General features: G+C 64.3%; 49 protein-coding genes (1 of these 49 running past the window's edge). 17 read left to right on the forward strand and 32 right to left on the reverse strand.

What is annotated here, in order from left to right; translation table 11 throughout:
- From AC2T4A_RS19625 to AC2T4A_RS19660, 8 genes are all read right to left on the reverse strand, one after another.
- Positions 1–12: the start of a DUF72 domain-containing protein gene (locus AC2T4A_RS19625; protein WP_486741570.1), read on the reverse strand. 906 nt of this gene lie to the left of the window's left edge; only the first 12 of its 918 coding nucleotides appear in the window; it begins with the start codon at positions 10–12; its stop codon lies off the left edge, out of view.
- 143 nt (positions 13–155) lie between these two features.
- Positions 156–2285, reverse strand: a complete 2130-nt coding sequence (gene glgX, locus AC2T4A_RS19630) for a glycogen debranching protein GlgX (protein WP_486741571.1) — start codon at positions 2283–2285, stop codon at positions 156–158.
- Between the two features lie 16 nt (positions 2286–2301).
- Positions 2302–2775, reverse strand: a complete 474-nt coding sequence (locus tag AC2T4A_RS19635) for a DUF2934 domain-containing protein (protein ID WP_486741572.1) — start codon at positions 2773–2775, stop codon at positions 2302–2304.
- The gene (gene treY / locus AC2T4A_RS19640) at positions 2772–5498 is read right to left on the reverse strand and encodes a malto-oligosyltrehalose synthase (RefSeq protein WP_486741573.1); all 2727 of its coding nucleotides are present in this window, start codon (positions 5496–5498) and stop codon (positions 2772–2774) included. Before treY ends, AC2T4A_RS19635 begins: the two co-directional genes overlap by 4 nt.
- Positions 5491–7545, reverse strand: coding sequence for a 4-alpha-glucanotransferase (gene malQ, locus AC2T4A_RS19645; RefSeq protein WP_486741574.1), 2055 nt, complete (start codon positions 7543–7545; stop codon positions 5491–5493). The genes treY and malQ overlap by 8 nt, the downstream gene beginning before the upstream one ends.
- Positions 7545–9302 carry a malto-oligosyltrehalose trehalohydrolase gene (treZ, locus tag AC2T4A_RS19650; RefSeq protein WP_486741575.1) on the reverse strand — a complete coding sequence of 586 codons (1758 nt, stop codon included), beginning with the start codon at positions 9300–9302 and terminating at the stop codon, positions 7545–7547. Before treZ ends, malQ begins: the two co-directional genes overlap by 1 nt.
- Entirely contained in the window at positions 9299–10828 is a 1530-nt protein-coding gene (gene glgA / locus AC2T4A_RS19655; protein ID WP_486741576.1) for a glycogen synthase GlgA, read from the reverse strand. The genes treZ and glgA overlap by 4 nt, the downstream gene beginning before the upstream one ends.
- Positions 10829–11251: 423 nt before the next feature.
- Complete coding sequence (locus tag AC2T4A_RS19660) at positions 11252–11455, reverse strand: DUF2934 domain-containing protein (RefSeq protein ID WP_486741577.1); 204 nt, start codon at positions 11453–11455, stop codon at positions 11252–11254.
- Between the two features lie 87 nt (positions 11456–11542).
- Here AC2T4A_RS19660 and AC2T4A_RS19665 point away from each other — a divergent pair, with 87 nt between their 5' ends.
- Positions 11543–12652 (forward strand): DUF3182 family protein, encoded by a 1110-nt coding sequence (locus AC2T4A_RS19665; protein ID WP_486741578.1) that lies wholly within the window; start codon positions 11543–11545, stop codon positions 12650–12652.
- Positions 12639–13424: an alpha/beta hydrolase family protein gene (locus AC2T4A_RS19670; protein ID WP_416751323.1), complete on the forward strand. Its 786-nt coding sequence runs from the start codon at positions 12639–12641 to the stop codon at positions 13422–13424. The genes AC2T4A_RS19665 and AC2T4A_RS19670 overlap by 14 nt, the downstream gene beginning before the upstream one ends.
- Positions 13425–13466: 42 nt before the next feature.
- Here the strand turns inward: AC2T4A_RS19670 and AC2T4A_RS19675 are convergent, their stop codons facing one another.
- From AC2T4A_RS19675 to AC2T4A_RS19700, 6 genes are all read right to left on the reverse strand, one after another.
- Positions 13467–14498, reverse strand: coding sequence for a DUF2955 domain-containing protein (locus AC2T4A_RS19675; RefSeq protein WP_486741579.1), 1032 nt, complete (start codon positions 14496–14498; stop codon positions 13467–13469).
- Complete coding sequence (locus AC2T4A_RS19680; RefSeq protein ID WP_486741580.1) at positions 14488–15612, reverse strand: HlyD family secretion protein; 1125 nt, start codon at positions 15610–15612, stop codon at positions 14488–14490. Before AC2T4A_RS19680 ends, AC2T4A_RS19675 begins: the two co-directional genes overlap by 11 nt.
- Positions 15609–17129, reverse strand: a complete 1521-nt coding sequence (locus AC2T4A_RS19685) for an efflux transporter outer membrane subunit (RefSeq protein WP_486741581.1) — start codon at positions 17127–17129, stop codon at positions 15609–15611. Before AC2T4A_RS19685 ends, AC2T4A_RS19680 begins: the two co-directional genes overlap by 4 nt.
- A gap of 13 nt (positions 17130–17142) precedes the next feature.
- Positions 17143–18246, reverse strand: coding sequence for an AI-2E family transporter (locus tag AC2T4A_RS19690; protein ID WP_486741582.1), 1104 nt, complete (start codon positions 18244–18246; stop codon positions 17143–17145).
- An 11-nt stretch (positions 18247–18257) separates the two neighbouring features.
- Entirely contained in the window at positions 18258–20120 is a 1863-nt protein-coding gene (locus AC2T4A_RS19695; RefSeq protein ID WP_486741583.1) for a monovalent cation:proton antiporter-2 (CPA2) family protein, read from the reverse strand.
- 318 nt (positions 20121–20438) lie between these two features.
- Positions 20439–21167, reverse strand: a complete 729-nt coding sequence (locus tag AC2T4A_RS19700; RefSeq protein WP_486741584.1) for a hypothetical protein — start codon at positions 21165–21167, stop codon at positions 20439–20441.
- A gap of 1183 nt (positions 21168–22350) precedes the next feature.
- Here AC2T4A_RS19700 and AC2T4A_RS19705 point away from each other — a divergent pair.
- Positions 22351–23501 (forward strand): IS3 family transposase gene (locus AC2T4A_RS19705; RefSeq protein WP_156160533.1). Its coding sequence is split into 2 segments (ribosomal slippage): positions 22351–22594 and positions 22594–23501, totalling 1152 coding nucleotides; the frame shifts between segments, so codons are not numbered across the junction.
- Between the two features lie 54 nt (positions 23502–23555).
- Positions 23556–23621, forward strand: a complete 66-nt coding sequence (locus tag AC2T4A_RS19710; RefSeq protein WP_486743701.1) for a hypothetical protein — start codon at positions 23556–23558, stop codon at positions 23619–23621.
- A gap of 690 nt (positions 23622–24311) precedes the next feature.
- On the opposite strand, the gene AC2T4A_RS19715 is transcribed toward AC2T4A_RS19710, so the two are convergent.
- The 5 genes from AC2T4A_RS19715 to AC2T4A_RS19735 all read right to left on the reverse strand — a co-directional run bounded on the left by AC2T4A_RS19715 (position 24312) and on the right by AC2T4A_RS19735 (position 29120).
- Positions 24312–24905 (reverse strand): hypothetical protein, encoded by a 594-nt coding sequence (locus tag AC2T4A_RS19715; protein WP_045217849.1) that lies wholly within the window; start codon positions 24903–24905, stop codon positions 24312–24314.
- A 364-nt stretch (positions 24906–25269) separates the two neighbouring features.
- On the reverse strand, positions 25270–26100 hold the full coding sequence (locus AC2T4A_RS19720) for an alpha/beta fold hydrolase (protein WP_045217888.1): 831 nt from the start codon (positions 26098–26100) through the stop codon (positions 25270–25272).
- A gap of 338 nt (positions 26101–26438) precedes the next feature.
- Positions 26439–27128, reverse strand: a complete 690-nt coding sequence (locus tag AC2T4A_RS19725; RefSeq protein WP_045217889.1) for a type 1 glutamine amidotransferase domain-containing protein — start codon at positions 27126–27128, stop codon at positions 26439–26441.
- Between the two features lie 6 nt (positions 27129–27134).
- On the reverse strand, positions 27135–28079 hold the full coding sequence (locus AC2T4A_RS19730; protein WP_045217890.1) for an NAD-dependent epimerase/dehydratase family protein: 945 nt from the start codon (positions 28077–28079) through the stop codon (positions 27135–27137).
- Positions 28080–28115: 36 nt separating this feature from the next.
- Positions 28116–29120 carry an acetoacetate decarboxylase (ADC) gene (locus AC2T4A_RS19735; protein ID WP_486741585.1) on the reverse strand — a complete coding sequence of 335 codons (1005 nt, stop codon included), beginning with the start codon at positions 29118–29120 and terminating at the stop codon, positions 28116–28118.
- A gap of 420 nt (positions 29121–29540) precedes the next feature.
- Between AC2T4A_RS19735 and AC2T4A_RS19740 the strand changes: the two genes are divergently transcribed.
- Together AC2T4A_RS19740 and chrA are read left to right on the forward strand one after the other, a co-directional pair.
- Positions 29541–30479 (forward strand): chromate resistance protein ChrB domain-containing protein, encoded by a 939-nt coding sequence (locus AC2T4A_RS19740; RefSeq protein WP_082085934.1) that lies wholly within the window; start codon positions 29541–29543, stop codon positions 30477–30479.
- Entirely contained in the window at positions 30472–31845 is a 1374-nt protein-coding gene (gene chrA, locus AC2T4A_RS19745) for a chromate efflux transporter (RefSeq protein WP_045217876.1), read from the forward strand. Before AC2T4A_RS19740 ends, chrA begins: the two co-directional genes overlap by 8 nt.
- A 132-nt stretch (positions 31846–31977) precedes the next feature.
- Here chrA and AC2T4A_RS19750 read toward each other — a convergent pair whose 3' ends face one another.
- Positions 31978–32532, reverse strand: a complete 555-nt coding sequence (locus AC2T4A_RS19750; protein ID WP_082085935.1) for a cytochrome b — start codon at positions 32530–32532, stop codon at positions 31978–31980.
- Entirely contained in the window at positions 32529–33593 is a 1065-nt protein-coding gene (locus tag AC2T4A_RS19755; protein WP_045217877.1) for a catalase family peroxidase, read from the reverse strand. Before AC2T4A_RS19755 ends, AC2T4A_RS19750 begins: the two co-directional genes overlap by 4 nt.
- A gap of 280 nt (positions 33594–33873) precedes the next feature.
- On the opposite strand from AC2T4A_RS19755, the gene AC2T4A_RS19760 reads away from it, so the two are divergent.
- Genes AC2T4A_RS19760 through AC2T4A_RS19780 form a run of 5 tightly spaced genes read left to right on the forward strand, consistent with a single transcriptional unit; the run spans position 33874 to position 37012 of the window.
- Positions 33874–34416, forward strand: a complete 543-nt coding sequence (locus AC2T4A_RS19760; protein WP_082085936.1) for a chalcone isomerase family protein — start codon at positions 33874–33876, stop codon at positions 34414–34416.
- Complete coding sequence (locus tag AC2T4A_RS19765; RefSeq protein ID WP_045217878.1) at positions 34413–34967, forward strand: DUF3833 domain-containing protein; 555 nt, start codon at positions 34413–34415, stop codon at positions 34965–34967. The genes AC2T4A_RS19760 and AC2T4A_RS19765 overlap by 4 nt, the downstream gene beginning before the upstream one ends.
- A gap of 49 nt (positions 34968–35016) precedes the next feature.
- Entirely contained in the window at positions 35017–35322 is a 306-nt protein-coding gene (locus tag AC2T4A_RS19770) for a DUF6482 family protein (RefSeq protein ID WP_024766865.1), read from the forward strand.
- On the forward strand, positions 35319–36860 hold the full coding sequence (locus tag AC2T4A_RS19775) for a cryptochrome/photolyase family protein (protein ID WP_045217879.1): 1542 nt from the start codon (positions 35319–35321) through the stop codon (positions 36858–36860). Before AC2T4A_RS19770 ends, AC2T4A_RS19775 begins: the two co-directional genes overlap by 4 nt.
- Positions 36857–37012: a DUF2256 domain-containing protein gene (locus AC2T4A_RS19780; protein WP_081754091.1), complete on the forward strand. Its 156-nt coding sequence runs from the start codon at positions 36857–36859 to the stop codon at positions 37010–37012. The genes AC2T4A_RS19775 and AC2T4A_RS19780 overlap by 4 nt, the downstream gene beginning before the upstream one ends.
- Here the strand turns inward: AC2T4A_RS19780 and AC2T4A_RS19785 are convergent.
- From AC2T4A_RS19785 to AC2T4A_RS19815, 7 genes are all read right to left on the reverse strand, one after another.
- Positions 36977–37468: a DUF2878 domain-containing protein gene (locus tag AC2T4A_RS19785; RefSeq protein WP_045217880.1), complete on the reverse strand. Its 492-nt coding sequence runs from the start codon at positions 37466–37468 to the stop codon at positions 36977–36979. The two genes, AC2T4A_RS19780 and AC2T4A_RS19785, sit on opposite strands and share 36 nt — an antisense overlap.
- Entirely contained in the window at positions 37468–38736 is a 1269-nt protein-coding gene (locus AC2T4A_RS19790; protein WP_045217881.1) for an SAM-dependent methyltransferase, read from the reverse strand. The genes AC2T4A_RS19785 and AC2T4A_RS19790 overlap by 1 nt, the downstream gene beginning before the upstream one ends.
- The gene (locus tag AC2T4A_RS19795; RefSeq protein ID WP_045217882.1) at positions 38708–39523 is read right to left on the reverse strand and encodes a DUF1365 domain-containing protein; all 816 of its coding nucleotides are present in this window, start codon (positions 39521–39523) and stop codon (positions 38708–38710) included. The genes AC2T4A_RS19790 and AC2T4A_RS19795 overlap by 29 nt, the downstream gene beginning before the upstream one ends.
- The gene (locus AC2T4A_RS19800; protein ID WP_218435926.1) at positions 39520–40767 is read right to left on the reverse strand and encodes an NAD(P)/FAD-dependent oxidoreductase; all 1248 of its coding nucleotides are present in this window, start codon (positions 40765–40767) and stop codon (positions 39520–39522) included. Before AC2T4A_RS19800 ends, AC2T4A_RS19795 begins: the two co-directional genes overlap by 4 nt.
- A 3-nt stretch (positions 40768–40770) precedes the next feature.
- Entirely contained in the window at positions 40771–41526 is a 756-nt protein-coding gene (locus tag AC2T4A_RS19805; protein WP_045217884.1) for an SDR family NAD(P)-dependent oxidoreductase, read from the reverse strand.
- Positions 41523–41945: a nuclear transport factor 2 family protein gene (locus AC2T4A_RS19810; RefSeq protein WP_045217885.1), complete on the reverse strand. Its 423-nt coding sequence runs from the start codon at positions 41943–41945 to the stop codon at positions 41523–41525. The genes AC2T4A_RS19805 and AC2T4A_RS19810 overlap by 4 nt, the downstream gene beginning before the upstream one ends.
- Positions 41946–42057: 112 nt before the next feature.
- A complete protein-coding gene (locus AC2T4A_RS19815) occupies positions 42058–42510 on the reverse strand; it encodes a PAS domain-containing protein (protein ID WP_045217886.1) in 453 nt (150 codons plus the stop codon).
- A gap of 122 nt (positions 42511–42632) precedes the next feature.
- Here AC2T4A_RS19815 and AC2T4A_RS19820 point away from each other — a divergent pair, with 122 nt between their 5' ends.
- From AC2T4A_RS19820 to AC2T4A_RS19830, 3 genes are all read left to right on the forward strand, one after another.
- Positions 42633–43535: a MerR family transcriptional regulator gene (locus AC2T4A_RS19820; RefSeq protein WP_045217887.1), complete on the forward strand. Its 903-nt coding sequence runs from the start codon at positions 42633–42635 to the stop codon at positions 43533–43535.
- A 494-nt stretch (positions 43536–44029) separates the two neighbouring features.
- The gene (locus AC2T4A_RS19825; protein ID WP_486741586.1) at positions 44030–44650 is read left to right on the forward strand and encodes a tyrosine-type recombinase/integrase; all 621 of its coding nucleotides are present in this window, start codon (positions 44030–44032) and stop codon (positions 44648–44650) included.
- A gap of 481 nt (positions 44651–45131) precedes the next feature.
- The gene (locus AC2T4A_RS19830; RefSeq protein WP_045217843.1) at positions 45132–45341 is read left to right on the forward strand and encodes a cold-shock protein; all 210 of its coding nucleotides are present in this window, start codon (positions 45132–45134) and stop codon (positions 45339–45341) included.
- A 457-nt stretch (positions 45342–45798) separates the two neighbouring features.
- On the opposite strand, the gene AC2T4A_RS19835 is transcribed toward AC2T4A_RS19830, so the two are convergent.
- Positions 45799–46053, reverse strand: coding sequence for a PRC-barrel domain-containing protein (locus AC2T4A_RS19835; RefSeq protein WP_082085932.1), 255 nt, complete (start codon positions 46051–46053; stop codon positions 45799–45801).
- A 251-nt stretch (positions 46054–46304) separates the two neighbouring features.
- Here AC2T4A_RS19835 and AC2T4A_RS19840 point away from each other — a divergent pair, with 251 nt between their 5' ends.
- Positions 46305–47042: a Crp/Fnr family transcriptional regulator gene (locus AC2T4A_RS19840; RefSeq protein ID WP_045217844.1), complete on the forward strand. Its 738-nt coding sequence runs from the start codon at positions 46305–46307 to the stop codon at positions 47040–47042.
- 7 nt (positions 47043–47049) lie between these two features.
- Here the strand turns inward: AC2T4A_RS19840 and AC2T4A_RS19845 are convergent, their stop codons facing one another.
- A complete protein-coding gene (locus AC2T4A_RS19845; RefSeq protein ID WP_218435892.1) occupies positions 47050–55560 on the reverse strand; it encodes a glycoside hydrolase family 94 protein in 8511 nt (2836 codons plus the stop codon).
- A 383-nt stretch (positions 55561–55943) separates the two neighbouring features.
- Between AC2T4A_RS19845 and AC2T4A_RS19850 the strand changes: the two genes are divergently transcribed.
- Positions 55944–56249, forward strand: coding sequence for a hypothetical protein (locus AC2T4A_RS19850; RefSeq protein WP_052969624.1), 306 nt, complete (start codon positions 55944–55946; stop codon positions 56247–56249).
- A 96-nt stretch (positions 56250–56345) separates the two neighbouring features.
- The gene (locus tag AC2T4A_RS19855; protein ID WP_052969625.1) at positions 56346–56747 is read left to right on the forward strand and encodes a response regulator; all 402 of its coding nucleotides are present in this window, start codon (positions 56346–56348) and stop codon (positions 56745–56747) included.
- A 13-nt stretch (positions 56748–56760) separates the two neighbouring features.
- On the opposite strand, the gene AC2T4A_RS19860 is transcribed toward AC2T4A_RS19855, so the two are convergent.
- Together AC2T4A_RS19860 and AC2T4A_RS19865 are read right to left on the reverse strand one after the other, a co-directional pair.
- Positions 56761–57066 (reverse strand): hypothetical protein, encoded by a 306-nt coding sequence (locus AC2T4A_RS19860; protein WP_045217845.1) that lies wholly within the window; start codon positions 57064–57066, stop codon positions 56761–56763.
- 229 nt (positions 57067–57295) lie between these two features.
- Positions 57296–57538: a hypothetical protein gene (locus AC2T4A_RS19865; RefSeq protein WP_143514267.1), complete on the reverse strand. Its 243-nt coding sequence runs from the start codon at positions 57536–57538 to the stop codon at positions 57296–57298.
- Positions 57539–57671: the final 133 nt, after the last annotated feature.

Raw genomic sequence — 57671 nt, forward strand, 5'->3', positions numbered from 1 at the left:
CAGGGCCTTCATGGGCTCAGCTCGCCGGCTTTCGGAGGCTGGGGCGGGTGTCGGCTGGGTTCATCGAGTTCTCCTTGTGGGATCGCTTTATCGCCAGTGCCTGAAGGTTCCGACCCGGCCGGGCCGAGGGGCGTTCAGAGGGATTGCCCGAGCGGTCAGTCCTCGCTGCGGCGCAGGGTGAAGAGGGCCAGCGAGCGTGCGCCGAGCGGGTAGGCGGCACCGAATTCCCAGTTGCGCTCGTGGTCCTGCGGCGGTTCGGCGGTGTCCAGCAGGAACTGCCAGTCGCGGCCCTGGGCTGTTTCCGGGAGGATGAAGTCGATCCCCTCGTGACCGGCGTTAACCAGCAGGAGCAGGGTGGCGTCGCCGCCGCTGCGACGGATGCCGGTGGGCTGGGCGCGGCCGTCCAGGAGCATGCCGAGGCTGCGGCGCAGCGGATCGTGCCAGTGTTCCTCGGTCATTTCCTCGCCGTCGCCCGCGAGCCAGGTGACGTCGCGCACACCCAGCTCCTCGTTGTACTCGCCGACCAGGAAGCGCCCGCGCCGCAGCATCGGGTACGCCTGGCGCAGGCGGATCAGGCGGCGGGTAAAGGCCAGCAGCTCGCGGCCCTCGTCGTCGAGGCTCCAGTCGACCCAGCCCAGTTCGTTGTCCTGGCAGTAGACGTTGTTGTTGCCCTGCTGGGTGCGGCTGAATTCGTCGCCGGCCACCAGCATCGGCGTGCCTTGGGAGAGCAGTAGCGTGGCCATCAGGTTGCGCATCTGCTGCAGGCGCAGGCGACGGATGTCCTGATCGTCGGTGGGGCCTTCGACGCCGTGGTTCCAGGAACGGTTGTCGTCGCTGCCGTCGCGGTTGTCCTCGCCGTTGGCCTGGTTGTGCTTGTGGTTGTAGGTGACCACGTCGCGCAGGGTAAAGCCGTCGTGGGCGGTGATGAAGTTCACCGAGGCGTAGGGGCGGCGGCCGCGCTGGTCGTAGAGGTCGCCCGAGGCGGTGAGGCGCCGCGCCAGGTCCGGCAACTGGCCTTCGTCGCCGCGCCAGAAACTGCGCACGGTGTCGCGGAAGCGGTCGTTCCACTCCACCCAGCCGGGCGGGAAGCCGCCCACCTGGTAGCCGCCGGGGCCGCAGTCCCAGGGTTCGGCGATGAGCTTGCGGTGGCTCAGCACTGGGTCCTGGCGGCAGGCGACGAGAAAACTGTGGCGCTCGTCGAAACCGTCGGCGTAGCGGCCGAGGATCGACGCCAGGTCGAAGCGGAAGCCGTCCACGCGCATTTCCGTGGCCCAGTAGCGCAGCGAGTCGGTGACCATCTGCAGCACGCAGGGATGGCTGAGGTCCAGTGTGTTGCCGGTGCCCGAGTCGTTGACGTAGTACCGGCGGTTGTCGGCCTGCAGGCGGTAGTAGGAGATGTTGTCGATGCCGCGCATGTACAGCGTCGGGCCGAGCTCGTTGCCCTCGGCGGTGTGGTTGTAGACCACGTCGAGGATCAGCTCGATGCCGGCCGCGTGCAGGTGCGCGACCATTTCCTTGAACTCGTTGATGTGGCCGCTGGCCAGGTAGCGGGCATGGGGCGCGAAGAACGCGATGCTGTTGTAGCCCCAGTAATTGCTCATGCCCTTTTCCAGCAGGTGCTTGTCGTCGAGGAAACCGTGCACCGGCAGTAGCTCCAGGCTGGTCACGCCCAACTGCCGCAAGTGCTGCAGCAGTTCGCTGTTCATCAGCCCGGCGCAGGTACCGCGCAGGCGCTCGGGCACATCCGGATGGCGCATGCTCAGGCCGCGCAGATGCGCTTCGTAGATGATGGTCTGGTCCCACGGCACTCGCACCGGCTGTTGTTCGCCCCAGGTGAAGGCAGGGTCGATGACCTTGCACTTGGGCACGTAGGCGGCGCTGTCGCGCTTATCGAAGCTCAGGTCCGCATCGGGCGAACCGATGGTGTAGCCGAACAACGATTCGGACCACTTCAGTTCACCCACCAGTTGCCGCGCGTACGGGTCGATCAGCAGTTTGTTGGGGTTGAAACGGTGGCCGGCATCCGGCTCGTAGGGACCGTAGACGCGGTAGCCATAGATTTGCCCCGGATGGGCGTCAGGCAGGTAACCGTGCCAGATCTCGTCGCTGTACTCCGGCAGCTCGATGCGCTCGATCTCACGCTTGCCCTGGGCGTCGAACAGGCACAGTTCGACCTTGGTGGCGTGGGCTGAAAAAAGTGCGAAGTTGACGCCCAGCCCGTCCCAGGTGGCGCCCAGGGGGAAGGGGCGCCCTTCGGTGACGCGGGAATGTGCTCCGTGGCTCATTTACCGGCTCCTGGGCTCAGATGGGCGGTTGTTTCCTGCTGCGCGGCTTGCTCGGCGAGGGCTCTTGCGGCGCGGCTTCGTCCGGCACCGCCTGCTCGGCGGCGCTGGGCTTGCTCTTGCGCTGCTTCGCGGTGGGCGTAACCGTTGGCGCGCTCCGGGTCGGCTTGGCCTTGGGCGGTGATTTGCGCTCGGCGGGGCTGGGCGTAGGGGCAACGGTTTCGCCTTCTTCCTGGGTCGGCACTTCCGGGGCGGCCTTGGGCAGACGCCCCTTGCGCCGGGGCAGCTCCTGCAACAGCGCAGGCTTTTCCGGCTCGCTGTTGCCGTCAAAGCGCGGCTGTACCGGTTGCTCCACGCCCCCCTGGTTGGCCGCTTCGGCTTCGGCGAGGCTGCGCGCCATGCGCCAATGGCGGTCGTGCTGGCCTTCCGGGCGTCCTTCGGACTCCCAGATCTGGTAGGCCAGTTCACGGACTCTTCGCTCGTTGACCTTCATCGTTCACCTCCGGACATGAGCAGGTTGACCGGGACCTCGCCGAGCAACTCGGCCAGGCGGGGTTCCCCGTTATGCGGTTCGACCGGGCCGGCCAGTCCGTTCCAGCGGATGGCAGCCAGGGACGAGGGCAGGTGCAATCGGGTGTCCGTCCAACATTCGGGCGGCACCCTGGGCAGCGGCGAATCGCCGAGAAGGCTGGCGGCGCAACGCGGCACCACCACCAGCAGGTGCTGGCCGGCATGGCTGCGGACGAAGGCGACGACCTGCGCTGCGTGTTCGCCACGTACTTCCAGCGCCAGGTAGTCGCCAGCGGAAAACAGCGCAGGCCAGCGTTTGCGCAGCCCGAGGGCTTGCGCCAGGAGGGCCTGTTTGATGTGACCGTTGCGCCAGTCACGCAGTAGCACCGGCCAGTCCGGCGGTGCATCCAGCGCGGCTTCGAGGGTCGCGAAGTCGGGGATGCGGCGGTTGTCCGGGTCTACCAGGCTGAAATCCCATGCCTCGCAGCCCTGGTAGAGGTCAGGAACGCCTGGCGCGGTGTTGCGCAGCGCGCACTGCGCCAGGCCGTTGAGCGCGCCAGCGGGCATCAGGCTCGCTGCCGCGTCGGCGATGGACTGGCGCAGGGGCGCGCCGACGTCTTCCAGCAGTAGGCCGGCGAGGAACCGGCCGCAGACCGCTTCATACGCCTCGTTGGGGGCGCTCCAGTCACTGTCCAGCTTGGCCTCGCGCAGCGCCTTGCGCTGCCATTGCTCGATGCGCTGGTGGTAGTCACGCAGCCCCTGCGCGTCGTCAGCGGTCAGCTCCAGCGGCCAGCTGCCGAGCAGGCACTGGTAGAGGATCAGCTCGTCGCCGCCGCTGGGCGCAGGGCCGCGCGCGATGTGCTGGCGCAGCGGCGCGGCAAGCTTCCACCAGCTCCAGACCTGTTCGGCGAACCAGGGCGCGCGCTCGCTGAGCACCGCCAGGCGCGCCCGGCAATCCTCGCCGCGCTTGTGGTCGTGGGTGGCGGTGGTGAGCATTGCCTGGGGGAAATCGCGCAGGCGCTGTACACACGCCTGGTGGAAGGCCTCCACATCGCCGCCGAGGGCTTGTGGATCGAAGCCGACGTCGTTGCGCCCGAGTGCCGCGGCCGAGCGATAGCAGGCGGTGTCCTCGAGGGACTTGGCGGCAATCGGCGGGGTGAGCTGCTGGAAGCGTTCCAGCGCCAGCCTGCGCAACTGGCGCATCGGGCCGGGCGGCTGGGTACGCAGCGCTTCGCCGCCGAGCATGCGGTCGAGCCAGCCGAGGGTGCGCTGGTCGCCAGGTTCCAGGTGCTGCCGGGCCTGTTCCAGAGCCTGGCTGAAGAAACGCTCATCCTGCTCGGAGCGCCCCAATGCGTCGGCATAGGTACGGTAGACCGGGAAGGCCGCGAGCAACTGGAACAGCGCGCGGCGGATCGAGCCCAGCGCAATGTCGCGGCTGGCCAGGGCGAAACGGGCAATGTGCCAGAGCTGCTGCGCCAGACTCTCGACATCGCCGGCGAACAGCGAAGCCAGCACGTGCTTGCGCGCCTGGCGGACTTCCTCGGCGAAACCGTCCGGCCGGACGCTGACTTCCAGCCACAGGTGGCGCAGCTCCGGCTCGCCGCGGGCGTCGTGCTGCAGCAAGGAAACCTGGTTCATGAAGTCGTAGCCGCTGGTGCCTTGCACTTTCCAGTCCGCCGGCAGCGCTTCGCCGGGGCCGAGGATTTTCTCCACGTACACCGGCGCGCCGCCGGTTGCGCGCCACAGGCGCCGGCAATAGCCGCGCGGGTCGGCGAGGCCGTCGACGTGATCGATGCGCAGGCCGTCGATCAGCCCTTCGTGCATCAGTTGCAGGAGGTAGGCATGGCTGGCTTCGAAGACATCAGGATGCTCCGCGCGCAGGCCGACCAGTTCGTTGATGTCGAAGAAGCGTCGCCAGTTGATGTCGTCCGCCGCCACCCGCCAGTTGGCCAGGCGGTAGTGCTGCTGCTCGATCAGCCGGTGCAGGCTGTGCCAGTCCTCGCGGTAGGAGGCGAGCAGGGTCGCGAGGCGGTAGCGGTCGGCAAGCGGTGCGGCGGCTTCCAGGCACAACGCGGGTGCCAGATGACGGCCCATCGGATGGTGATGCAATTCGACGAAGCGGGGCGCCAGGGCCAGCAGCTCGGGGCATTGGGTGTGGCAGAGGATCATCCCGTAGCTGGACGGGCAGACCGGGAAGCGCTGTTCGCCGTAGCGCAGCAGGAAGCGCGCGGTGCCTGCGTCGTAGTCCAGCTGGATGCGCCCGGAGGTCACTTCGTCGATGTAGTCCTCGCCCAGGCAGGGCAGCAGCACCTGCTGGTCCAGCAGCGGGTCATCGCTGTGCCAGCGGATATCGAAGAAGTGCGCGTAGGGGCTGTCCAGGCCCCATTCGAGCACGTCCTGCCACCAGGGGTTGGCGTCGCCGATACGCATGTGGTTGGCCACGGTATCGACGATCAGCCCCATGCCGTTCAGCCGCAGGCCTTCCACCAGCCGACGCAGCGCGGGTTCGCCGCCCAGCTCGTCGCTGATGCGAGTCGGGTCCACCGAGTCGTAGCCATGCATGGAGCCTGGCTGTGCGGCCAGCAAGGGCGAGGCGTAGAGGTGGCTGATGCCGAGGCGGGCAAAGTAGTCCAGCCAGGGCAGCGCGTCGGCCAGCGTGAACCCGCGGTGGAACTGCAGGCGCAGAGTGGCGCGGATATCAGCCATGCTCCTGCCCTCCGTCGCGGGGGTTGCCGCGCGCGCGGTGCAGGCGTTCAAGGCGGGAGCGCACCTGCGGGTCGTCGAGCATCTCGCCGGCATTGCGTTCGAAGCGTCGGCGCCAGTTCGGGTGGGCGTCGCCGGGCCCCGGCAGGTTCGGTTGTTCGATGCAGGCGAGGGCGTCTTCCAGCGGCAACAGCACCAGCGGAGCCGGAGTGGCACCGAGGAATTCTATGGCGCCGTCGAGCACCGGCTCGAGCTGGATGCCATGCTCGCCCAACGCGCGCCGCAGGGCGAAGCTCTCGTGCTGGCGGGTATTGCGCTCCTCGGCGGCGGCCTCGCGGGTGCGCTGGCCGAGCTGCTGGCGCCAGTCGATGTCGCGACCTTTCTGCCAGCCCTCCAGGGTCGGCAGGTCGTGGGTGGTACTGGTGGCCAGGGCGCCATCGGGCCAGTGCGCCGGCGCGACGAAGTGGCCATGCTGCTGCTCGAACAGCAGCACGCGCATGCCGAGGATGCCGTGCTCGGCCAGTGCCTCGCGCAGCCCTGGCGGCACGGTGCCCAGGTCCTCGCCGATGATCACCGCCTTCGCGCGTTCGGCCTCCAGGCAGATCAGCCGCAGCAGGTCCTTGAAGGGGTAGTCCAGGTAGGCGCCATTCTGCGGCTCGGCGCCCTCGGGGATCACCCAGAGCCGGCGCAGACCGAGGATGTGGTCGATGCGCAGGCCGCCGACATAGCGCAGGTTGGCCCGCAGCATCTCGATGAAGGCGCGGAACCCGTTGCGCCGCAGGCCGTCCGGGGAGAAGGCGCAGATGCCCCAGTTCTGCCCCGTGCGGTTGAGGATGTCCGGCGGGCAGCCGACGCTGACGCCGCTGAGCAGCTCGTCCTGGCGCATCCAGGCCTGGCTGCCGGAGGGTTCGGCGCCCACCGCGAGGTCGGCGATCAGGCCGATGCCCATGCCGGCGGCTCTGGCTTCGCGCTGCACCTGCTGCAGACCACGGGCGACCAGCCATTGGCCGAACGCCTGCTGGCTGATTGCCGGCTCTTCGTCGACCATGAAGTGGCCCAGCTCGGTGCTGCCGGCGTTGCGATACGTCTCGGGCCAGAAGCGCCAGTCCAGGCCATCGCCGGCTTCGGCGCGGCGCAACTGCAGGACCTGGAAGCAGCAATGTTCCAGCAGCTCGGCGCCGCCGAGGTGGCGGAAGGCGAGGAAGTCATCGTGCAGCGTGCCGTCCGACTGCTGGAACTGCTCGTAAAGCTGTGCCAGCAAGCGATCGCGCAGGCGCGCAACGCCCAGCCAGTCGATCAGCGGCAGTGCCGCCAGGCGCGCCAGTTCGGCCTCCAGCCCGGCGGCGGAGAGGGCCTGGTGCACCGTTTCCTCGCCCAGCACCAGGTCGGGGGCGGCGTAGAGTTCGTTGAACAGCAGGCGGCTGGAGGGCGAGTAGGGGCTATAGATGTCCCGCGAGGCGGGGAACATGGCGTGCACCGGGCTGATGGCGATGGCGTCTGCGCCCTGTGCGGCTGCCGCGCGCACCAGCTCGGCGAGGGCGCTGATGTCGCCGGCGCCGCCGTCTTGGTCACGGCGCAGAGAATATAACTGCGCGGCGAGACCCCAGACGCGCTGGCGACCGCCGCAATACTGGGCCACCGACGGGCAGCGCGGCGGTGCCACGGCGAGGATGATCTCCCGCTCGCCCAGGTGGAGTGGGTAATAACCGCTCTGCTCGATGGCGGGAATCTGCCCGTGTTCGTCGACATGGCCCTCGCTGTGGCCGCTGTCGTCCTCATTGAACAGTTTGTAGCGGGTGCCCGGAGGAACCGGCACGGCAACCGGCTGGCCAAGGTCGGCGGTGATCAGCGGCGGCAGCTCGGCCTGGCGGCGCTCCAGCGCCTCCAGGCTCCGGCGGATCTGCTCGGGGCTCTGCGCCGGGAAACCCAGGGCCTCCAGCACATTGCGCTGCACCTCGGCGGTCAGCCGCTGGGGGCGGTTGTCGGCGTCCATCCAGTCGATGGCCAGGCCCGCTTCGCTGGCCAGGCGTTCCAGTTGCGCGTCGCTCATCAGGCAGTCTCCAGGCTGGCTACCAGCGCGGCGGCGCCCAGCCAGCCATGGCGGTAATGGGCCACGCCCTGGCCGCAGCAGAACAGCACCTGGGCGCCTTCTCCCGGCGGTTCGACGCCGATGTCGTCGGTGCCAAGGTTGAGGTCCAGGCGCCACAGGCTGCCGTCGGCCAGCCGCCATTTCGCACTCAGGGCACGTTCGCCCAACGGTTGTGCAGCCAGCGCGCGGCTGCCGGGCAGGTGCGGCGTCAGCCAGCGCTGGCGCACCTGCAGCAGCTCGCGGTAATGCGCGCGCCAGGCGTCATCGCCTCGCTCGGGGTGCGGACGGGAGGCCACGAAGGTCTGGTAGTCGTTGGGATCGGGAATCCAGGCGGCAGCGCCCGGCGACGAGAACCGGCGGAAGCGCCGGAATTCCTCGCGCCGGCCGTCGGTGACGGCCCGCGCCAGTTCGCCCTGGTAGTCGGTGAAGAACAGGAAGGGTTGCTGCTCGCCCCATTCCTCACCCATGAACAGCATCGGCACCATCGGGCTGAGCAGCACCAGCGCGCTGGCAGCGCGCAGTCGGTCAGTATGGGCGAGGGTGGTGAGTCGCTCACCCAGGGCGCGGTTACCCACCTGGTCGTGGTTCTGCAGGAAGGCCACGAAAGCCTGCGGGGGCAGTTCAGCGCTGGGCTCGCCACGGGCGATGCCGCGATAGTCCGTCTCGCCCTGGAAGGCGAAACCTTCGCTCAGGCAACGGCACAGCTGCTCGATGGGTTTGTGCGAGTAATCGACGTAGTACGCCTCGTCCTCACCGGTGAGCAGCACGTGCAGGCAGTGGTGGAGATCGTCGTTCCACTGGGCATCGAAGCCGAGCGGACTCTGCAGGAGGCTGGCCTGGTTGTTCTCGTTCTCCAGGATCAGGTGCAGCTCGCGGCCTTCGGCGGCCTGGCGGACGCGCTCGGCCAGCTCGCGGAGAAAGTCGTTGTCGGCGATGGCATGCACCGCGTCGATGCGCAGGCCGTCCACGCGGTATTCGCGCACCCACATCTGTGCGTTGCCGATGAAGAACTCGCGTACGGCCGGGTGGCGGAAGTCGATGGCCGGGCCCCAGGGCGTCTGCTGGTCGGCGCGGAAAAATGCGCTGGCGTAGCGTCCGAGGTAATTGCCCTGCGGGCCGAAGTGGTTGTAGACCACGTCAATGATCACCATCAGGCCGAGGCCGTGGGCGCTGTCGATCAACCGCCGTAGGGTGTCCGGGTCGCCATAGGCACAGGAGGGCGCATAGGGCAGCACGCCGTCGTAGCCCCAGTTGCGCCGGCCGGGGAAGGCATTGAGCGGCATCAGTTCGATGGCGGTGACGCCCAGCGCCGCCAACTCCTCCAGCCGCCCCTGCAGCGCCGAGAAGCCGTCGCAGAGTCCGACGTGCAGCTCATAGATCACCGCTTCATGCCAGGGGCGGCCTCGCCAGTTCGGGTGCAACCAGCGATAGGCGCTGGGGTCGGTCACGCGGCTTTCGCCTTCGACGCCGCCGGCCTGGTCCCGCGAGGCCGGGTCCGCCACCAGCAGTTCGTGGTCGATGCGGTAGCGGTAGGTCTGCCCGACGATGGCCGGAATCTCTGCGCTGAACCAGCCGTCAGCGGCCCTGGCCAGGTCATGCCGTCCGCCGCCCCCGAGTTCAAGCTCCACGCGCTGTGCATCCGGTGCCCACAGCGAGAACCTGACCCTGCCGTCCGGCAGGACCCACGCGCCATGCTGCAGACCGGTCGGCAGCGTCATCGCATGGCCTGCGCGGGCACCCGTTGCAGCAGGCGCTGGTAGAGGGCGGTGTAGGGGCGCACGGCGTCTTCCCAGGGCAAGGGCGACTCCATGGCCTTGCAGCGCATGGCGTTGAGCAGCTCCGGGTAGCGGTAGATGTTCAGCGCGCGGCGCACGGCGTCGAAGTAGCTGGCCGGGGTCGCATCGCGGAACAGCAGCCCGGTGACGCCATCGATGATGGTGTCGGCCAGCCCGCCGGTGTGCCTGGCGATTGGCAGTGAGCCGAAGCGCTGGGCGTACATCTGGCTGAGGCCGCAGGGTTCATAGCGCGAGGGCATCAGCAGGAAGTCACTGCCGGCGTAGATGCGGCGGGCGGTGGTCTCGTCGAAGCCGACGTGCACGCCGACCCGGCCCGGATAGCGCTCGGCCAGTTCGCGCATGGCCTGCTCCAGTTCCGGCTCGCCGCAGCCGATGGATACCAGGCGGCCACCGGCAGCTACCATCTCGTCGGCGATCGCCAGGGTCAGGTCGATGCCTTTCTGCTGTACCAGGCGCGAGACCACCGCAAACAGCGGGCCGCGCCCCGGCAGCAGGCCGAACTGCTTTTCAATGTACTCGGCGTTGCGGCGCTTGCCGGCCAGACGCGTGGCATCGAAGCCTTCGATCAGGTGCGGGTCGGTCAGCGGGTCCCAGCCGGCGTCGATGCCATGGGTGATGCCGCTGAGCTGGCCACGGTCGCGGCGCTGGGAGAGCACGCCGTGCATGCCGCAGCCCAGTTCCACGGCGGTGACCTCGCGGGCGTAGGTTTCGCTCACCGTGGTGATGTGGCTGGCATGGCTGATGCCGGCCTTGAGGAAGGACAGCTTGCCGTAGAACTCCATGCTGTCTGGCAGGCCGGCGGCATCCGGCAGGCCCAGTTCGGCGCAGCAACTCAGCGGGCAGGAACCCTGGTAGCCGAGGTTGTGGATGGTCAGCACGCTGGGGGTGATCTGCCCGCGCCAGGCCATGTAGGCCGGTGCCAGCGCAGTGGGCCAGTCGTTGACGTGCAGCAGGTCCGGGCGCCATGCCAGCGCGCTCATGCCGGCGGCGATATCGGCGGCTGCCAGGCTCAGGCGCGCGAAGCGGATGTGGTTGTCGGCCCACTCGTGGCCGTTCTGGTCGACATAGGGCGTACCTGGACGGTCGTAGAGCTCCGGGCAGATCACCGCGTAGACCACCAGCCCGTCGGCCAGCTTCAGCTCACCGATGTCGCAGGCCGGCAGTGCGGCCAGGCCCGGCAGGCGGCCAACCACCTTGCAGGCCACTGCGCCCTTGAGCACTTGCGGATAGCCGGGAAGCAGCACGCGGATATCGTGATCGGCAAGCAGCGCGCGGGGCAGGGCGGCGGAGACGTCGCCCAGACCGCCTGCCTTGACGAAGTCGCTGAACTCCGAAGTGGCGAAGAGGATTCGTTTGGGTCGCTGGGGCGGCGCGCCATCGGTCGAGGAAATCGGGGTGAGATTGACTGGGGCTTCTTCCAGGCGCACATCGGCCAGCTGGTTGCGCATCGTTGACTCCTCGCTTTGTCAGGGGCTGGCATCTCCTGCCAGGCCGTGGATGTCTCCGTGGTGTTCGTCCTGTCCTCCGGGGGACTGGGTCCGGCCGAACGAAGTTTCGACTTTCCGCCAGGGCGATTGCTGTGGGCGCCGCAGCATTTGCCCACCCCTGGCCTTGCGACACGCATACCTGCGGCATGGCAGGCTCCCCCGGGTGGTGCGGAGGGCAGCGCTGTCGAATGTCATTCAGGCAGGGGGCGAAGGCGCGACCGAGAAACTCTGCGGTCGACACCCATAGCTCCAAGCAGGGTCCGTACCAGTCTCTGGTGTGGTCGCAACTGCTTGATCGAGAAGGAAATGCGCGCAGGCGTGTGGCGATGTGCAACCAGCAGAATGCACGATGACCCGCCCCGCCGGTTGCAATTCGCCTTGTCGCTACGCTTTGCGGCGGGGAGTATGTTTGCCCTTGTAATCCACCTCCTGGGCGCGCTCGACCGGCAGCGGCTGATCGAGGCTCTCCTCGGCCATCTGCCAGTGGCGGGCGGCCTGGCCGCTCGGCTTGCCTTCGGCCTCCCACAGGTCATGGGCCTTCTGGCGAATCTGCGCTTCGCGATCCTGTTCTCTGCGGTCGTGGCTCATGCGGATCTCCGACTGTTCGTCATCTGTGTAGAACCGATGACTGCCCAGCCAGTCAGGTGTTCATACAGCCTGACCGAGGGATGCTCCATGAACGATGCCGACCGTCCACGCCTGGTCGTGGCCTGCTCCCTGGACCCGCACGCCACTTCCGCTGACCGCCGCACCCACGAGGCGCTGGCTGCCTGGCTGGCGCAGATCCAGGGGCTGGACTTCCGCCCCGAGCCGCCTTCGCACCGCCAGCCCGGCCAGCAGTTCTACTGGGTGCCGGACGCCACCGTGGTTGGCCCCGAGCAGGCCGCCGAGTTCGGCATCCACGGCCCGATGGACCTGTTCGGCGGGTACGTGGAGCGCGCCTACCAGGCCGGCAAGGCCATCGTCCACCCATTGATAGAGCGCCCGACCCTGACCCCGCGTGGCTGGAACGACGCCTTTGCCTCCAGGGTGAAGCCGCTGGTGCTCGACGGTCACAGCGTGTTCTGCCACAACGACGCCGTGCGCTGCGCCAGCGCGCGGCTGCAGCGTGGCCCGCAGCGCCTGAAACCGGCGGCGAGCCGGGGCGGGCAGGGCCAGCGGGTTGTGTCCGATACCGATCAACTGGCCGAGGCGCTGGCCTGCTACGAGGAGGGCGATTACCACGAGGGGCTGGTGATCGAGGACGACCTCGACGAGCCGCAGACTCACAGCGTCGGCCAGGTGATGATCAATGGTGTGATGCTGAGCTACCACGGCATCCAGCAGCACAATCGCAACCCGCGCGGTGAGCTGGTCTACGGTGGGAGCGACCTGCTGGTGGTGCGTGGCGATTTCGGCTGCCTGCTGGCGCTGGACCTGATGGATTCGGTGAAGCTGGCGATCCAGCAGGCGGTGCAATTCGACCATGCTGTCCACCAGCAACTGCCGGCGTTCTTCGCCTCCCGGCGCAACTACGACGTCGCCCAGGGCGTGGACGCCCGCGGGCAGCGGTGCTCCGGCGTGCTGGAGCAGTCCTGGCGCATCGGCGGCGCCAGTGGCGCGGAGCTGGCGGCGCTGGAGGCCTTCGTCGGCGACCCGGCACTGTGTGTGGTGCGCGCCTCGACCTTCGAAATCTTCGAGGACAAGCCGTTACCGGACAACACCCACGTCCTCTATCGCGGCCCGGACGAGCACGGCGATTTCCTGATGAAGTACGCAATGGTGGAGCCTTATGTCTTCCAGTGACGAACGCTTTCCCAATGATTTTTCCAGTGACGAACGCATCGACATCGATGTCGGCAGCCTGCGCCTGCAGGGTAACTTCCTCAGCCCGCGCACCCACGTGCCCGGCGTGCTTTTCGTGCATGGCTGGGGCGGCAGCCAGGGGCGTGACCTGCGGCGTGCCCGTGGCATCGCCGGGCTGGGTTGCGTATGCCTGACTTTCGACCTGGCCGGACACGGCGCAGGCGAGGCGCTGCAGGGCTCGATCACCCGTGAGGACAACCTGCGCGACCTGCTCGCCGCCTATGACCGGCTGGTGGCGCACCCGCGTATCGACCCGAACGCGGTAGCGGTGGTGGGTACCAGCTACGGCGGCTACCTCGCCGCCATACTCACCGAACTGCGCGCCGTGCGCTGGCTGGCGCTGCGCGTGCCGGCGATGTACCGCGACGAGGACTGGGACGTACCCAAGCGCGATCTGCCCCGCGACGACCTGATGCAGTACCGCGCCAGCCATATCCCGGCGGCCAGCAACCGTGCGCTGAAGGCCTGCTCCGGCTTCCACGGCGACGTGCTGCTGGTGGAGTCCGAGCACGACGACTACATCCCCCACGCGACGATCATGAGCTACCGGGCGGCCTTCCAGCACACCCACTCGCTGACCCATCGGATCATCGACCAGGCCGACCACGCGCTCTCCAGCGAACAATCCCAAGAGGCCTATACCGACATTCTGGTGCGCTGGATCACCGAGATGGTCGTGGGCGAGCGTTCCACCCGGCTGGTGGTGGGCTGAGCTGAATGCCTGCCAGGTCGATTCGGGCGTGAACCGGCCGTCCTAGGCGGCGCTGGCCTTTGCGCGGCGGCTGTCGATCCAGATGAGCATGCCGCTGGCATACAGCGATACCGCGAGGAACAGCGTCATGCGCACGGCGAAGGCGCGGTAGACGTCCTGGCCGCCGGCGCTGTCCTGTACGGACTGGCCAAGCAGGATCAGCATGGTGGTCAGGCAGCTGACCCAGTAGGCAGGACTCTTGCAGGTAGCCACCGCTGCATACAGGCGGCGCCCCTGCCAGAGGGTGAACAGCAGTACCCAGAGAAAGAACATCCACAGGTGCACGAACAGGCTCAGGGCGCTCCACACCAGTATCGCCAGCAGCCCCGCCAACAGGGTGGAGCCGATCAGCTCGCGGCTGGCATGGCGCGCGCGGGTTTCCCCGGCCTGTTGGCCGAGGCTCACCGATTTCATGATCAGCGGCATGAAACGGTCCGGCGCGATGATCGCCAGGAGGAAAGCTGGCATCACGATCAGCGTGGCGCGCAGGGCGACCCACGCGGCATCTTCCGCGCCCGGTAACGGCGGGGCAGAGGGCGAGGGCACATCGGCCGGTTCGGGGAACAGGGCATGGGCCACCGCGCTGCTGAGCACGGCCAGCAGCATGCCCTTGGCCAGCGCCTCGACCACCGACAATGCCAGGGTGAAGTCGCTGGTGCCGGCAGCGGCGATCATGGTCAGGCCGATCACCAGCAGGTTCGCCAGCAGGCCATTGCCGCCGCGTAGCGCATAGCGGAACACGCAGTACAAGCCAACCCCCACCAGCAGCACGCCGCTCAGTGGCGCGTGGCGCAGCAGCGGAATCAGCAGCAAGCCGATGCCACAGCTCAGCAGTACCAGCACTGACAACGCGGGGGCCGCGCGCAGTGGCAGGGCGCGGGCGCGCATCGCCAGCAGAAGCACGGCGAGTACTGGTGCAAGGAAAGGGATCGGCATGCCAATGCCGTAGCTGGCGGCCAGACACAGTGCCGTGCCCCAGGCGAGGCGCAGGGCCCGCCGGCGCGCCAATGCCAGACGCGGCGGATCAATAGGCATAGGACAGCCAGCTCATCAGCCACATGAATACCCGGCCGAGGAGGTTGAGCGGGTTGCCTTCGCTGGGTAGCGCCATGACTTCCGCCTGGCCGCCCACGCGCAGGCCGGCGGGGTTTTCCAGCTGATCGCGGTCCAGTTCGACGATCACCGGGAAGCGTTGCGCCGAGCGCAGCCATTCGCGGCTGTTCTGCACCGTTGGCAGTGTGCCCGGCGGCGTACCCTGGCCGACACTGACGCCATAGCCGATGCTGCGGATGCGCCCGTGCAGCAACTCACCGGGCAGCGCGTCGAGCACCACCAGCACCGGTGTGCCGTTGCGCAGGTGGCCGAGGTTGTTCTCGGTCATGTCGGCGCTGATCCACAGGTCATGGATGGCGATCAGCGTCATCACCGGGCTGCCAGGGCTGACGTAGTGGCCGACGTCGGTGCGCAGGTCGGTGATCAGACCGTTGGAATCGGCGCGCACCGTGGTGCGGGCGAGGTCAAGGCGAGCCTTGGCGACGTTGGCTGTGGCGCTGCGCAATTGGGCGTTGTCCTCGTCGTGGCCGCCTTGCTGTTCCCGGGCCCGCTCGACCTCGGCGCGGGCCGCCGCTACTTGGCTGGCCGCCTGTTCGCGAGTGGCCTGGGCGGCTTCCAGGCGGCGCACGGACACGGTGCCGGGGTCTTCCTGGTATAGCCGCTGCAGGCGTTCGGCATCCTGCCGCGCCTTGCGCTCATTGGCCTGGGCAGCGGCCAGCGAGGCCTGGGCCGAGTCGATACCGGCGGTGCTGGCGCCGATCTGCCGCCGCACGGTATCCAGGTCCGCTTCGGCGCGCTGCAGAGCGATGCGGTACTGTTCCTGGTCCAGCTCGAAGAGCACGTCGCCCTTGCGCACTTCCTGGTTGTTGCCCACTGCCACGCGCTTCACCTGGCCGGCCACTTCGGCGCTTACCGGCACCACGTAGGCCTGCAGGCGTGCCTGCTGGGTGTAGGGCGTAAAGCGGTCGGCGAGCAGGTACCAGACCAGGCTGACGACGATCAGCAGCAACACCAGGCGCATGCCCCGGTCCGGTGCGGACCTGGCGGGAGCGGGGGGCGAGGGTGGTGCCGGCGTCGTAGCAGGGGCGTCGCTCATTTCTGCTGTCCTTCATGCTGAGCTGGTGGGGCGGGCTCGTCGAGCAGGTCGCCCCAGTCGGTGCGTTGTTGCATCTGCTGGCGGGTGGCGGCATCGATAGGTGTGTGCTGGCTGTCCCAGCCGCCACCGAGGGCCTTGTACAGGGCCACCAGGCTACTGACTGCATTGCCGCGGCTGACCAGGTAACCGTCCTGCTGTTGCAGCAGCAGTTGCTGGGCGTCGAGCACGCGCTGGAAGTCGGCGAAACCTTCGCGGTACTGGGAGCTCGCCAGGCTCAACGAACGCTGCGCAGCCTGCGAGGCCTGCTCGCGGATGCCAGCGCTCTGCAGCGAGCGCACCAGCCCGCTGGCAGCGTCGTCCGCTTCACGGGCGGCGTTGCGCACGTCCTGCTGGTAGAGCTCGATCAACTGCTGCAGGCGGGCGTCTTCCACCCGCACGGCGTTCTTGCGTCGACCGTAGTCGAAGGGGTTCCAGACCAGGCTCGGGCCGGCGGCGAGGTTGAAGCCATCGGGCAGGTTGCTGGCCGAGACGAAGCTCCAGCCGATGCTGCCGATCAGGCTCAGGGACGGATACAGGTCGGCTTCGGCGACGCCCACCAACGCCGATTGCGCGGCCACCGCCTGTTCGGCCGCACGGATGTCCGGGCGGCGTTGCAACAGGCTGGCCGGCACGTCCTGGAGGATCGCGCCGTCGGGCAACGGCAATTGCCCATGTCGCGCAAGCAGCTCCGGGATCTCCCCCGGCGGGCGGCCGAGGAGGGCGCAGAGGATGTTACGCAGGGCGTTCACCTGGTTCTCGAACTCGGGAATGGTTGCCTGGGTCGCCAGGTACTGGGTGCGCGCCTGCTGCCAGTCCAGTTCGTCGTTCTCGCCGTGGCGGAACAGCCGCTCGGTGATCTGCAGGCTGCGCTCCTGGCGCTTGGCGTTCTCGCGGGCGATGTCCAGGCGCGCTTCGGCGGTACGCAGGCCGAAGTAGGTGTCGGCGACCTGCGCGCGCAGCAGCACCATGGCGTCGGCGTAATTGGCCTGGGAGGCGAAATACACCGCGTCGGCCGACTCGATGGCGCGGCTGAAGCGGCCCCAGAAGTCGATCTCCCAACCGATATCGAAGCCGGCGCTGGATTGCCAGAACACCGAGTCCCGCGCGCTGGGGGCGCCGTGCTGGTTCTGCTTGAGGTAGAGGCTGTCCGCGCTGATCTGCTGTAGCTGTGGGTAGCGGCCGGTCTCGGCGATGGCCAGTTGCGCGCGCGCCTCGGCAATGCGCAGGCCGGCCACGCGCAGGCTGGTGTTGTGCGCGTCGGCCTCGGCGATCAAGGCGTCGAGGCTCGGGTCGGCGAATACCGTCCACCAGCGGCTGAAATCCGGGGCGCTCGCCCGGTGCCCGGCCTGGTCCAGCAAGGGTGTGCTCCAGCCATCCAGCCACGGGCTCTCGGGCTTCTGGTAATCCGGGCCGACCTGGGTGCAGCCGCCCAGCAGGGCGGCGAGAATCAGGCTGCAGCGTCTGGCGCGCTCTGGCATGGCGATCCCTGGGTCATTCGGCCGGATTGGCGGGTTTGTCCAGCTTCGGCACCTGCTGGTCGACCCATTGCCAGAACAGCTTGTAGGTCACGGCGAGGATCACCGGGCCGATGAATAGGCCGATGATGCCCTTGACCACCATGCCGCCCAGGGCGCCGATCAGCACCACCGGCATCGGCACGTCGACGCCTCGGCCCAGCAGCAGTGGCTTGAGCACGTTGTCGGCGAGGCCGGCGACGAAGATATAGATGGCGAACACAATGGTGGTGCCAGTGAAGCCTTCGGTGCTCAGCACATAGATGATCACCGGCAGCGTGACCAGGCTCGCCGGTGCCTGGGCGATACCCAGCACCAGCACGATCAGCGCCAGGATGCCCGCTCCCGGCACCCCCTTGAGCACGAAGCCCAGGCCGATCAGCAGCATCTGGATGAAGGCGATGCCAATCACCCCGAGGGCGACCGCGCGGATGGTGGCGGTGCACAGTGCGGCAATGTGCAGGCCGCGTTCGGCGCCGGAAATCCGCAGGGCGATACGCTGCGCGGCAATGGTGCCCATCTCGCCGAAAGCCATGATGATGCCGGAGATGATGATGGCGCCGATGAACAGCAGGAAGGCGCCGCCAGCGCTGGCGGCAGCGCTCAGCAGCACACGTCCGGCGTCCTTGATGTTGGGCATCAGGCCGCGCAGCACGTCGCTCAGGCTGGTGGAGGCGGCCAGCCAGAAGTCATAGACGCGTGGCCCGATCAACGGCCAGTCGGCCACCGAAGGAGAGGGGGCCGGCACGCTCAAGGTGCCGCTCTTGAGAATGGCCCCGACGCTGTCGACGGAGTCGGCGATGGACGTTGCCATCAGGTAGATCGGGGCGATCAGGACCAGGAGCACGAACACTACGATCAGGGTGGCAGCGTGGCCGTCCTTCAATCCGGTGTGTGCCTTCACCCAGCGCAGCACCGGATAGAGGGTGACTGCGAGGATCACCGACCAGAGCATCAGCTCCAGGAACGGCTGGAACACCTCGAAGGAAAAGATCACCAGGGCGGCCACCAGGCCCGCCTTGATGAGTATGTCGAGCATGCCCTGGTAGAGGGCGCCGTCGAGCTTGAATCCGGGTTGCATGGCCTTTCTCCTCAGGCAGGACGTTCATTGCGCCGCTCGGCGGTTGGCCGGGCGGGTTCGGATGATTCTTCGGATAATTGAGCGGGCGTTTGGCCAGTAACCTCTTCGGCCGCGCGCTGGCTGACGCCGGCCAGACCTGCACCGTCGTCGAAACGTCCGCCGGGTTCGTCGTTGCGACCCTGACGATGCAGTTCCAGCAGCGACTGCACTTCCTGCTGCTGATAACCGCGTACCCAGGCCGTGGCCTGTTCCTCGCTCATGCCCAGCTCGATGAAGGCGCGACGCCCCATTTCCAGACTGGAATGGAAGGTTTCACGCACCGGATTCGCACCCCGCTCAAGCAGCTGCAGAACCTGCTGGCGGTTGAGCGCGCGGGCGATCACCCGGGTCTTCGGGTAAAGGCGGGAGAGGGCGTCCACGGTGTCCAGGTTGATCTGCGGGTCGTCGGTGGCGACTATCACCAGCTCGGCCTCGCCGACCTTGGCGGCGTGAAGGATCTCCGGGCGTGTCGGGTCACCGTAGTAGACCGCTACCCGGCCTTCCTTGCGCTGACGCACCAGGGCATCCATCGAGGTATCCAGCGCAACCACCGGCACGCCCTGGGCCTGCAGCAGGTTGGCGACCACCCGGCCCATGCGGCCCATGCCGGCAATCACCACGCGAGGCTCGCCGCTCACCTGCGGCGGGCCATCGGGCACTGCCTTGTCCGACGCTTCGTCGCGCAGCAGGCGGGCCAGCGCCATCATCACCAGCGGTACCACGGCCATCGACAGGGTGATGACCAGCACCAGAATGTCGTGGACCTTCTGCTCCAGCAGTCGGTGATCCAGCGCCAGTTTGAACACCACGAAGGCGAATTCGCCGCCCGAGGCCAGCACAATGCCCAGGCAGATCGCCTCGGAGCGTTGCAGCCCACCCGTGAAACGGCCCAGCCCGAACAACAGCGGCAGCTTGACGCCCACCAGCAGCACCGTCAGGCCCAGCACCAGCAGTGGCGCGCTGACCAGCAGGCTGAGGTCGGCGGTCATGCCCACGCCTACGAAGAACAGGCCGAGCAGCAGGCCCTTTAGCGGTTCGATCTGGGATTCCAGCTCATGGCGGAACTGCGACTCGGCCATCAGCATGCCGGCCAGGAAGGCGCCGAGCGCCATGGAGACGCCGACGTGCTCCATGATCCAGGCGGTGCCCAGCACCACCAGCAGCGCGGTGGCGGTGGACAACTCGCGTAGCCCCGAGCCCATCGCCCAGGTGAACACCGGGCGCAACAGATAACGCCCTCCGATGACCACCACGCCAATGCCGACGGCCACCGTCAGCAGGGGGCGGATACCTTCATTGGACGGGTCACCGCTGCCTGCCAGCAGCGGCACCACGGCGATCAGGGGGATGGCAGCGATGTCCTGGAACAGCAGAATGCCTACGGCCAACCGGCCATGGGGCTTGCCCAGGTCCTTGCGCTCGGCCAGTACCTGCAGGCCGAACGCGGTGGAAGAGAGCGCCAGGCCCACGCCCAGCACCACGGCCGCCGCCGGGGACTGATCGAACAGCAGGAACGCCATCATGCCCAGAGCCAGCGCCGTCAGCCCCACCTGCAGTGATCCCACGCCAAACAGCGAGCGGCGCATCATCCACAGGCGGCGCGGGGAAAGCTCCAGGCCGATGATGAACAGCAGCATCACCACGCCCATCTCTGACAGGCGGCTGACGTTTTCCGGATGGCTGACCAGGCCCAGTACGGACGGGCCGATCAGGATGCCGGCCAACAGATATCCCGGCACGGCGCCCAGCTTCAGGCGTTGCGCCAGGGGTACGAGAATGACGACCGTCAGCAGGAAGATTACCGTCGCCTGCAGCAGGCTTCCGTCATGTGGCATTCAACAGCCCTCTTGTGGTTCCTTGCGGGCTCCTCGCCCGATCGAGACTTCCGGTGGTCCTTCCACCGGGCGCTTCCTGGCTTCCACATCACCCTTGCTCCCAGGGCTTCTTGAAGGAAAGAGAGCAGGGGGCTTACCTGTTGCTGCGCCGCTCAGGCACCGCGCTTCGCCGAGGAACGTCCTGCAGGACGCTCTCGCGGGGTAGTGATAGGCGTGAATTGAGTATGGGTGATTCGTGGATTTTTGCCGGCCGGCGAGCTTAAGTCCGGATCACCTGTCGCGAAATACAACTCCAGCACTTTCAAAGACTTACGAGGGCTAGAGTTTCCAGATGGGGCCGTAGGAGCCAAAGCAGGCGTTCGATAGCGCCTGCGGACGGACGCCGTGGGTTTCGTAGGCACCGTATTCGTTGATTTCCAGCGTCAGCTGCGGGGTGAGTTCCTTGCCACTTTTCAGGCGAACACTGTCGAACACCTGCAGCTTCTTGCCGGTGTTGACCACACTGGTTTCCATCCACGCATCGGGCGTGCTGGCTTCATCCAGGCGTGCCAGCAGCGCGTTGTAGAGCGGCAAATGGCGGCCATCGGGAGCCTTGCAGTCGATGTTGATCTTCTTCACCAGGGCCTCGGCCTCGGCGGAGCTGAAATACAGGCGGGCGCCGAAATTACGCTGCAACCGGTCGACATAGGAACCCTGACCGTCGTCCCTGGCCGCAGTGGCGAGCGGTTGCGGGGAGATATCCGCCAGGCAGGATTGCCGGCTCTTGTAGAACGTGTGCGAAACCCTGATCCCTGTGGGCTTGTAGATCGCGGAAGTGATCAACACATCGCCATTGGCGCTCAGGTGGTCACCATCGGCAACGTAATCACCGCCGTTTCCCCAGACGCCATCGGGCAGCCCGTTGGGCCACTCGACACAGGTGGGCTGTGAAGTATCGCGACGAAGCTCGTAAATACGTCCTTGAAGGAACGTACCGGAGGTATCGGCAAGAACGAGGAACGATGTCAGTGACAGGCAGGATGCGAGGAACAGTCGAGTCCGATTCAAGAAACGCCTCCTAATGGCCCATCGGAGTTTCGCCCAGCGATTCGCACAGAAGAATAGCCGGGCTCTGGGCAAATGCTGTTCGAAGATTGGAGGCTGACTTGGAGAGGATGCTTCTGAGGTTTTGCCAGTTGGGTAATGGCGGAGGGGGTGGAGGGGGAATTGGTGAGAAGGATGAAGAAATCCTGGATAGCTGCTCGAGGGGCTACCTGGGTCTATATGTAATTTAACATAATATACATTATGCGAAGCCTAGGGGATTTCTCTGCGCAGAAAGCTGTCGTATTCAGTTAAATATGCGAAAAATCACTTAAAAACTATAAAGCCTTTTCTATCAGTGGCTTATGAAAGCTATTTCGCCTAGAGCTACAAGGTTTTCTAGCTTTTACCTGATCACCTATGGCCAGTTTGTCATCCTCATCTCACGGCTGTAGTCGTGCTGCAGTTCCACTGCTGGCGGCAAAAGTTCCACTGCTGGCGGCAAACGTCGGACCATCAATTCCTCGGAAGTGATCAATCTACGAACTACGGAATTAAAGAGCTAAACCACGAGATAGCGCCCTTGTACAGCTTTAGTGTGGACGACGCCACAGCGCCGCTCTCCGACTCCAGGCCTCGACCCAACCCGTCACGGCGATTGCCCGAAGCTCAAGCGCCGCGGCTGGCCTTCACAGTTCTCCGCGAAAGACCGTGTTGGCCTTGAGCCTTGGGTACAGAGCGCGAGCGAGAACGCGCCTTATGGCTCAAGGTAAAAGCCCTTCCGGTCCTACTGGGGAAATGCGCTGGAAGGAGCTTTGCTATCGGCTAGCTGATCGTCGGCTCGAGCCGCTGATTGCGACACGGGCTGATGTCAAATGAGCCCTATAGAGCTACACTCTATAGGGTTCTTTTTGGAGGTGAGATGTTTACAACATTCCGGAGCTCCGAGATCGCGATGGGCTTTTCAGATGCTGATCAAGCCTTCAGAGCTTGGTCGTATGTTGAGCTTGACGCGATATATCCATGGTATTTGATTCAAGCTGGATTCAAATTCAGGGGCGTAAGGCATGTGAAAATTGGCATGCTTGGCTGTATAGCGGACCTGCGCGATTTTGTTGATAAGAGTGGACAGGACTACTGGATTGTGAATCGCCCCTAGTTTCGTAGACACCTCCAAGCCTCATAATGAGGCCCATTAGGAGGTGCCATGAGCAACCAGCGTTACCCCGAAGAATTCAAAATCGAAGCGGTCAAGCAAGTGACTGAGCGCGGCCTCCCCGTAGCCGAGGTGGCAGCGCGGTTAGGCATGTCGGTGCACAGCCTGTATGTCTGGATCAAGCGCTACAGCAAGCCCCAGGAGCAGCGGCAGCAAGAAGACGATCAGCAGGCCGAACTGCGTCGTCTGCGCGCCGAACTCAAGCGAGTGACCGAAGAGCGAGACATTCTAAAAAAGGCCGCCGCGTACTTTGCCAAGGAGTGCGGCTGAAGTACGCCGTCATCAGCAAGCTGTCGGTGGAGTACCCGGTTCGACGCCTCTGCCAGACCCTGAAAGTGCATCCCAGCGGTTACTACGCCTGGCTGGCCGAGCCGAAATCCGTGCGCGCCAAGGAAGATCAGCGCCTGCTCGGGTTGATCAAACACGCCTGGCTGGAAAGCGGTGGGGTCTACGGCTATCGCAAGATTCACGACGACCTGCGTGAGCTGGGGGAGTCCTGTGGCCGGCACCGCGTGGCTCGCCTGATGCGGGGAGAAGGGCTGCGCTCACAAACCGGCTATCGGCGGCATCCCGGCTATTATGGCGGCCGGCCGGCGGTGGCTTCGCCCAATCGCCTGGAGCGGCAGTTCAACGTCAGTGAGCCGAACAAGGTCTGGGTCACCGACATCACCTACATCCGGACCTATGAGGGCTGGTTGTACTTAGCGGTAGTGCTAGATCTGTTTTCACGCCAGGTGATCGGCTGGTCGATGAAGTCACGAATGTGCAGCGACCTGGCCATCGATGCCCTGCTGATGGCGGTGTGGCGGCGCAAGCCCAAGCAGGAAGTGATGATCCACTCCGACCAGGGTAGCCAGTTCAGCAGTTCGGACTGGCAGAGTTTCCTCAAGGCTAACAACCTAAGCAGCAGCATGAGTCGACGTGGCAACTGCCACGACAACGCGGTAGCGGAAAGCTTTTTCCAGTTGCTGAAGCGGGAGCGCATCCGACGGAAAACCTACGGCACCCGCGAAGAAGCCCGCAGTGATGTGTTCGATTACATCGAGATGTTTTATAACCCCAAACGCCGGCACAGCAGCGCTATGCAGCTATCGCCAGTGGAGTTTGAAAAGCGCTACTTCCAAAGCTTGGAGAGTGTCTAGGAAAGCCGGGGCGATTCAACTATCCAAATCAATTCAACCTCGAACCCTAACCAAATTCGAGTAAGCATTGATGCACCTAAGCAGATCACGATTCTTCGAGGGGAGTTGCTTCAGCCCTAGGTTACGTCTCGATTAGGGGCGAGGTGCTACTGCACAGGCCAAGAGGCTAGCCTGCAGGATGCGTGTAAATGAGAGTGCGTTTTGAGTCGTTTTCCGCCGCTGCTGACAGGGGCTATGGTTACAAGCAGGGTTAACTGAAGTGATAACGAGGAGCGCGTGATGTCTCGGAGTCGATCTACAGAGGAGGTTCGGGTTACGTTGGCTGAGCTTTCGTTTCAGGGCGAAGCGGCGGCGGTAGTGCTGGAACGGGCAGTCCTGGAGTTGCCGCCTGGGTTAGGTGGCGAGGTGATAGAGGTTATCGAGTTGCTTCGCAAGAATGCAGCGACCTTACGGTCGTTGGCAGAGCGTGTGCAGGACGGAGGCATAGCTGCATTGCAATGAATGGAGTTGAGAAACAGATGCTCACAGCGCTGCGCACGACCTCGTTCAATAATGCAGCTGTTGCAGATCGCCTTATATCACTATCGTCGGTTGTCCCGGCTTTAAGGGATGAGCTACGAGCGATGGCTAGCCAGCTTGAGCGGGACGCCGACACGTTAGAGGTATTCGTGAAAGAAATTCATGAGGGGAGGATTGTCCGGTCTCCTTGATTGCAATGACTGCTATGGGGCGGTAGCTGCCCCCCGCCAGGAGCAGCAATCGAACCTTAGTGGAAACTCAAAGCTAGGTGCAGGCCAGCATTTGGAAGGATCAGTTGGCGTTGGGCAGCTCGAACCGTTCTACGCAGCGATGCATTTTTTCTTGAATCTCAGGCGAGTCGTCATCCACCGGTTTGCAGTGCAGGATCGTCAAGGCGTTCTCGCCTTCTGATACCTGCAGATCATCCCCTGGAGCAAGGTAAGTGCTGAACGCCTCCTTCCCATTGGCCCAGCTTGCAACTATTCGTGGATTCCCCCGAGTGACTTCTTTCATTTCGTCATCTGGGCGCTCTATCTTTTGCGAATCTATGCTGATGTGCACCCCTGATAGCGAGCATTGAATCGGATCGCCCTGCGCCATCCCATACATCTGGCCAAACACATACAGATTTCGCTCACGTTCCAGCCTCTGCAGAGCGTGCACGTGACGCGTCCAATTCGCCTTAAGCCACTTGGCCCGGTCGTCTTGAATAGGCGCAGTTGGCCAAATCTGCTCCTGGATGTTCCAGATGGCCACCGACGACACCCGCAACGTGCGAAGCTCCGGGATGCACTCGATGGAGAAGAACTCGTAAAGCTCATCGGCATTGGTGGCTGTCGCAAATGAGCAGGCCAATGTCATCGCCAACCACTTATTGGTCTTCAATTGTCATCCTCCCTGAATGAGCTTTCCGCTATCGGAGCCGACCAACGTCCTCGATGCCACTCTCGTGGGCGTTGCAATCCTAGTGCACGTCTTTGGTCGAGCCCAGGAAGTACTAGGAATTATCTCTGCGCTGGCAGCCGGATGGTGTTTTTGATAGTCCGCTTTGGGTCGGTAGCCGCCCTCGCCAGCGGCAGAAATTGGCCAGAAGCGAACGAATGGGGCTGAGATTGCGGTCCTCGCACTCGTGGAGCAATGTTCGGGTTAAAGGCACTGACGTTCGCCCCGACGGCTAATTAAACGGAACGCCATGCCGTCGCGCCCATGGAAAGGAAGGGAGCCAGAAATACCTGGCTCCCTGGCGCGGTTAGCCGCGAATGAACGCCAGCAAGTCTGCGTTGATTGTCTCAGCTTCGGTGGTTGGCATCCCGTGGGGGAAGCCAGAATAGGTTTTGAGAGTCCCGTTCTTGAGCAACTTTGCTGAAAGCGGCCCGGAATCCTCGTAGGGTACGATCTGGTCGTCATCCCCATGCATCACCAGCACAGGAATGGTGATTCCCTTGAGATCTTCTGTGAAGTCCGTCTGCGAGAAGGCTACGATTCCGTCGTAATGGGCCTGGGCGCAGCCCATCATGCCCTGGCGCCACCAGTTCCAAATAATGCCTTCAGAGGTCTTCGCATTGGGGCGGTTGTAACCGTAAAACGGCCCGGCCGGAACGTCGTAATAGAACTGGGCGCGATTGGCCTTGAGCTGGGCCTGAAGGTCGTCAAACACCTCCTTGGGCAGGCCGCCAGGATTGCTCTGGGTCTTGACCATCAGCGGAGGAACCGCGCTGATGATCGCGGCCTTGGACACACGGTCCTCGCCGTGACGGGCGATGTAGTGGATGACCTCTCCGCCGCCGGTCGAGTGGCCCACATGTACCGCCCCCTGGCTACCAAGGTGATTGACTACCGCGGCCACGTCGTCAGCGTAGTGGTCCATGTCATGTCCATCCCACACCTGGCTCGATCGTCCATGCCCGCGGCGATCGTGAGCAACGACTCGGAAGCCGTTCGCCACGAAGAACAGCATCTGGGCGTCCCAGTCGTCGGCACTGAGCGGCCAGCCATGATGAAAGTGGATGACTGGGGCGTTCCGGGGGCCCCAATCCTTGTAGAAGATCTCGACACCATCTTTGGTCGTGACGTATCCCATGTTCGTGTCTCCGGATTATGTGTAGATCGATGAACCGGCGCCTGCACACGTGCTGTGGCCGGGAGCGTTATTCCATCCGTCGGCCGGAACGAGAGGCGAAAATCGACCCAGACTGACTCTGCAGCGATACCACTACGCCCCTTGTACTGGCTGCTCCGCAGCGTGCCGTCCGATGCACGAACGACCGCCACCATGCGGAGCCTCCTTCGCGTCAATCACAGCGGCAGCGTTACCTCCGAAATTGCGCGTCCGACTACCACGCACCGCTGTTCGGTTATTCCAGGAGCAAAACCCATCTGAGGGTTCATCGGGTCTCCAGGGCCAACAATTGGTTGTCTTCAGGCGCTCAGTACTGAAATGACCCGTTTGGCAGTGACCTTGGCTGACTGAGGGTTCTGCCCTGTCACCAGGCGGCCATCCACCACAGCCTTCGGCGTAAAGGGAACCAGCGCCTTTTCGAATCGGGCGCCACGTCGCTTCATCTCTTCCTCGGCGTTGTAAGGCACCTGTTTAGCCACCCCTGCCAGGATCTCTTCCATCCAGGTAAAGCCGGTCACGCGTCGCCCTGCGACGAGCAACGAGCCGTCCGATAGCCGAGTGTTCAAAAGGCCGCAATAGCCATGGCATACGGAGGCAACGATGCCTCCATGCTCATAGACCTCGCGGGCGAGTCGCTGCAGCCCTTCATCATCCGGATAGTCGTACATCACGGCGTGACCGCCGGTGAAGTAGATCGCATCGAAATCCTTGCCGCATAACTCTCCCGGCGAGGCGGTGTGCGAGAGCAACGCCATGCTGGCGGGGTCAGCCAACCAACGTTTAGCGGAGGCATCGGCGTTCGGCCATTTGAGTGAGCGTGGCTCCAGAGGTATTGCTCCCCCCTTGGGGCTTACCAACCGCTGCTCGTAGCCCTGGGCAGCAAAGAGGTCGTAAGCGTGAGAGAGCTCCGACAGCCACAAGCCGGTTGGCTCGTCGGGATTGTCGAAGTGAGCCACGTTGGAGACGACATGGAGAATGCGACGGGGCATGACGGTTTACCTTTCAAACGGATTCGGGCTGGATTCTGCAAAGAGCTGCTCGAGCCCTCGGCGATAAGTGGTCACCTTGAACTCCGGGAAGCGCCGCTTGAATTTCGCCGAGTCGAACAGGTTGTCGCGCTCATAGCGCGGCAGTAGCTCGCGAAGTTCGCGGACCTGCCGGGATAGCAGGCCGGCGGCTATCAAAGTCCACTTGCCGAGCACTCGATAAGAGGGCTCACGACCGACCAGTTCGGATGCCAACGCCACGATCTGTCGGTAGGTCAGGCGATCATCGTCGCAGGGCAAATGCCAGGTTTGCCCGAACGTGTCCGCGGCGTTACCCAAGGCCGCCAGCGCGCGGCTCGCGTCGGGAGTCCAGATGAGCGTGCGCCGGGTGTCGTCGCGCACCGGCACTCGCGGCGTCTGGCCCAACTTGATCTTGTCGATGACCAACGTATTGGTAATGCTCTGCGTCTTGTCAGGACCGTAGAACTCGGGGGCTCGTCCGATAACGACGGGGATTTCGCCCCGTGCCGCCTCCTGCAGGACCATCGACGCCATCGCAGCACGCACCTTGCCTTTGCGGCCTACGGGTTCGAATACGGATGCTTCGGTCAGTACACGGCCATCCTGCGGGTACATGTAGGTGTTGTCGAAATAGACGAACTTGGCCTTTGCCGCTCGGGTCGCATCCAGCGCGTTCTTGAGCATCGTTGGAAACTGCTCTTCCCACAGCCGCGTATCCGGCGGCAGGCCCGCAGTGAAGTAGACGATGCTGCTACCCTCTACCGCCCTGGCAGCCTGGCCGGCATCAAGCAGGTCGGCCGGCACCAGGGAGTCGGAGTCGTTGACCTTCTCAGGTCGGCGGCTCACAAGTCGCAGATTTGTTGTATAGGCGCGGTTAAGCTCTCGCGCCAGTTCCACCGCAATCTGGCCGGTGGCGCCCAAGATGGTCTGCATGCGATTTCCTCACTTGGCCCTGGGAACCCGCAACACTCAATCGCGCGGCAGCATCGTCTGCAGCGGTGCCGGCGCATACAAGGCACTCTGGAACTGCGGCACATACTCGTACTTCAGCATCGACCCCAGTTTCAGTGACTTGATGTAGGTCGACAGGCTGCCGTCGCTCAGGCTCAGCTTGACGGCGTCCGAACTTGTCGTGGAGGCATGGTGCAGCTGCCGGGAGACCGCATAGCCGTAGCTGAGCTCTGCCTTGTGATCGAGATTAGTGAAACTGTTGGTGACCAGTTCGACGTCCTGCGACAGATCAGCAAGCTTCGCTGTTTCCAGGGTCACGTCGACCTTGCCGGTCTGGCTATCGCTGATGCTCACCACCACCGATTTGTCCGTCTCACGATAGTCGATAGGTGTCAGCCATTTGGGCAGGTTGTAGCCGACCACGCCGCGCACTCTGGCCAGCTCGGTGTTGACCGGCAGCTTCAACACATACCCCCACAGGTCCCTGCTCATCGATTGGCTGATCAGGCTGATGGGCCCCAGGTTGCTGCGGCCTGGCTTGTTGGTGACGATGGACAAGGCAATTTTGTTGTAACTGTCGTTGTCGCAGTAGTGATAGGCGTAGGCAGTCAGCGCCACCAGACCTCGGCCAGGCCAGATCTGTAGTGGCTGCACCTGCTCCAGGACCTTGGCGGGCATCAGACCCCGGAGTCTGTCCAGATCGGCTGTGAAGACCACGGTGACCCGGCTGTTGTTGTAATAGAAATTCGGGGAATAGGACTCAAAGCCCATGTCGACCTTGGTCTTTGTCAGGGTCTTGAACCAGCTCAGGTCGATATCCGGAGCCTCCTGAGCAATCACCGAGAGTGGCGGGTTGGAGTGGTAGCGATCGTACAATCCCCCTTTCACGACAGGGATGACTTGCCCGGCAATCGTCGTGGCGGCCTGGGCGGCCGCTGGATCGGTTGGTTGTGAAGCCCAGGAAGGCACCGCTATGGCGGCGCTAAGAAGGCCACAAGCAAGGGCAAGTGAAACAGGTTTCATATCGAAGGTCTCCGCGTGTTGGGCTGGCTCCGCCAGAGGAGGCAGCATCTGTGCACCGACTCAGTTGGCGGTGTCTGTGCGGAACCCTAAGATTAAAGTTAGCTTTAAGGTCAAGGAGCCCTGAGAGTTATTAACGGCGCGATGAGAGAGAATAAGAGCGATGAATGACAAGCGTCTGGTTGGTTGGGGACCATGCAACGCTGCCAATGGGCAATCCCAATAGTCTAGAAGTGCACGTCCGCTATGGGTCGGTAGCAGCCCCTCGTCAGAGACAGCAACCTGCCAGGAGCGGACGTTCCACCACCCCTGACCCGATCCGATAACGCCCTACCACCTCGTTGCCGCACTAGGTCTCACTTTACGTACATGTGCAAACTGCTACTGTAGAGATACAAACAATTTTTGTTGTGATCTCTATAGATGAATTGGCTGCTACTGGTACTCGGATTACCTACTGCGAACGCCACCGAACGCATGCGCGCCTGGCGAGCCCTGAAAGGCTGTGGAGCTGCTGTCCTGCGCGATGGCGTCTACCTGCTACCTGATCAGGAGGCGGGACGCGCCGCGCTGGAGGCCATCGAGCGTGACGTCCTGGCCATCAACGGCACTGCCCTTCTGTTTTCTGTCCAGGAGCCTGCCGAGCGCTTTGCCGCTCTATTTGATCGCGCCGAGGAGTACATCAAGCTTCGCGAGGAAATCTCGGCGTGCCATGCCGAGATTTCTCCCGACAACGCTCTGCAAACGGCACGTCAGGTCAGGAAGCTGCGCAAGAGCTTCGGACAGATCGTTGCCATCGACTTCTTCTCAGGTGACGCAAGGGAACAGGTCGACCTGGCATTGAAAGACCTGGAAACGGCCATCAGCCGTGCCTTGTCACCCGATGAGCCAAGCGCTCGCGAGATCCCCATCGAGCGGTTAGCTTGCGCGGACTTCCAGGGCCGCCGCTGGGCAACCCGCCGCCGTCCATGGGTGGATCGGCTTGCCAGTGCCTGGTTGATTCGCAGATTCATCGATTCGGATGCGCAAATTCTCTGGCTGGAGTCGCCTGGTGATTGCCCGAACGATGCTCTGGGTTTCGATTTTGATGGTGCCACGTTCACCCACAACGGGCCGCGCGTCACCTTCGAAACACTGCAGGAGAGCTTCCAGCTAGAAGCCCCCGGACTCGGTCGTCTGGCCGGTCTGGTGCATTACCTTGACGTGGGCGGTGCCCAGCCCGCTGAAGCTTCCGGCATTGAGCGTGTACTGGCGGGGCTGCGCGAGAGCATCACTGACGATGACTTGCTCCTGCAGGCGGCTGCCGGCGTATTCGACGGTTTGCTTATCGCGTTTGCGAGTGAGGAAAAGAGTAATGGCTGAAACACACCTGGACGCGACCGATACCACCGCGAATCACGCCAGGCCGGTTGGACTGTTATCCGCCTTCCTTTTCTGGCTCAAGCTCGGGTTCATCAGCTTCGGCGGCCCCGCCGGGCAGATTTCGATCATGCACCAGGAGCTAGTCGAGCGGCGGCGCTGGATCAGCGAGCGGCGCTTCCTGCATGCACTCAACTACTGCATGTTGTTGCCTGGCCCCGAGGCTCAGCAGTTGGCCACCTACATCGGCTGGCTGATGCACCGCACCTGGGGCGGAGTGATAGCGGGCGCGCTGTTCGTGCTGCCATCGCTGTTCATCCTGATCGGTCTCTCGTGGGTGTACATCGCCTTCGGCGAAGTACCGGTCGTGGCCGGCCTCTTCTACGGCATCAAACCAGCAGTGACCGCCATTGTCGTCCACGCCGCCCACCGTATTGGTTCACGCGCGTTGAAAAATGGCTGGTTGTGGTCCATCGCTGCAGCCTCCTTTGTCGCGATCTTTGCGCTGAACGTCCCCTTCCCACTGATCGTCCTGGGAGCTGCCCTCCTCGGTTACATGGGTGGTCGATTACTGCCAACCAAGTTCGTTATCGGCGGGGGGCACCAGGCAGGCAAAGCCGGCTACGGACCCGCCCTGATCGATGACGACACCCCTACTCCCGATCACGCACGGTTCCGTTGGGCACGCCTGCTGCAACTGCTGCTGGTCGGCGCGGCCCTATGGCTGCTGCCGATGGGGCTGCTGACGGCCACTTTCGGCTGGCACGGGACACTCACGCAGATGGGCTGGTTCTTCACCAAGGCGGCACTGCTCACCTTTGGTGGCGCCTACGCTGTGTTGCCTTATGTCTATCAGGGCGCAGTCGGTCACTACGGCTGGCTGTCTCCAACCCAGATGATCGACGGCCTGGCCCTGGGCGAAACCACACCGGGGCCACTGATCATGGTGGTGGCTTTCGTAGGCTTCGTGGGGGGCTACGTCCAGCCGATGTTCGGCGCCGACCATCCATTCCTGGCAGGCGCTGTCGCGGCAAGCCTCGTCACCTGGTTCACCTTCCTGCCATCGTTCCTGTTCATCCTCGCCGGCGGGCCGCTGGTGGAGTCGACGCACAACGAACTGAAGTTCACGGCGCCGCTCACCGGTATCACCGCTGCGGTGGTGGGTGTGATCCTGAACCTGGCACTGTTCTTCGGCTACCACGTGCTCTGGCCCACCGGGTTCGAGGGGCATTTTGACTGGCCCTCGGCGCTGATCGCCCTGGCAGCCGCAATCGCCCTGTTCCGCTACAAGCGGGGTGTGATTCAGGTACTGATAGCCTGCGCCCTTACGGGGCTGACCGTGCATATGTTCAGGGCTGGACAGGCATGACGCCCGGCGAATACCGCAGCCAGCAGGTCCATTGAAGGCGGCTGCCGGCAATCAGCTGTCGGCTTCGCCTCAGTTCGATAGCGGACGACCTCCCGCGCCGGGATTGCTGGCCGACAGACGTGCTGGCGCTGCTCAGCTGTCGCACGCCTTGCTGGAGCGAACCCGCCACATGCTCTGCCAGACACCGTCGCGATGCAGCAGCGCATGAACCAGCGCGGCGCCGGCATGCGCAAGGATCAAGGCGAAGAGACCGTAGGCTATCCAGCTGTGGGCGAAGCGGAGCAGGCCATAAAGGTCCGCATTGGCATCGACCAGCGGCGGCACGTGCCAGCCCGCCAAGCGCAGCGGATAACCCGCGGCGCCTTGCATGGCCCAGCCGACCAAGGGTTGCGCAATCAGCAGACCATACAGCGCAAGGTGTACCAGGCCGGCCAGGTGACGCTGCCAGGTATTCACGGATGCCGGCAGGGCCGGACGCGCCGTGACGCTGCGCACGAGCAGGCGGACGAGCAGAAGCACCAGCAAGGCCAACCCGATCTGTTTGTGCCACGCCACCAGTTGGGGCTGGCTGCCGCCGACGCTGGCAACCATCGCAACGCCGATGAACAACATGGCAATCACCAGCAAAGCCATCAAGCCATGCAGCAGGCGAAGCAGCGGATGGAAGGAATCGACAGGCGCTTTCACGGTTGATCTCCCGGCTGCTGGCTGGCGGGCTGACCTTCGAAGGTCCGGCGCCGATAGGACTGTGCATAGGCCGATGAGCGTGCGCGCAGGATGGCGTCGCCGCTGGGCTCCACGCCATCGGGCAGGATCAGCGGGTCGAAATTGAAGCCGTAGCAGTCGCCTTCCAGCTGTGCGCGCGCCTGCTCAATCACCAGGTTTCCGGCTTCCAACTGCGTGCGCTCGGCAGGCCACGCATGGGTCGGATCGTTCACCGCATCACCGCTGTCCGCCAGGGTGAATCGCCACGTCCAGCGCAGCGGGCCGGACTTCAGACGCTGCAGCAGGTCCTGCTGCAAGGCATCGTCAGCCACGCCCTGAGAGCCGAGTGGCGTAGCGGCCAGTTGCGGCACCATCGACCATCGCACCGCATGGCGCTGACCTTGCGCATCGACTAGGACGAAGGCGTTGATGCTGTTGTACGCCGTGCTGGCGAAGCTGTCGCTCGGCCGGTACGCGGCCGCCCAGGCACGAAACTCGGCGCTTTCGGGGTGTGCATCGAAGAATTGCTTGACCCGCACGGGGTCGTTTTTGCCTGTCCCCGGGTCCGGCCGCATGGCACCCAGTTGCTCGTAGAAATCCTCCGGCGTGCGTACCGCGAGCACCGGCGGATTGTTCATCGCCATGCGCCACTGCTGGCCATCGGGCTGGCGCAGCAGGAGCGCCATGCTGCGCACAGGTACGCTGGTGTCCGCGGCATGGGGATTTCCCGCGCCTACCGAGAGCCGCCCCAGCACCGGTACCCGCCCTGCTCGCAGCAGCGCTGCCCGCGACAGCGGCGCCACGTCGCCGCTCACTTCGAGATAGCCGCTAAAGCAGATCCCACGCGGATGGGCGCGGCGGTATCCGGGGTGGACGCCGGCGTTGGCCTCCATCCGATCGATCAGTTGAGCGCTGGTGAGGCGGTCGGCTCCAAGCCAGCCGGCGCTCCAGGCGAACAGGCCGATGGCGCCGCACAGGGCGCCGGCAATGCACGCGCTGCGCAACAGGCGTTGGTTTCGGGTCAGGGACAGATCGTGGGCCATGGCGTGGTTATCGGCAGACTGGGGAATCATTGCGCGCACTGGCGGAATGAGCGAGCGCGACATTATCTATACAAAAATCAACTTATGCACACAATTCTACGCAAGAGTTGTATGCACAGGGTTCCGTCATGCCTGGTAGCAGTGCTGTGAACGTCGGTTTGGGGCGCTCGCACCCGGTGCTTACCCCTGGGGCAGAAAGCCAGAGCGGCCATTCATCCATTATCTATACATATTGTATTTTTTGTACAAATATTAAGGTCAGTATTCATAGGCCGATGTCATGCGCGTTCCGACCTGTCCCTTTTCTCTCTGTCTGGCACTCACCCTACTCTGTGGTCTGTGGGCCTCGCCGGGCAGCGCCGACTGGCGCAACGAAATCCCGGGAGCCACGCAGGTTGGTCAGGGCCAGTTCACCTGGCTCGGCTTCGTGGTGTACGAGGCGCATCTCTGGAGCGCCGGCGCACTCTCAGGCTGGGCGCAGGCCTTCGCGCTGGAGCTGGTCTATCGGCGCGCGCTGTCGCAGGACACCCTGGTGCAGGCCAGCCTCGACGAAATGCGCCGCCTGGGCAGCGACGACGAAGCCCAACTGGCGGGCTGGGCACGCGAGATGCGCCAGGCCTTCGTCGATGTGCAGCCCGGGCAACGGATCACCGGGGTCTATCTGCCCGGCGTGGGCTGCCGCTTCTATGTCGACGGCAGGCTTCGCCATGCGGTGAGCGACGCCCGCTTCGCCCGGGCGTTCTTTTCCATCTGGCTGGACCCGCGCACGCGCAATCCCGAACTGCGCCGGGACCTGCTGGGCCTGAGCGGAGAGCAACCATGAACCTCACGATGCGCCTGTTCCTGATCATCGCCAGCCTGCTGCTGGGCAGCTGCGGCAATGTCGGCGTCGAACACTATGCCAAGGAGCGCCCGAGCCTGGACCTGCCGGTATTCTTCGCCGGCCCGGTGAAAGCCTGGGGCATCTTCCAGAAACCCTCGGGCGAAGTGGTCAAGCGCTTCGCGGTGGACATCACCAGCCGCCGCGAAGGCGAGCGACTGATCCTCGATGAGCGTTTCCTCTACAGCGACGGTACGCGCCAGCAGCGCGTCTGGACCCTGACCCCCGACGGCACCGGACGCTGGCGGGGACGCGCCGCCGACGTGGTGGGCGAAGCCACCGGAGAAGTCGCCGGCAACGCACTGCGCTGGCGCTACCGCCTGAACCTGGAAGTTGACGGCACCACCTGGGAAGTGAGCTTCGACGACTGGATGTACCTCATGGACGACGACACGCTGATCAACCGCTCCAGCATGCGCAAGTTCGGTGTCGAACTCGGGCAGGTGACCTTGTTCTTCCGCCGAGAGGGCGCCGCGGATCCCAGCAGAAGCTGAGGCAGGCGCACACCTTTATTCCGACGGCCGTGCCGGCCAGGAGTACTCCATGACGTTGCAGGAATTCGCACAGGCCGCCACGGCCGGGCATATCCAGGCTATCGAAGTGATTTCGCTGGAGGGCGGATTCTATGTGCTGCAGGCGCGCCTGGCCGAGGGTTTGCGGCCGATTCGCGGCGAACGCGAGCAGGTGCTGCAGTTGCGCTCGACCACCGAGGTACGTGCAGTGCTGGCCGAATGGGCGTCGCTACCCTGCGAGCTGGTGCAGCATTGCGTCCACGACGAGATCTGCGCTTCACATCCGACAGCCGTTGCGCCGCTTCGTGTGCCACTTTCGCTGGAGCGCCGCGAATGATGGAGAAGCCACGCCGGCTCGGTCTGCTGCTGGGCGATCAGTTGAGCTTCGAGCTCTCGCTGTTCGAGGCGCTGGACCCCGCCCAGGACGCGATCCTGATGGCCGAGGTGAATCAGGAGGCACGCTATGTGCCCCATCATCCGCAGAAGATCGTGCTGATCTTCAGCGCCATGCGCCACTTCGCCCAGGCGCTGCGCGAGCGCGGTTGGCGGGTGATCTACGTGACGTTGGACGATCCCGACAACAGCGGCAGCATCGCCGGCGAAGTCGAACGCTGGCATGCCGCTCTGGGTGAACCGCAGGTGCATTTCACCGAATGCGGCGAGTGGCGGCTGGAGCAGGCGCTGCGAGACAGCGCGGTGCCGCTGAGCTGGCACGAAGACCGCCGCTTCCTGTGCAGCCGCGAGGAATTCGCGCGCTGGGCCGGGGCGCGTCGACAATTGCGCATGGAGCACTTCTACCGGGAGATGCGCCGGCGCACCGGACTGTTGATGGAGCCCGACGGCCACCCCGTAGGTGGCACCTGGAATCTCGACGCGGAGAACCGCAAACCGCTGCCGCGCGGGCTGCGAGGCCCGTTTCCGGCGCGCTTCGGGCAGGACGACACCACCCGCGAGGTAATGACCCTGGTCGGCGCGCACTTCAGCGACCACTACGGTCGCCTGGAAGGATTCGACTATCCGGTGACCCACTCCCAGGCACAGGAGCTCTGGCAGCACTTCCTGGAGTTCTCCCTGCCAGCTTTCGGTGACTACCAGGACGCCATGGCCGAAGGCGAGCCCTACCTGTTCCACGCCCGCATCAGCGCCGCGCTGAACATCGGGTTGCTGGAGGTGCGTCAGCTTGGCGAGGATGTGGAGCAAGCCTATCGCCAGGGACGGGTCCCGTTGAACGCGGCCGAGGGCTTCATTCGCCAACTGGTCGGCTGGCGCGAGTACGTGCATGGCATTTACTGGCTGCGCATGCCCGAGTACGCCCAGCTCAACGTGCTGGGCAATCACCGCCCACTGCCGACGTTCTACTGGACCGGCAAAACGGACATGCGCTGCATGGCCCAGGCGATCGGCCAGACCCTGGAGCTGGGCTACGCGCATCATATCCAGCGACTCATGGTCACAGGCAATTTCGCCTTGCTGGCGGGCATCGCGCCCCCGGCCATCTGTGACTGGTACCTGGCCGTGTACCTGGATGCCTTCGACTGGGTCGAACTGCCCAACACGCTGGGCATGGTGATGCACGCCGATGGCGGCTACCTCGGCTCCAAGCCTTATTGCGCGAGCGGGCGGTACATCCAGCGGATGTCCGACTACTGCGGCTCGTGCCGTTACCGGGTCGACAAGGCGACAGAGGAAGATGCCTGCCCCTTCAATGCCCTGTACTGGCACTTCCTCATGCGCCACCGCGAGCGGCTCGGCAACAATCCGCGGTTGTCGATGCCCTATCGCAACCTGCAACGCATGGACGATGAACGCAGCCTGGCCCTGTGGCAACACGGCGAGGCACTGCTCGCGCGCCTGGATGCGGGGCAGGCGCTATGAGGAAATCGGTGCTGCCGCAAAAGATCTGCGCCGTCTGCAGCCGCCCTTTCACCTGGCGGCGGCGCTGGGCACGTTGTTGGGATGAGGTGCTTTATTGCTCCGAGCGCTGCCGACGCTCACCGGCCAAGCGCGAAGCGCAGCATCAGCGGTAGCGCGGCCGCCCACACCAGCGCCAGCAGCAACGCCGACCACGCGATGCCCAGGGGTAGGCCCACTCCTGCCAGCGGTGCGCCCGCACAATACGCCAACGGCCCGCCCAGAGCGCCCAGGCAGGCGCCGCGCCAGACCGGTCGCGCGGCCCAGGCCAGGCTGTGGCGCAACCCGCTGGCGAACACCAGCCAGAGCAGGACCAGCCAGGCTGGCAACAAGGCCTCGTGAAAATCGAAAAAACCCAGCCAACCCAGCGTCGCATCCAGCACGCAACCGGCCAGGGCTACGCCGAAAACCGCGATGCCCTCCTCCACTTTTCGCCGACACAACGCCAGGTGCGCCAGCAGCCCGAGCGCTACCACACCCAACAGCACGGGCCGCTGCGCCCCGAGCACACAACCCCACCAGCCAAGCTGCAGCCAGATCGCGTTGGCCAGCAGGGGCAGGCGCCGGTGCATCAGGCGTCCAGGTGATCCGCCAGGCTCGCCTTGCGCGCCGCAGGCCCGGCCCACAGCAGATGCGCTACGCCGATGGCGCGCTCCTCGAAGCCGCCCTGGCAATAGCACAGGTAGAACTCCCACAGGCGCTGGAAGCTCTCGTCATAGCCCAGCTCCATCAACTCGGCGCGCGCCTGCCGCAGGTTGTCGCGCCAATGCCGCAGGGTCAGCGCATAGTCCCCGGCAAAATCCTCCAAGTGCACGAGGTTGAGCGCTGTGTGCTGCGTCGCGGTCTGCAGCAGCGTGGTGATCGAGGGCAGCGCGCCGCCGGGAAAGATGTAGCGCTGGATGAAGTCCACCGACCGCCGCGCCTGCTCGTAGCGCTGGTCGCGGATGGTGATGGACTGCAGCAGCATCAGCCCGTCGTCCTTGAGCAAGGCAGCGCAGCGACGGAAGTAGTCGGGCAGGTAGCGATGACCGACTGCCTCGATCATTTCGATGGACACCAGCTTGTCGTAGCTCCCACGCAACTCGCGGTAATCCTGCATCAGCAGGGTTACGCGGTCCTCCAGGCCGCATTCGCGGATGCGGTATTGGGCGCAGGCGTATTGCTGCTCCGACAGCGTCGTGGTCGTCACACGACAGCCATAATGGGTGGCAGCATACAGCGCGAGGCTGCCCCAGCCGGTGCCGATCTCCAGCAGATGATCCTGCGGTTGCAGATCGAGCTTCCGGCAGATGACGTCCAGCTTGTTCAACTGCGCCTGTTCCAGGCTCTGCGAAGGGCTTTGGAACACCGCCGAGGAATACATCAGCGTCGGGTCCAGCAGGCGCTCGAACAGGTCGTTACCCAGGTCGTAGTGCGCGCGGATATTGCGCTGCGACCCGCTGCGGCTGTTGCGGTTGAGCCAGTGCAGCAGACGCAGCGCCGGTCTGGCGAAGAGGGCAAGGCCGCCTTCCATCGAGTCGAGCACGTCCAGGTTGGCGACGAACAGTCGGGTGACCAGCGCCAGGTCAGGGCTGCTCCAGTAACCCTGTATGTAAGCCTCCCCCGCACCAATCGAACCGTTGCACGCCACCATCCCCCACACGGCGTCGTCATGGACGTCGATCACCGCGCACAAGGGGCTGAGCCGGTCGCCGAAGTCCAGCAGGCTGTCGCCACGCCGCACCTGTAGCCATCCGTACCGCAGTTGGCGCAGGCGGGCGATCACCGCCTGGCGGAACAGGTTGCCGGCCAGGGGCGCGGCGGTGCTGGCCTTATCGGCGCTCAGGGTCGGTTCTGACATGGTCGGGCTCCTCGACGGCACGGTGGCCGACACCCAGGCGGTGGTCGCTCGCCTGGTGGTCGTGCAAAGGGATGCGCTTGAACAGCAGGCGCAACGCCTGCCAGTAGATGGCTGCAACGGTGCGCAGGCTCATCCAGGGAAATGCCAGCAGATGCCGCCGCAGCGATGCACGGTCCAGCGGCTGTAAGTGGAGATCGAGCTGGGCCTGAAACACACGGCGGCCGTCACCCCAGTTCTCCATTTGCACATGCACGCGGGACTGATCGAGGTGAAAGCGCATGCGGTACTCCATCTCCCTGGGCAGGAACGGCGAGACATGGAAGGCCTTGGCCACCGCGAATTCCTGGGGCGCGCCGGGCTTCACCGGCAGCACGTAGTGGAAGCGCTCGCGCCAGGGCGTGTTGCGCACCTCGCAGAGGATCGCGGCCAGCCGGCCTTCACGGTCGTGGCAGAAGTAGAAGCTCACCGGGTTGAACCACATCCCCCAGCTACGCAGTTGGGTGAGCAGTCGGATCGACCCCATGGGCGCCTCTCCCAGCGCCTCGTGCAGTAGTGCGCGCACCGCCTCCTCCAGCGGCATCCTCTGCCCTGTCCATGCCGGCAGGTAATCACTCTCCCGCCAACTCAGCGGAGCAAAACGCGAAGCCCGCAACAACGGTGAGAGCCGCATCAGAGACGATTGCTCGGCCAGATCCAGCAGGATCATGCCCACCGGATAGCGGAAGGCATGCTCTCGAGGAAGTAGGCGCCGGTGCGCCACCCACCCACGGCACAGGCTGCTGTTCATAGCCGCTCCCCGAAATGGCCGGCGACTTCCAGGGCGCTAACCACTCCGTCTTCGTGGAAGCCGTTGCCCCAGTAGGCACCGCAGAAATAACTGTGCAACCGGCCCTGCAGCAGGCCGCGCCGCGCCTGGGCCGCGATGCCCTCCAGGCTGAATTGCGGATGGGCATAGTCGAAGCGGGCCAGCACCTTCGCCGGGTCGATGTGCTCCGTCTGGTTGAGGCTGACGCAGAAGGTCACCGGGGCCTCAATGCCCTGGAGCAGGTTCATGTTGTACGTCAGCGCGGCGGGCGCATGCTCCGGACCGCCGAGGTGATAGTTCCAGCTCGCCCAGGCGCGACGACGCCGCGGTAAAAGGCGGCTGTCGGTATGCAGTACGACTTCGTTGCTGGCATAGCCGAGAGCCCCGAGCACCGCCTGTTCATCCACGTTGGGCACCTCCAGCAGAGCTAGGGCCTGGTCGCTGTGGCAGGCGAACACGACCTTGTCGAACCGCTCGCTACCCGCGGCGCTGTATATCTCCACGCCCTGGGCGTCGCGCCTGACGCGATGCACCGGGCAGTTCAGGCGGATACGCTGGCGATACCCCGCCGTCAAAGGCGCCACATAGCTGCGCGAGCCGCCCTCCACGACCCGCCATTGCGGCCGGTTGTTCACCGACAGCAGGCCATGGTTGGCGAAGAAGCGCAGGAAGAACTGCAACGGGAAATCCAGCATGCGGGTGCGCGACATCGACCAGATAGCCGAGCCCATGGGCACGATGTAATGCTCGATGAAGCGATCGCCATAGCTGCCGGCGCGCAGGTAATCGCCCAGCGTCAGCGTCAGTGGAATGCGCTGCTCGGCGTGGTCTTCGAGCGCTTCGCGGTTGAAGCGCAGGATGTCCTGCAACATGCCCCAGAAGCCGGGCGAGAGCAGATTGCGCCGCTGGGCGAACAGGGTGTTGAGGTCGTGGCCGTTGTACTCCAGGCCGGTGGCCGGATCGTGCACGGAAAAGCTCATCTGGGTCGGCCGCGAGGCGACGCCCAGGCGATCCAGCAACTGGATGAAGCTAGGATAGGTCCAGTCGTTGAAGACGATGAAACCGGTGTCCACGGCGTAACGCTGGCCCTGCCAGTCGACATCCACGGTGTGGGTGTGGCCACCGATCCAGTCGGAAGCTTCGAAGACGCAGACCTCATGGGCGCGCGCCAGCAGATGCGCGCAGGTGAGGCCGGAGATGCCGCTGCCAATGATCGCGATGCGCATGCTTCAGGCCTCCGCGGGGCGCCGTGCGAGCCGTCGCCCGAGGCCCAGACGCCAGCTCGAGGGCAGCGCACCCAGCAGCCGCAGCAGCAGAGTGAAGCCGCGCGGGAAGGCGATCTCCAGCGGGCGGGACTCCAGACGCCGGGTGATATGCTCGGCGGCACGCTCCACCGGCCAGATCATGGGCATGGGGAAATCGTTGCGCCGGGTCAGCGGCGTATCCACGAAGCCGGGGGTCACCAGGGTCGTATCGATGCCCTCGCCCGCCAGGTCGATGCGCAGCGATTCCAGTAGGTAACGCAGCGCTGCCTTGGACGCACCGTAGGCACCGGCGCGGGGCAAGGCCAGCCAGGTCACCGCGCTGCCGACGACCACCAGGTGCGGTCGGACGCCCCGGCGCAGCAGCGGCAGGCACGCCTGGATGCAAAGCGCGGCGCCCAACACATTGGTCCTGACCACGCGCTCCACCAAAGCCGCGTCGAACTCCCCAGGCTCAAGGTATTCGCAGGTCCCGGCATTGAGCACCACGCGGTCCATTGCCCCCCAGGCCTGCTCGATCCGGCGGACAATGTCGGCCACCTGAGCGGCCTCCGCGATGTCGCCAGGCACTACCAATACGCGCGCTCCGTGCCGCTGGGCCAACGCATGCAACGGTGCGGCCTGGCGTGCCGTCACGGCCAGGCTGTGGCCCTCGGCGAGCAGCCGTTCGGCCAGCGCTGCGCCGATGCCACTGCTGGCTCCGGTCAACCAGAGGCGGCTCATGCCAACCTCCGCTTGAGCCAGGCGATGACGCCACCCATGGCCGGAAGATGCTCATAAAGCAGCGCGCCGGCATCGAAGTAGTCCCGATGAAAGTCCACCCGCTCGCCCCAGCGCAGATGGCTGCAACCTTCCACAGCGATCAGCTTGCCGCCCGCCAGGCGCGGATGACGAAAATACAGGGTCCAGCGCAGGTAGCCGTGCCCCTGATCGACCTCATCGAAGCCGTGAAAGTCGTAGCGCAGCTCCTGCACGTTGGCGTAGAGCGACTCGAAGTAACGGCGTAACTCGGCTAGGCCGTCCAGCCGGTGCAGCGGATCCTGGAAGCACACGTCCTGGCTGTAAAGGTCGTCCAGTCGGTGCAGACTGGCGGCGTCCAGCGAGGCAAAGCAGTTGGCGAAGGATTCCAGGAACAACGACATGGTGAGCTCCGGCAAATCCTGTACAACCTTTAACTTTCGTACAGGTATAAGCGAAGCCTACGGCATTAATTGTACAAATCAAGCAGAGTTGTACAATTTTTCGCGGACATAATCAGTTGCCGGGGTTCAACGCGGCCAGCCGGCTCTTCAGCGCTGCGACCTCGACCTCCAGCTCGCGGACGCGCTCCTGAGCCGCGACCTCTCGGCTGACATCGCGCTGGATACCGATGAAGTACGTGAGCTGGTCCGCTTCGTTGCGCACCGGCGTGATCGACAGCTCATTCCAGAACGGGGTGCCGTCCTTGCGGAAGTTGCGCAGCACCTGGCGGCAGGGTTGCCCGGCGCGGATCGCTTCGCGCACGACAGCCAGCCCAGCCTGGTGCCGCTCGCTGCCCTGCAGGAAGCGGCAGTCCTGATAGAGAATGTCGTCGACGGCGAACCCGGTCAGGCGCTCGAAGGCCGCGTTGGCATAGATCAGGATGCTGTCCTCTCCCTCCTGCTCGGCCACCACGATGCCGTCGTTGGAGGCTTCGACCATCAGTTGCAGGAGCTTGGCGTTGATCATGGGTTGTTTATCCGGTTCACTGCGATCCGCCTAGGGTAGTCGGGCCACCGGGTACTGCCTAGCTCGGCCACAAACCTTGCCGCTGGTTTACAATCCTGGCTCCTTCGCCGCCTGGCCGCGCCATGAACGACCTCTCCGATATCGACCCCAGCGATCTGCTGCCCATGCGCGAGGTTGTGCGCCTCACCGGCATCAACCCGGTGACCCTGCGGGCGTGGGAACGCCGCTACGGTCTGGTCAGCCCGCTGCGCACCGATGGCGGGCACCGTCTGTACACCCCGCAGGATCTGCAGACCATCCAGGACATCCTGCTGTGGACGGGCCGGGGCATGGCGGTCGGCAAGATCGGCGAGTTGCTCGCCCAACGCCAGCGACAAGAGCCGGCCCAGCCCGACGATGAGCGCCTGCAGTGGCGCGAGGCGTTTTCCCGAGCCACGGCGACGTTCGACCAGAGCGAACTCGACAGGCTCTACGGCCAGGCCTACAGCATCTTTCCCAGCGCCACACTGCTGGAGGACATCCTCCTGCCGCTGTGGCGTTCCCTGCTGACGCTCAATGCCTTTGGCGCCCGCAGCCAGTGGGCGTTCCTCGACGCTTTCCTGCGCGCCCGCGTCCTCCTCCGCTTGCAGATGAGCCGCGCGCTCGGCGCCGGCGTACTGCTCGCCGATGCGGCCGGGACGACGCAGGAATTCGAATTGCTGGCCACCGGCTTGCTACTGGGGGGTGACGACCTGCGCGTCCAGCCCCTGGCGCCGGGGGCGCCGCTGGACGAATTGCCGCTGGTCTGCGCGGCGATGCAGCCGGCCGCGCTGGTGCTGCTCGCCCACGTTGCCCTGCCGGCCGATGCAATCAAACGCCTGGAGCGATTACAGATGGCGATTGAATGCCCACTGGCCTTGATCGGCGAAGCGGCGCAGGACATTGCCAACGCCGCTGGGGGAGTGCCCATCGTAGCCCTGGGAAGCAGTCCGGCCCGCAGCGCGCAGAAGCTGCGATTGCTGCTGCGCGGCGCCTTGCAGCTGTAAACGCACGCGGTCGACGCCCTGGCAAGCTGTACAACGCGAAAAGCTCGTACAGGATGCGGGACGCACGGCTCAACCCCAGCGCCGGAAAAGAACGCCCGCGTTCACCCCGCCGAATCCAAAGCCATTGGACAGTGATTACTCCAACGGCATGGGCCAGGCGCTGCCGCTGACCGGATTCAGGCTTTCGGCCGCAGAGGATATCTCCTGTCGCGCCAACAACGGAGCGGCATCCGCCGGTAGGCTGCCGGTACTGGGCGGGCTGTTGGGAATGGACAGGGTGCGGCGGTTGGCACCCGTTTTGGCACATTGTGCGGCTTGTCCTTCGGGCAAGTGTACTGGTCGCGGTGGCGATTGCGGGAGCCCTCCATGGCGATACGAGCTGCTCGCTTCTAGCTGAGCAGCGACATTGCGACCGTATGTCTGCTAAGGGTCGGAAGCGGCCCTGAGATCGCATGCGATGCACCCTAGCCCTTCACTCATGTGGAGGACAAATCATGGCCACACCCGCAACGAAAGCTCGCGAACCTTGGAACAAGGGCAAACTGGTCGGCCAAAAAGCACCGCTACGACTTGGGGACATTTGGGCTATCAGAGTGCGACTTGAGATCGCAAACAAGGAACGTGATCTGGCGCTGTTCAACCTCGCTATCGACAGCAAGCTGCGAGCCTGTGATTTAACGAAGCTGCGCGTCAGAGACATAGCTCACGGCGATCATGTGTCGACGCGCGCGATGGTGATGCAGCAGAAGACCCAGCGACCGGTGCAGTTCGAAATCACTGCTCAGACGCGAGCATCGGTTGAAGCTTGGATCCGAACAGCTTGCCGTCGTAACGACGATTTCCTTTTTCCCAGTCGTGTTCGAATTTCAGCTCACATTTCCACGAGGCAGTACGCCCGCATTGTGAAAACCTGGATAACCACAATCGGCCTCGACCCCACACTCTACGGAACCCACACGCTTCGTAGGACCAAAGCATCGCTGATCTATCGCAGAACAAAGAACCTGAGAGCAGTGCAGTTGCTGCTCGGCCATACGAAGCTGGAGAGTACTGTTAGGTATTTGGGTATCGAGGTCGACGACGCTCTGGCGATGGCGGAACAAACTGAGGTTTGACCATGCATCCGCCTGGGTGCTGGCCGCCTGCGTAACGCTACCCCCGGCAATCAACTGAAAGAGTCCGGCACCGTGAGCCGGTGCCGGCCATATGCCAAGCTGCAGCCAGACTCGCTACGGGAGGACTCTTTGTTCATATGCACCCAACTTACTGGAATGAATCTGGATCGGGTATCTTTCCCACCAAGTTCAATCCCATTAGGGAAACATCCCCGCAACTGCGACCATCAAAACCTCTACCCAACATCTCAGAGAAGTCAAAAAAACAGAAAGACCAAATAAAAAATCATGAAATACATAATATCGATGCTCATCCAGCAGACCATTCATCCGAATAATCAAAATTAATCTTAAAATCCCTGCAAACCTCCCCGCTCGCTGTATAATTTAATTCCTCTGCCGTGTTTAGCGGCTCCGTCTTGATGCATGACGCCCATCTCCTCGGCCACTTCACTCTGCAGCCATTCCCGTGGAGATCATCATGGCTATTCGTCAGAATGGAACCGTAAAATGGTTCAACGCAGTAAAAGGTTTTGGCTTCATTACCCCCGAGATGGGGCCGGACATATTCGTCCATTTTCGAGAAATCGACACTCCAGGCTTCAAGTCACTGGATGAAGGTCAGCGCGTGAGCTTCCTGGTGGGCGTTGGCCCTAAAGGTGACCAGGCCGAGCAGGTTAAAGTACTGTGAAATCCCCAGACCCCGCTAACTGCGGGGTCTCTCATTGGGCTCAAGCCATGCGATTCTCAGGAAAATAGCGGGGATTCGACATGAAAGAAAAGCGATTTGGGCAAAGCCTTAATATTGCAAGCAGTTGCCTGACACAGGCGATAAATGATCTTGTGGCAGAAGAAGTCAGTTCCGAATCCTCCACGAATAGGGAGAGTCTCGCCAGAATCAGACAACAACTTGAATGTGTCGCCGTGATCATGGACTCACTCAAGCGGGCCAATATCCAGTCAATCTCGAATATATTTCCAATCCGCTGATTAAGAATCATCTGGCCGGCTTCAATTTAGCCAAAAAGGCAGGGCACGGCCAGGCACAATCAATCAGAAGCTGGGAGCTTCGACTGGCGCGGCTTCATAATGATAATGATTAGGTATTTCCCGCCCAATGTCGAATGCTGCATGTCCTGCCAATTATCCTAGTCGAACCCCGGCGCGCTGCTCAGGCGGTCCAGATCGACGTCAAGCACGAAGCGCTTGTTCGCCGTATCCCGCCTCCATGGAACTGCAAACAGTTTTTCTCCCATCTCCAGGATTCCGCCGAATGACAGCCCGGCACAGGCAACTTGCCCACTTTGCGAATCCAGCACGATTTCCTTGAGGCCGCCAAGGCCTTCGTCCTCGGAGTTGCAGTTGTCACTCCCGATGAGCCTATCTGCGCCCGGCCGGGGCAGGAATGGTCATCGGCGACTATGCCGTTATGGCTCGTAAATACCGCAGTAATCGCGATCTTTAATGTTCACGCCCACCCTGGAACGATGCGATGACAGGGTCGTACAAGGCGCCAAATCAGCATCCGCCGCCGCAAGCTCCAGGCTGCGCGCAAATAGGAGCCCGGTCTGTGCGATAGGGAACTTTGCACCACCGGCAAAGGCCTGAAATTGTATGCTTGAATAGTCGCGATACGCCCCGTGAGGAGGCCGCCATGCGAGAGACTCCCTCCCCCGCGCAGAACCATTTACTGGCCGCACTCCCCCGAGAGGTTCAGGAACGCCTCTTCCCCCATCTGGAGCTGCAACGCCTGGAACTGGGCAAGGTGATCTACGAACCCGGTGATGCGATGCGTTACGTGTTCTTCCCCACCGACTCCATCATTTCGCTTTTGTACGTGATGGAAAGTGGTGCATCGGCCGAGATATCCGTGGTCGGTAACGAGGGGCTGGTCGGTATAGCCGTCTTCATGGGCGGCGAGAGCACCCCCAGCCGCGCTATCGTGCAAAGCGCCGGCAGCGTTTACCGGCTCGCGGGGCAACGAATGAAGGACGAGTTCAGTCGCCACGGCGACATGCTCATGTTGTTGCTCCGCTATACCCAGGCATTGATCACTCAGATGGCCCAGACGGCAGTCTGCAACCGCCATCACTCCATCGACCAGCAACTCTGCCGCTGGCTGCTGCTGTCCCTCGATCGCCTGCCCGGCAACCAGCTGATCATGACCCAGGAGCTCATCGCCAACATGCTCGGTGTACGGCGAGAGGGCGTCACAGAAGCGGCCGGCAAACTGCAGAAGCAAGGTGTGATCGAGTACAGCCGGGGGCGGATCACCGTGCTGGACCGCCCGCGCCTGGAGGCATTGAGCTGCGAGTGTTACGCGGTGGTGAAGGCGGAAACCGACCGTTTGCTACCCTACGTTCCCCGTCGTCCAGGCCATGCGGCGGAGTGACACGAGTTTACAGGAACAGCTCGAGGCGATGCTCGCCAACCGCCAGCGGCACCCGCACCGGGCTTTCGCCGCAGACCAGTGAAAGGCCATCCAGAAGCGCACGCTGGATGCCGCGGCAGTGCGTCCCGGCCGAGGCCACGACGATGCTGTAATGGCAACTATCCACCGTCACGCTGGCGTCGAACCCCGGCCAGTCCAGCGGAATACACGGATCGATGAGCAGACTTGCACCCTCGCGCCGGAGCCCCAGAATCCCTTCCACCCCCGCACGGTACATCCAGCCAGCGGAGCCGGTGTACCAGCTCCAGCCACCACGCCCGACATGGGGTTCAACGGAATAGACATCGGCCGCGACGACATAGGGTTCGATCCTGTAACACTCCACCTCTGTTGCGGTACGTGCATGGTTGATCGGGTTGAGCAGGGAGAACAGCCCGGCCGCCTTGTCGCCCTCACCGAGACGGGCAAACGCCAGGATGCTCCACATCGCCGCATGACTGTATTGCCCGCCGTTCTCGCGCAGGCCCGGCGGATATCCCTTGATGTAGCCAGGATCGCGCGGCGATTGATCGAAGGGTGGAGTGAACAGCAAGGCCAACCCCTCATCCTGACGGATCAACCAGCGCTCCAGCGAAGCCATGGCAGTGGCTGCGCGCTCGGGATTCGCGCCGCCACAAAGCACCGCCCAGGACTGGGCGATGGAATCGATCCGGCATTCGTCGCTGGCCGCCGAACCGAGCCAGGTGCCGTCGTCGAAAGTCGCTCGGCGATACCACTGGCCATCCCAGCCATGCTCCTCCAAGGCCAGCTGCAGCGCCGCCGAATGTTTCCGCCAGCGCACGCACCGCACCTCATCACGCCCCTCGGCCAGCGCTCCGAAGCGCTCCAGGGTATGCAACAGCAACCAGCCGAGCCACACACTTTCGCCCTGCCCGCCGACGCCCACACGGTTCATTCCGTCGTTCCAGTCTCCGCTCCCCATCAGTGGCAGGCCGTGGGCGCCGGCCATCTCCAGGCACTGGTCCAGGCCACGAGCGCAGTGCTCGAACAGCGAGGCGCTCTCCTCCGCAAGCATCGGCTGGAAAAACGTATCGCTCTCGCCAGGATGCAGCTGTGGCCCTTCGAGGAAAGGCAGCATTTCGTCGAGCACCGCAAGGTCCGCGGATGACTCGATATAGCTGGCACAGGCATAGGCCAACCAGACCCGGTCATCGGAGATTCGCGTGCGCACTCCCTGCCCCGTCTGTTCCAGCCACCAGTGCTGCACATCGCCCTCGACGAACTGGCGCCCGGCGGCCCGCAGCAAGTGGTGGCGGGTCAGCTCTGGGCAGGCGAACGACAGCGCCAGACCATCCTGCAACTGATCACGGAAACCATAAGCACCGCTGGCCTGGTAGAACGCCGAACGGGAATGGATGCGGCACGCCAGCGTCTGGTAGAGCAACCAGCCGTTGAGCATGAGGTCCATGGCGCGATCAGGCGTGCGCACCTGGACTGTGCCCAGCCGCTGCTGCCAGTGCCGTGTCACATCGGCCAATACCGCATCGAGATCGATGCTGCGATATCGCTCCACGAGACCACGAACCTCTTCGTCCGATCCGGCTTGCCCCAGCAACGCCAGCACTTCCACGGACTCGCCGACACCCAGCTCGACGATGCATTGCAGGGCAGCGCAAGGATCGAAGCCAGCGCCGGTGGCGCCCGACAACGCCGCGGCGCCGAGTAGCGCCCGAGGAGCCGAAAGGCTACCGGCAGGGCCGATGAATTCGCCGCGATCGGCGGTCCAGCTGCTCTGCCGCCCGCCCAGGTCGGCGAAAGCCAGCCGCTCGGAATAAGCGATGCTCCACGGGTTACGTGCCAGTAGCGCGCCGCTGTCGACATCCACCCCAGTCAGGATGAAAGGGGCACAGGCTCCGCGCGCGGTACCCAGTACCCATTCCACGTAAGCCGTCACCGATAGCCGGCGCGGCCGGCCGGAGGTATTGCGCAGTGTGAGCCGCGATATCTTCAGCGGGTCATCCAGCGGCACGTACTGCAGCAGTTGCGCCTCGATACCGTGGGCCGTGTGGCTGAACCGGCTGTAGCCGAAACCATGGGCGGCGCGGTACAAGCCTGCGTCGCGGATCGGCCGGGCGGTAACGCCCCACAATGCCAGACTGTCTTCGTCGCGCAGGTAGAAAGCCTCACCTGCAGGATCGATGACCGGGTCGTTGGACCAGGGGCTGAGCTGATTGTCCCGGCTGTTGCCGGCCCAGGTGTAGCCGCTGCCTTCCGCAGAGACCTGGAAGCCGAACGCTGGATTGGCGATCACATTGATCCACGGCGCCGGGGTCGTGTGGCCATTGTTCAGAATGATGTTGTACTCGCGCCCGCCCAGCGCAAAGCCGCCCAGCCCGTTGAAAAACTCCAGCGGCTCATCACTGCTCGCTCCCTCGGTCGCGGGCAGCAGCGGCAAGGCCGCCGGTGCATGCCGGGCGGCAGACGGCCGCGGCTTGGCCGGCGGCAGACGCCCCAGGTGGGCAGCGATGGAGCCGCGGCGCGCCATCAGGTTGACCCGCGCCACGGCGTTCAGCAGTTCCCGCGCCTCCACGGTCATCAGGTCGGCGCGCAAGGTGTACACGGCGCCGCGCGAGGCCTGGCCCTCGCTGCGTTGACGCGAGGGGCTGCTGCGTACGGCGGTTTCGATGGCGGTCTGCAGATCCTGGACATAGGACGAGGCTCGTTCGTTGACGATCACCAGGTCAACGTCCAGGCCCTTCATCCGCCAGTACTCGCGGGCGCGCAGGAGCTGCCGCAGCAGCGACAGATCGTCGATTTCGTCGATGCGCAACAGGACGATCGGCAAATCTCCGGAAATCGCCAGCGGCCAGAGCCCGGACTGGCGCCCTGCGCCGCGCCGGAGGGCTTCCTGCGGTGCCCTCCAGCGATAATCCGCATAGAGAATCGGCGCCGCCAGGCGCTGGAAATCGGCGGCTTCCTCGGCATCGATGCCCAGGTCGCGCAATTCCACCTGGGCCTGGGTCCAGGCCAGGGTCTTGGCGCGTTCGAAGGCGTTGCGTTCATGGTGTTTGTCGATCAGGTCAAGCAAGGCTTCCCGGGTACTGGCTACCAGTGTCCAGAATGCCACCCGTGCAACCTTGCCAGGCGCCACCCGCAGGCGCAGGCGGAGGGAGAAAATCGGATCGAGCACGCTGCCCTGGGAGTTGCCCAGGGCACGGTGGCCCAGAACTGCCTGCGCCTCCCGCAGGGTTCGGCCACGGCCGAGGAAGCGGGCGCGGTCGGACTCATACTGCGTCTCGCCGATCAACTCGCCCTCGACCACTGCGAAATGGGCCGCCCAGATCGACGGATCGTCCGGCGAGCGCAGGCGTCGCGTGGCGACCAGGGCGCCGAACTCGGCAAGGTATTCTGTCTGCACGAACATCCGCGAGAACACCGGATGCGCGCCATCGGCTGCCGGCGTTGCCAGCACCACTTCGGCATAGGAAGTCAGTTCGATTTCGCGTGCGCGGCGACCATGATTGGTCAGCGACACCCGCCGCACCTCGCCATCGTCCTCGCCGGACACCAGTACTTCCAGGCTGGTCAGCAGCGCGGCGTCGCGATGGATGAACTCGGCGTGGTCCTCGTCGAACAGTACCTCGCCATTCTCAACCGGTTGTCCGCCAGGCTGCGCCGTGGCCGACCACAGTGCGCCACTCTGCAGGTCGCGCAGGAAGATGAAACTGCCCCAGTCGTCGCAGGTGGCATCCTCGCGCCAGCGCGTCACTGCGATATCTCCCCAGCGGCTGTAGCCGCCACCGCTGGCAGTCAGCATCAATGCGTAGCGGCCGTTGGACAGCAGATGAGTGATCGGCGGCCCATCGAGCATTGCATCGACTCGGCGCAGCGTGGACGCATCGGCAATGGTGTCGCTGGGCGCTACCGTTACTTCCTCGGCGCGGGGATGCCCCAGCGCCACATCGCGCGGGACGCGCTCCTGCAATAGCAGTTCGCTGGCCTGGATCATCGGCTCGCGATGCAGGCGGCAGCGCATGCGCCCGTGCTGCAGGGTATTGGCGATGGCGACGATGCTCATGCCCTGGTGGTGGGCCATGAAACTGCAGACGATGGCGACGCTTTCCCCGTCCTGCAGGCGTGAGCGGGTGAAGTCCAGAGCCTCGTAGAAGCCATAGCGGCCGAGCGCACCGACAGCCGTCAGGTGATCGAAATTGCGCTGCGCCCCTTGCGCATCGACCATGGTCGCCAGCGCCGTGGCATAGGGCGCTATGACTACGTTCTCGGCCAATCCGCGTTTGAGACCAAGTCCCGGCACGCCGAAGTTCGAATACTGGTAGGTGAATTCCAGATCGCGGGCGTTGTAGGCCGATTCGGAAATGCCCCAGGGGATGCCCAGCGCGGCCCCGTAGGCCTGCTGCCGCGCCACGACAAGGCGGTTGGTCTGCTCCAGCAGGCTGCCGGCCGGCGCCCGCATGACCAGCGAGGGCATCAGGTACTCGAACATCGAGCCGGACCAGGAGATCAGCGCCGAGCCACCGGGCACCGGCGTGGCCGTGCGGCCCAGGCGGAACCAGTGGCGGGTCGGCAGATCGCCCTTGGCGATGGCGAACAGGCTGGCCAGGCGCGCCTCGGAGGCCAGCAGGTCGTAGCAACTGGGGTCCAGGCGATTGTCGTCCACGCAATAGCCGATGGACAGCAGCTTGCGCTCCTGGTTGAGCAGGAAACCGAAATCCATCTCCAGAGCCAGCCGGCGCGCCGTATCGGCCAGGGCCTGAAGGCGTCGGTCCAATGCCTTTTCATCGCCATGCCGTCGGTCTCGGCTGTGCTCGGCGAAGGCCCTGCGCAGTGCGTCGAACCAGAACGACAGGTCGCCGACCTCCTCGCCAGCCGGCGCGAGGCCCGCGACGCAACGCACGGCCTTTTCCGCGCGGTGCCCAAGGGCGGGCAGCAAGGCGTCGAGCGATTGTGGGCCGGTGAGGGCCCGGTGAATCTCCCGCACGTCGTCCTTCACCTGCAGCAACGCGACATCTTCAGCCAGCGGCAGCGCTGCGACGGCTTGCCGTGCCAGGTGCAGGGTGTCGAGCAGGCCCTGGCGGGCTTCCTCCACCAGCGGGCTGGCGCGCCACTCCTCGCACGCGTTGGCCAGCACGATCAGGTGCCCAGCCAGGTTGCCGCTGTCCACCGAGGACAGGTACCTCGGTTCGAGGGCTCGCAGGTCGCGGGTTCCGTACCAGTTGAAGAAATGGCCGTGGCTGCGCGGCAGCTTCTCCAGCACCGCCAGGGTGCCCTCCAGGCGCTCCAGTGTCTGCAGGCCGCCGGCCCAGCCGAAATCGCGAGCGGCCACCGCGGACAGCAGGTAGAGGCCGATATTGGTAGGCGAGGTGCGGTGAGCCAGCACAGGCCTGGGCTGCTCCTGGAAGTTGTCCGGCGGCAGTAGATTGTCCGCCGGCGTGACGAAGGTCTCGAAGAAGCGCCAGGTTCGCCGTGCGCACAGGCGCAGTGCGGTTGCGTCATCCTCCTCCAGGCCCGAACGACGCGACGGCTGCGTGGGCTTGCTGCTGTAGAACGCGAGCAGAGGCGCGCTCAACCAGAGCAGGGTCAATGGCAGGATCAGCAACCAGTTCGCCGGCTGCAATGCCAACCCGGTGATGCCGGCCGATGCGGCGAGGGCCGTCCCGCCGGCCATCTGCCGATAGCTGCCGAGCCAGCCAGGGCGCGGCTTGCGTGAGGACTGTGCAGCAGTGGTCCACTCCAGCAGGTTGCGCTGGCTGACGTACATCCGCCAAAGCGTGCGCAGGATGGCATCGACCATGCTCCAGGCATCGTTTGGCAGAAAGGCCAGCGACAGCAGGATCTGCAGCAACGCACGACGGAAGTCGGCGCCGAGCATGGCGAAGTGGCTGCGTAATCGAACACCGGAGCGCGCTGGCAGCAACGCGCAGTAGATCGGCAGTAACGGCGGGATCGCCTGGGTCAGAATGACCAACGTCGCGGCCAGCAGTGCCTGCGGCAATGGCAGCCACCAGCAGAGCAGCAGGCTGGCCAGGGCGAAGGGCACGACCAGCGACCGGCGCAGGTTGTCGAGCATCTTGCAGCGGCCGATCAACGGCATCGCCTGCGGCCCGCGCCAGTGGCCGAGCATCGACGGCAATAGCTGCCAGTCGCCGCGGGTCCAGCGGTGCATACGCCTGCTCGCCACATCGAAGCGCGACGGCGACTCTTCGACGACCTCGACATCCGACGCCAGCCCTGCGCGGGCGAAGATGCCTTCGAAGAGATCATGGCTGAGCAGTCGATTGTCCGCGACCCGGCCGGCCATCGCGCGCTCGAAGGCATCGACGTCATAAATCCCCTTGCCGGTGAAGGAGCCTTCACCGAACAGATCCTGATAAACGTCCGACACCGCCGCCGCGTAGGGGTCCATGCCTGCCGGGCCGGAAAAGACGCGCTGGTACAACGAGCCCTCCCCGCCCATCGGCAGCGATGGCGTCACCCGCGGCTGGAGTACCGCGTGGCCGTTGATCACTCGCTGCTGCAGGGCATCGAAGCGCGGCTGGTTCAGCGGGTGGCCCATCTTGCCGATAAGGCGCAGGGCCGCCTCGCGGGGCAGGCGAGTATCGGCGTCGAGGGTGATGACCAAGCGTACCTCGCTCGGCACTCGCGGCGGCTCTCCGGCAATCGCCACGAAGCTGGTATCGGTGGCGCCGCGCAACAGCCGGTTCAGTTCATGCAACTTTCCGCGCTTGCGCTCCCAGCCCATCCAACAGCCCTCGGCAGGGTTGAAGCAGCGCCTGCGAAACAGCACGAAGAAGCGCTGGCCGCCGGGACCCTGGCCGTAATGCCGATTCAGGCGGTCGATGGCCGCAGCCGCAACAGCGAGCAGCGGTGCATCACTGGGCAGGATCTCCTGTGGCGCGTCGACGCCATCGAGAATCAGCACGAAGGTCAGGTCACCGCCGATACCCGCGAGATGGTGGACCTCCAGCCGCTCGATCTGCTCCAGCAGATCGGCCTCAGTGGTCAGCAAGGTCGGCACCGCCACCACGGTGCGCAACGCCTGTGGCACGCCGGCCAGGAGTTCCAGCGCAGGCAGCGTTATCGCGCCAAAGCTCCAGGTCACCAAGCGGTTGATGAGTGCCGTGGCCACTTCGGTCACCGGAACGCAAAGGCAGGCCAGGAAGGCCAGCATCCAGCCCCAGGAGGGCGCAGGCTGATTCAGCAGATGGAATACGAATCCCAGCAGCACCAGGCTGAGCAGGCCGATGGTACCGATGTAGCCGCCCATGCCCAGGCGCACGCTGAAGCGATTCAGGCGCAGGTGCAGCGTCGGGCTGAAGCCGATGGCGCGCTCCAGCGTCGGGCGGCCTTCAGCAATCAGATGAAATCCGGGATCGAATTCACGGCGGGGGTCTTCACCTTCCGAATGATCGGCCACAGCCTGACGGCAAGCCTCCAGGGCGTGATCGACCACCTGGAGCTCGTCCAGGCAAGAGCCGCGCGCCAACTGTTCGATGGCGCTGCGATAGAGGTTACGAGTGGGAAAGTCCATGGCAGCGAAGTTGCTGCCGTCGCGCAGCCGCGCGTCGACCAGACTGACGTTCTCGAACAGCTGTGCCCAGTCGATATCGGAGATCAGGCGCATGCTGGTGATCACATTGCGCACTGTGACATTGGAGGCGCCCAGGCGCTGCTGCGCATGCTGGACCGCCGCTTCGACGCTGACGCCCTGTTCGTGCAGGCGCTCTTCGAGCCAACCCAGTGTCGGTGTCGTGCGCGGGTCCTGGTCGCGCATGCGTTTGGCCAGTTGGGCGGAGAACACCTCGGAAAGCGGACCAGTCGAGCGCGCGGCGATATCCGCCTCCAGCGCCGAGCGAGCGTGCCCTGGCGAGAGCAGGCGCTCGGCCAGGGCATCGGCATCGGCACGGGCTATGCGGCCGGCGCTGATCTGCTCGGCCAGGCGCCGCAGGTTCTCGATCAGGACGATGCGCAGGGTGATCGCCACCGCCCACAGTTCGCCGATGGTCAGTGGCTGGACTCGCTGGTAGGCATGGATGAAGCGCTGCAGCAGCTCCACATCGAGGTGGCTGTCGGTGTGCGCCACGAAGGCCCAGGCCAGGCCGAAGACCCGTGGGTAGCCGGCGAACGGTCCATCGGCGAGCTTGGGCAACTGCCGGTAGTAGCCAGGCGGCAGGTCGTCGCGGACCTCACGGATCTGTTCTTCGACGATGTGGTAATTGTCCAGCAGCCACTCGGCAGCCGGTACCACACCATTGCCCCTTTCCAACTCGACAGCGCTGGCCCGGTAGGCAGCCAGCAGGACACGGGCGTTGTCATCCAGGCGCACATGCAACGGCAGTACACGCCTTGGCGTATCCGTCACTTGTTGTGCCAGGGCCAGGCTCTGCGCGTGCTGTTCGAGCCGTTCGATGCCGAAGAGTTCTTCGCGAACCGGTACCAGACTGTCCCAAGGAGGCTTCGATCGGCCGCGGCGCAAGGCCCGGAAATGGAGCGACATCATGGCAATGCTCCGGAAGTGCGGCGGAAACCTGGCAGGTCGACACGAGCGCCAGGGTGGCACGTACAGAAAAGGCCCCCTATGTCGGTACCCGGAGGCTCCTGAAGTGGGGCATACCTGACTCCAACCTTCGCAGACCAGGACTACGACGTCGGTGCGGTTGCGCACTTAAGGGCCGCCTGAGGCTCGGCTCGGTGCCTGCCAGGCGCATTGATCATTCTTATCGCACTATTCCAATGAAAGGCAGGTCGTCTAATCAATGGCCTGTGTCATTGCCTCCCCCCACAGGAAACGCTGGTTCCGTTCCATGCATCGAATGCACGTCCAGCCCCCGAGCGCCGATACGTCTCAGGGCAATTCGCTAGTCCGCTGAAGAGGTGACTGTCATGGAATCGAACGACATCAATGCACGGTTCTACGAGGACTTGCGCCATCTGATCGCGCAATCGGCGTTCACGCCGGACAGTCCGCAGGATGTGATCGCCCGCTACATCCTCGCCCATGGCTTTGCGGCGCTCTCCGAGACCCAGTTGCAGCAGTTCTGCACCGAGTTGCTACCCATGCTGGAGGAACTGGGAGTGGAGGCGCCGCATCAGATAGAGGCCACGTTGCCGGAGGAAACCGCGGCCACATCAGCCCGTGCGGAAGACCAGGCGCCGAGCTTGCCCGGGGATACTGGAGGCAAGCCATGATGGGCGCCCGCACACCAGCAGAGGATCACATAGCCGAGCGCTCCCTGTCCCACGGGAGCTTTCAAGCATTGGCAACCTGGACTGGATGACAACGACATGGGCAGTATTTCACCGCACATCCTCCTGCTGGAGGACGAGCTGACCGTCCGCATTCTGATGACGCAGATCCTGGCCAATCTTCTCGACGCGCAGGTCACCGCCTTCTCCAGCGCCGAAGATGGAATCGAGTACCTGAAGCAGCCGGACACGCGGGTGGATCTGATCATCACCGACATTCAGATGGTCGGGCTGCTCGACGGCTACGACGTTGCCAGACTCTCTCTGCGGCACTGTCCCTCGACGCCCGTCGTGATCACCTCGGGACTCAATGGGCCGGAGCGCAGAAAGCCGCTCGAGAACTCGACGTTCCTGGCCAAGCCATGGGACCTCGCAACGCTCGAGGGCACTCTTCGTGCGCTCCTGGAACGAAGGACGCCTGGTGGTGAGGAGGAGCCCTGATTGCAATCGACGGCTACTGACACTCGAAGTCCAGGCTCTCATCCTCGGTAACTCTGCGTGCCGGAACCTGTGCTTCCTCTGCAGGCGGGGTGAAGACGAGGGCCAGCTCTCCCTGCAACGATTGACTGAGCGTTCTCAGCGCTTGCGCGCCTTGCAGGCAATGCTGGCCGATGCCCACGAACGTAATCCCCTCCCCCTGCAGCAAGGACATGAGCTGAAGGCTGATGGAGCCCATGGCGGACCGAGAGAGTGCGCATGAGTAACCCGGAAGCCAGGTGTCGAGCATTTTCCCGGCAGCGATCAGTGACAATCTGTTCATGGGCTCTGGTGACCTCCATCGTAACCGGCAGCTGCACGATCAACGACGCGGCCTGCGCCGAACCACCGGCGTTTCTTTCACCCTGATCTGGCGATTGGCCTGCGGCACAGGGTGTGTCGTCATGGACAGCTGACGCCATGCCCTCCTGCAGAGAATCACCGCATGCCGCCATTGGCGCCGCAGACCCGCCGCCACACTGCGTTTTCTGTAGTCATCCATCGATGGCGCATCACTGGTCATGAACATCTCCGGCGCGGCCGGGCTTCGTGCCCTTCTCCGGTCGATAGGTCGGATTTCCAGCAGAATCGACCTCCAGCGATTGCTGGAGTACCGCTTCCGCTCTGGTCTTCGGATTGGAGTAGTTATCTGAGCCCGGCAAACGCGGCGCTTCGTTGCGTCTGCCTTGCGGATGAGTCTTCCCCTTGGGTTCAGCGGCGCCGCCATGGGGGCCTTGCTTGCCTGTCTGGTTCATGGTCGCCTCGCCGCGCTTCCCACTCCTGCACCTTGCAGAGTGTGGAGGGAGCGACAATGACAACCTTTCACCAGGTTGTCGGTGCGGTAGCCCACTTGCGCTGGTCACCCAATAACGGGCACCGGTACGTGCG

The sequence above is a fragment of the Pseudomonas sp. PVC-3-1 genome (assembly GCF_057444315.1).

Coding starts and splice junctions, on each gene's coding strand:
- AC2T4A_RS19725 (WP_045217889.1), bottom strand. CDS start 27,128: ATGCCCCGTCGCATTCTCCATGTCGTCTCCAACGTGGCTCACTTCGAC.
- AC2T4A_RS19680 (WP_486741580.1), bottom strand. CDS start 15,612: ATGAGCGACGCCCCTGCTACGACGCCGGCACCACCCTCGCCCCCCGCT.
- AC2T4A_RS19690 (WP_486741582.1), bottom strand. CDS start 18,246: ATGCAACCCGGATTCAAGCTCGACGGCGCCCTCTACCAGGGCATGCTC.
- AC2T4A_RS19800 (WP_218435926.1), bottom strand. CDS start 40,767: ATGCGCATCGCGATCATTGGCAGCGGCATCTCCGGCCTCACCTGCGCG.
- glgA (WP_486741576.1), bottom strand. CDS start 10,828: ATGCGCAACCAGCTGGCCGATGTGCGCCTGGAAGAAGCCCCAGTCAAT.
- AC2T4A_RS19720 (WP_045217888.1), bottom strand. CDS start 26,100: ATGGGATACGTCACGACCAAAGATGGTGTCGAGATCTTCTACAAGGAT.
- AC2T4A_RS19820 (WP_045217887.1), top strand. CDS start 42,633: ATGAACGACCTCTCCGATATCGACCCCAGCGATCTGCTGCCCATGCGC.
- AC2T4A_RS19815 (WP_045217886.1), bottom strand. CDS start 42,510: ATGATCAACGCCAAGCTCCTGCAACTGATGGTCGAAGCCTCCAACGAC.
- AC2T4A_RS19805 (WP_045217884.1), bottom strand. CDS start 41,526: ATGAGCCGCCTCTGGTTGACCGGAGCCAGCAGTGGCATCGGCGCAGCG.
- AC2T4A_RS19665 (WP_486741578.1), top strand. CDS start 11,543: ATGAACGATGCCGACCGTCCACGCCTGGTCGTGGCCTGCTCCCTGGAC.
- treY (WP_486741573.1), bottom strand. CDS start 5,498: ATGGCTGATATCCGCGCCACTCTGCGCCTGCAGTTCCACCGCGGGTTC.
- AC2T4A_RS19830 (WP_045217843.1), top strand. CDS start 45,132: ATGGCTATTCGTCAGAATGGAACCGTAAAATGGTTCAACGCAGTAAAA.
- AC2T4A_RS19660 (WP_486741577.1), bottom strand. CDS start 11,455: ATGAGCCACGACCGCAGAGAACAGGATCGCGAAGCGCAGATTCGCCAG.
- AC2T4A_RS19730 (WP_045217890.1), bottom strand. CDS start 28,079: ATGCAGACCATCTTGGGCGCCACCGGCCAGATTGCGGTGGAACTGGCG.
- AC2T4A_RS19860 (WP_045217845.1), bottom strand. CDS start 57,066: ATGAACAGATTGTCACTGATCGCTGCCGGGAAAATGCTCGACACCTGG.
- AC2T4A_RS19755 (WP_045217877.1), bottom strand. CDS start 33,593: ATGGCCCACGATCTGTCCCTGACCCGAAACCAACGCCTGTTGCGCAGC.
- AC2T4A_RS19735 (WP_486741585.1), bottom strand. CDS start 29,120: ATGAAACCTGTTTCACTTGCCCTTGCTTGTGGCCTTCTTAGCGCCGCC.
- AC2T4A_RS19840 (WP_045217844.1), top strand. CDS start 46,305: ATGCGAGAGACTCCCTCCCCCGCGCAGAACCATTTACTGGCCGCACTC.
- glgX (WP_486741571.1), bottom strand. CDS start 2,285: ATGAGCCACGGAGCACATTCCCGCGTCACCGAAGGGCGCCCCTTCCCC.
- AC2T4A_RS19790 (WP_045217881.1), bottom strand. CDS start 38,736: ATGTCAGAACCGACCCTGAGCGCCGATAAGGCCAGCACCGCCGCGCCC.
- AC2T4A_RS19765 (WP_045217878.1), top strand. CDS start 34,413: ATGAACCTCACGATGCGCCTGTTCCTGATCATCGCCAGCCTGCTGCTG.
- treZ (WP_486741575.1), bottom strand. CDS start 9,302: ATGACGCTGCCGACCGGTCTGCAGCATGGCGCGTGGGTCCTGCCGGAC.
- AC2T4A_RS19850 (WP_052969624.1), top strand. CDS start 55,944: ATGGAATCGAACGACATCAATGCACGGTTCTACGAGGACTTGCGCCAT.
- AC2T4A_RS19845 (WP_218435892.1), bottom strand. CDS start 55,560: ATGATGTCGCTCCATTTCCGGGCCTTGCGCCGCGGCCGATCGAAGCCT.
- AC2T4A_RS19865 (WP_143514267.1), bottom strand. CDS start 57,538: ATGAACCAGACAGGCAAGCAAGGCCCCCATGGCGGCGCCGCTGAACCC.
- AC2T4A_RS19740 (WP_082085934.1), top strand. CDS start 29,541: ATGAATTGGCTGCTACTGGTACTCGGATTACCTACTGCGAACGCCACC.
- AC2T4A_RS19795 (WP_045217882.1), bottom strand. CDS start 39,523: ATGAACAGCAGCCTGTGCCGTGGGTGGGTGGCGCACCGGCGCCTACTT.
- AC2T4A_RS19825 (WP_486741586.1), top strand. CDS start 44,030: ATGGCCACACCCGCAACGAAAGCTCGCGAACCTTGGAACAAGGGCAAA.
- AC2T4A_RS19855 (WP_052969625.1), top strand. CDS start 56,346: ATGGGCAGTATTTCACCGCACATCCTCCTGCTGGAGGACGAGCTGACC.
- AC2T4A_RS19760 (WP_082085936.1), top strand. CDS start 33,874: ATGCGCGTTCCGACCTGTCCCTTTTCTCTCTGTCTGGCACTCACCCTA.
- malQ (WP_486741574.1), bottom strand. CDS start 7,545: ATGAGCGACGCGCAACTGGAACGCCTGGCCAGCGAAGCGGGCCTGGCC.
- AC2T4A_RS19810 (WP_045217885.1), bottom strand. CDS start 41,945: ATGTCGTTGTTCCTGGAATCCTTCGCCAACTGCTTTGCCTCGCTGGAC.
- AC2T4A_RS19785 (WP_045217880.1), bottom strand. CDS start 37,468: ATGCACCGGCGCCTGCCCCTGCTGGCCAACGCGATCTGGCTGCAGCTT.
- AC2T4A_RS19775 (WP_045217879.1), top strand. CDS start 35,319: ATGATGGAGAAGCCACGCCGGCTCGGTCTGCTGCTGGGCGATCAGTTG.
- AC2T4A_RS19635 (WP_486741572.1), bottom strand. CDS start 2,775: ATGAAGGTCAACGAGCGAAGAGTCCGTGAACTGGCCTACCAGATCTGG.
- AC2T4A_RS19770 (WP_024766865.1), top strand. CDS start 35,017: ATGACGTTGCAGGAATTCGCACAGGCCGCCACGGCCGGGCATATCCAG.
- AC2T4A_RS19780 (WP_081754091.1), top strand. CDS start 36,857: ATGAGGAAATCGGTGCTGCCGCAAAAGATCTGCGCCGTCTGCAGCCGC.
- AC2T4A_RS19695 (WP_486741583.1), bottom strand. CDS start 20,120: ATGCCACATGACGGAAGCCTGCTGCAGGCGACGGTAATCTTCCTGCTG.
- AC2T4A_RS19670 (WP_416751323.1), top strand. CDS start 12,639: ATGTCTTCCAGTGACGAACGCTTTCCCAATGATTTTTCCAGTGACGAA.
- AC2T4A_RS19675 (WP_486741579.1), bottom strand. CDS start 14,498: ATGCCTATTGATCCGCCGCGTCTGGCATTGGCGCGCCGGCGGGCCCTG.
- chrA (WP_045217876.1), top strand. CDS start 30,472: ATGGCTGAAACACACCTGGACGCGACCGATACCACCGCGAATCACGCC.
- AC2T4A_RS19685 (WP_486741581.1), bottom strand. CDS start 17,129: ATGCCAGAGCGCGCCAGACGCTGCAGCCTGATTCTCGCCGCCCTGCTG.